This is a genomic window from Nonomuraea sp. NPDC047529 (assembly GCF_040642995.1).
In the GTDB taxonomy this organism is placed as follows: domain Bacteria; phylum Actinomycetota; class Actinomycetes; order Streptosporangiales; family Streptosporangiaceae; genus Nonomuraea.
Window position 1 is genome coordinate 1 of record NZ_JBEYTJ010000067.1, and the last position, 42,698, is coordinate 42,698.

The 42,698-nt window shown below is 67.7% G+C and carries 42 protein-coding genes and 4 tRNA genes; 23 read left to right on the plus strand and 23 right to left on the minus strand.

What is annotated here, in order from left to right; genetic code table 11:
* Nucleotides 1–61 precede the first annotated feature (61 nt).
* The gene (locus ABZ815_RS50225; protein ID WP_357709927.1) at nt 62–448 is read right to left on the minus strand and encodes a hypothetical protein; all 387 of its coding nucleotides are present in this window, start codon (nt 446–448) and stop codon (nt 62–64) included.
* A 333-nt stretch (nt 449–781) separates the two neighbouring features.
* On the opposite strand from ABZ815_RS50225, the gene ABZ815_RS50230 reads away from it, so the two are divergent.
* The 3 genes from ABZ815_RS50230 (at nt 782) to ABZ815_RS50240 (ending at nt 3,900) form a co-directional block, all read left to right on the plus strand.
* Entirely contained in the window at nt 782–1,390 is a 609-nt protein-coding gene (locus ABZ815_RS50230; RefSeq protein WP_357709929.1) for a DUF6461 domain-containing protein, read from the plus strand.
* Between the two features lie 294 nt (nt 1,391–1,684).
* Nucleotides 1,685–2,494: an endonuclease/exonuclease/phosphatase family protein gene (locus ABZ815_RS50235; RefSeq protein ID WP_357710026.1), complete on the plus strand. Its 810-nt coding sequence runs from the start codon at nt 1,685–1,687 to the stop codon at nt 2,492–2,494.
* 827 nt (nt 2,495–3,321) lie between these two features.
* Complete coding sequence (locus tag ABZ815_RS50240) at nt 3,322–3,900, plus strand: site-specific integrase (protein WP_357709931.1); 579 nt, start codon at nt 3,322–3,324, stop codon at nt 3,898–3,900.
* A 459-nt stretch (nt 3,901–4,359) separates the two neighbouring features.
* Here ABZ815_RS50240 and ABZ815_RS50245 read toward each other — a convergent pair.
* The 4 genes from ABZ815_RS50245 to ABZ815_RS50260 form a co-directional block, all read right to left on the minus strand.
* Nucleotides 4,360–4,436, minus strand: a tRNA-Phe gene (locus ABZ815_RS50245).
* Between the two features lie 5 nt (nt 4,437–4,441).
* A tRNA-Asp gene (locus ABZ815_RS50250) sits at nt 4,442–4,516 on the minus strand.
* Nucleotides 4,517–4,607: 91 nt separating this feature from the next.
* Nucleotides 4,608–4,680, minus strand: a tRNA-Glu gene (locus tag ABZ815_RS50255).
* The gene (locus ABZ815_RS50260; protein ID WP_357709934.1) at nt 4,681–6,186 is read right to left on the minus strand and encodes a metallophosphoesterase; all 1,506 of its coding nucleotides are present in this window, start codon (nt 6,184–6,186) and stop codon (nt 4,681–4,683) included.
* Between the two features lie 96 nt (nt 6,187–6,282).
* Here ABZ815_RS50260 and ABZ815_RS50265 point away from each other — a divergent pair, with 96 nt between their 5' ends.
* Both ABZ815_RS50265 and ABZ815_RS50270 read left to right on the plus strand, forming a co-directional pair.
* Nucleotides 6,283–6,624, plus strand: coding sequence for a metallopeptidase family protein (locus ABZ815_RS50265; protein ID WP_357709936.1), 342 nt, complete (start codon nt 6,283–6,285; stop codon nt 6,622–6,624).
* 109 nt (nt 6,625–6,733) lie between these two features.
* Nucleotides 6,734–8,020, plus strand: coding sequence for an MFS transporter (locus ABZ815_RS50270; RefSeq protein ID WP_357709938.1), 1,287 nt, complete (start codon nt 6,734–6,736; stop codon nt 8,018–8,020).
* Here the strand turns inward: ABZ815_RS50270 and ABZ815_RS50275 are convergent, their stop codons facing one another.
* A complete protein-coding gene (locus tag ABZ815_RS50275) occupies nt 8,021–8,314 on the minus strand; it encodes a PspC domain-containing protein (protein ID WP_357709940.1) in 294 nt (97 codons plus the stop codon).
* Nucleotides 8,315–8,405: 91 nt separating this feature from the next.
* On the opposite strand from ABZ815_RS50275, the gene ABZ815_RS50280 reads away from it, so the two are divergent.
* Complete coding sequence (locus tag ABZ815_RS50280) at nt 8,406–9,560, plus strand: acyl-CoA dehydrogenase family protein (RefSeq protein WP_357709942.1); 1,155 nt, start codon at nt 8,406–8,408, stop codon at nt 9,558–9,560.
* Nucleotides 9,561–9,609: 49 nt separating this feature from the next.
* Nucleotides 9,610–9,685, plus strand: a tRNA-Lys gene (locus ABZ815_RS50285).
* An 81-nt stretch (nt 9,686–9,766) separates the two neighbouring features.
* Here the strand turns inward: ABZ815_RS50285 and ABZ815_RS50290 are convergent.
* The 4 genes from ABZ815_RS50290 to ABZ815_RS50305 all read right to left on the minus strand — a co-directional run bounded on the left by ABZ815_RS50290 (nt 9,767) and on the right by ABZ815_RS50305 (nt 14,435).
* A complete protein-coding gene (locus ABZ815_RS50290) occupies nt 9,767–10,972 on the minus strand; it encodes a tyrosine-type recombinase/integrase (RefSeq protein WP_357709944.1) in 1,206 nt (401 codons plus the stop codon).
* 351 nt (nt 10,973–11,323) lie between these two features.
* Nucleotides 11,324–12,949 (minus strand): AMP-binding protein, encoded by a 1,626-nt coding sequence (locus tag ABZ815_RS50295; RefSeq protein WP_357709946.1) that lies wholly within the window; start codon nt 12,947–12,949, stop codon nt 11,324–11,326.
* Between the two features lie 41 nt (nt 12,950–12,990).
* Complete coding sequence (locus ABZ815_RS50300; protein ID WP_357709948.1) at nt 12,991–14,115, minus strand: cytochrome P450; 1,125 nt, start codon at nt 14,113–14,115, stop codon at nt 12,991–12,993.
* A gap of 47 nt (nt 14,116–14,162) precedes the next feature.
* Nucleotides 14,163–14,435: a phosphopantetheine-binding protein gene (locus ABZ815_RS50305; protein WP_355207545.1), complete on the minus strand. Its 273-nt coding sequence runs from the start codon at nt 14,433–14,435 to the stop codon at nt 14,163–14,165.
* Between the two features lie 83 nt (nt 14,436–14,518).
* On the opposite strand from ABZ815_RS50305, the gene ABZ815_RS50310 reads away from it, so the two are divergent.
* From ABZ815_RS50310 to ABZ815_RS50320, 3 genes are all read left to right on the plus strand, one after another.
* Nucleotides 14,519–15,247, plus strand: a complete 729-nt coding sequence (locus ABZ815_RS50310) for an SDR family oxidoreductase (RefSeq protein ID WP_357709950.1) — start codon at nt 14,519–14,521, stop codon at nt 15,245–15,247.
* A 513-nt stretch (nt 15,248–15,760) separates the two neighbouring features.
* Entirely contained in the window at nt 15,761–17,548 is a 1,788-nt protein-coding gene (locus tag ABZ815_RS50315; protein ID WP_357709952.1) for a GMC family oxidoreductase, read from the plus strand.
* Between the two features lie 51 nt (nt 17,549–17,599).
* Entirely contained in the window at nt 17,600–18,145 is a 546-nt protein-coding gene (locus ABZ815_RS50320) for a hypothetical protein (RefSeq protein WP_357709954.1), read from the plus strand.
* A gap of 1,149 nt (nt 18,146–19,294) precedes the next feature.
* Here ABZ815_RS50320 and ABZ815_RS50325 read toward each other — a convergent pair.
* The 7 genes from ABZ815_RS50325 to ABZ815_RS50355 all read right to left on the minus strand — a co-directional run bounded on the left by ABZ815_RS50325 (nt 19,295) and on the right by ABZ815_RS50355 (nt 28,137).
* Nucleotides 19,295–20,920, minus strand: a complete 1,626-nt coding sequence (locus tag ABZ815_RS50325) for a CotH kinase family protein (protein ID WP_357709956.1) — start codon at nt 20,918–20,920, stop codon at nt 19,295–19,297.
* Between the two features lie 9 nt (nt 20,921–20,929).
* Entirely contained in the window at nt 20,930–21,616 is a 687-nt protein-coding gene (locus ABZ815_RS50330; protein ID WP_357709958.1) for a DUF4956 domain-containing protein, read from the minus strand.
* On the minus strand, nt 21,613–22,494 hold the full coding sequence (locus tag ABZ815_RS50335; RefSeq protein WP_357709960.1) for a polyphosphate polymerase domain-containing protein: 882 nt from the start codon (nt 22,492–22,494) through the stop codon (nt 21,613–21,615). Before ABZ815_RS50335 ends, ABZ815_RS50330 begins: the two co-directional genes overlap by 4 nt.
* A 91-nt stretch (nt 22,495–22,585) precedes the next feature.
* The gene (locus ABZ815_RS50340) at nt 22,586–24,049 is read right to left on the minus strand and encodes an ATP-binding protein (protein WP_357709962.1); all 1,464 of its coding nucleotides are present in this window, start codon (nt 24,047–24,049) and stop codon (nt 22,586–22,588) included.
* A complete protein-coding gene (locus ABZ815_RS50345) occupies nt 24,046–24,747 on the minus strand; it encodes a response regulator transcription factor (protein WP_357709964.1) in 702 nt (233 codons plus the stop codon). Before ABZ815_RS50345 ends, ABZ815_RS50340 begins: the two co-directional genes overlap by 4 nt.
* A 41-nt stretch (nt 24,748–24,788) precedes the next feature.
* Nucleotides 24,789–26,846, minus strand: coding sequence for a glycosyltransferase family 39 protein (locus ABZ815_RS50350; protein WP_357709966.1), 2,058 nt, complete (start codon nt 26,844–26,846; stop codon nt 24,789–24,791).
* 7 nt (nt 26,847–26,853) lie between these two features.
* Nucleotides 26,854–28,137, minus strand: a complete 1,284-nt coding sequence (locus ABZ815_RS50355; RefSeq protein WP_357709969.1) for a glycosyltransferase — start codon at nt 28,135–28,137, stop codon at nt 26,854–26,856.
* A 356-nt stretch (nt 28,138–28,493) separates the two neighbouring features.
* On the opposite strand from ABZ815_RS50355, the gene ABZ815_RS50360 reads away from it, so the two are divergent.
* The 4 genes from ABZ815_RS50360 to ABZ815_RS50375 all read left to right on the plus strand — a co-directional run bounded on the left by ABZ815_RS50360 (nt 28,494) and on the right by ABZ815_RS50375 (nt 33,522).
* The gene (locus tag ABZ815_RS50360) at nt 28,494–30,761 is read left to right on the plus strand and encodes a helix-turn-helix domain-containing protein (RefSeq protein ID WP_357709971.1); all 2,268 of its coding nucleotides are present in this window, start codon (nt 28,494–28,496) and stop codon (nt 30,759–30,761) included.
* A 145-nt stretch (nt 30,762–30,906) separates the two neighbouring features.
* Complete coding sequence (locus ABZ815_RS50365; RefSeq protein ID WP_357709974.1) at nt 30,907–31,587, plus strand: alpha/beta hydrolase; 681 nt, start codon at nt 30,907–30,909, stop codon at nt 31,585–31,587.
* 61 nt (nt 31,588–31,648) lie between these two features.
* Nucleotides 31,649–32,458 carry an alpha/beta hydrolase gene (locus ABZ815_RS50370; RefSeq protein WP_357709977.1) on the plus strand — a complete coding sequence of 270 codons (810 nt, stop codon included), beginning with the start codon at nt 31,649–31,651 and terminating at the stop codon, nt 32,456–32,458.
* Between the two features lie 89 nt (nt 32,459–32,547).
* On the plus strand, nt 32,548–33,522 hold the full coding sequence (locus ABZ815_RS50375) for an alpha/beta hydrolase (RefSeq protein WP_357709980.1): 975 nt from the start codon (nt 32,548–32,550) through the stop codon (nt 33,520–33,522).
* 253 nt (nt 33,523–33,775) lie between these two features.
* Here the strand turns inward: ABZ815_RS50375 and ABZ815_RS50380 are convergent, their stop codons facing one another.
* A complete protein-coding gene (locus ABZ815_RS50380) occupies nt 33,776–33,988 on the minus strand; it encodes a DUF397 domain-containing protein (protein ID WP_357709983.1) in 213 nt (70 codons plus the stop codon).
* On the minus strand, nt 33,979–34,797 hold the full coding sequence (locus tag ABZ815_RS50385) for a helix-turn-helix transcriptional regulator (protein WP_357709986.1): 819 nt from the start codon (nt 34,795–34,797) through the stop codon (nt 33,979–33,981). Before ABZ815_RS50385 ends, ABZ815_RS50380 begins: the two co-directional genes overlap by 10 nt.
* A gap of 56 nt (nt 34,798–34,853) precedes the next feature.
* Here ABZ815_RS50385 and ABZ815_RS50390 point away from each other — a divergent pair, with 56 nt between their 5' ends.
* On the plus strand, nt 34,854–35,042 hold the full coding sequence (locus ABZ815_RS50390; protein WP_357709988.1) for a hypothetical protein: 189 nt from the start codon (nt 34,854–34,856) through the stop codon (nt 35,040–35,042).
* Between the two features lie 26 nt (nt 35,043–35,068).
* On the opposite strand, the gene ABZ815_RS50395 is transcribed toward ABZ815_RS50390, so the two are convergent.
* Both ABZ815_RS50395 and ABZ815_RS50400 read right to left on the minus strand, forming a co-directional pair.
* On the minus strand, nt 35,069–35,515 hold the full coding sequence (locus ABZ815_RS50395) for a hypothetical protein (protein WP_357709991.1): 447 nt from the start codon (nt 35,513–35,515) through the stop codon (nt 35,069–35,071).
* A 108-nt stretch (nt 35,516–35,623) separates the two neighbouring features.
* Complete coding sequence (locus ABZ815_RS50400; protein WP_357709994.1) at nt 35,624–35,989, minus strand: STAS domain-containing protein; 366 nt, start codon at nt 35,987–35,989, stop codon at nt 35,624–35,626.
* 348 nt (nt 35,990–36,337) lie between these two features.
* Between ABZ815_RS50400 and ABZ815_RS50405 the strand changes: the two genes are divergently transcribed.
* Entirely contained in the window at nt 36,338–36,595 is a 258-nt protein-coding gene (locus ABZ815_RS50405; RefSeq protein ID WP_357709997.1) for a hypothetical protein, read from the plus strand.
* A 147-nt stretch (nt 36,596–36,742) separates the two neighbouring features.
* Here the strand turns inward: ABZ815_RS50405 and ABZ815_RS50410 are convergent, their stop codons facing one another.
* On the minus strand, nt 36,743–37,036 hold the full coding sequence (locus ABZ815_RS50410) for a hypothetical protein (protein WP_357710000.1): 294 nt from the start codon (nt 37,034–37,036) through the stop codon (nt 36,743–36,745).
* A gap of 339 nt (nt 37,037–37,375) precedes the next feature.
* On the opposite strand from ABZ815_RS50410, the gene ABZ815_RS50415 reads away from it, so the two are divergent.
* From ABZ815_RS50415 to ABZ815_RS50445, 7 genes are all read left to right on the plus strand, one after another.
* Nucleotides 37,376–37,687, plus strand: coding sequence for a UBP-type zinc finger domain-containing protein (locus ABZ815_RS50415; RefSeq protein ID WP_357710003.1), 312 nt, complete (start codon nt 37,376–37,378; stop codon nt 37,685–37,687).
* A 40-nt stretch (nt 37,688–37,727) separates the two neighbouring features.
* Nucleotides 37,728–38,696 carry a fatty acid desaturase gene (locus ABZ815_RS50420; protein WP_357710006.1) on the plus strand — a complete coding sequence of 323 codons (969 nt, stop codon included), beginning with the start codon at nt 37,728–37,730 and terminating at the stop codon, nt 38,694–38,696.
* Nucleotides 38,697–38,828: 132 nt separating this feature from the next.
* Nucleotides 38,829–39,002, plus strand: coding sequence for a CsbD family protein (locus ABZ815_RS50425; protein WP_357710009.1), 174 nt, complete (start codon nt 38,829–38,831; stop codon nt 39,000–39,002).
* 129 nt (nt 39,003–39,131) lie between these two features.
* Nucleotides 39,132–39,329, plus strand: a complete 198-nt coding sequence (locus ABZ815_RS50430) for a hypothetical protein (RefSeq protein WP_357710011.1) — start codon at nt 39,132–39,134, stop codon at nt 39,327–39,329.
* Between the two features lie 97 nt (nt 39,330–39,426).
* Nucleotides 39,427–40,401 (plus strand): LysR substrate-binding domain-containing protein, encoded by a 975-nt coding sequence (locus ABZ815_RS50435; RefSeq protein WP_357710014.1) that lies wholly within the window; start codon nt 39,427–39,429, stop codon nt 40,399–40,401.
* A 157-nt stretch (nt 40,402–40,558) separates the two neighbouring features.
* Nucleotides 40,559–41,203: a TetR family transcriptional regulator gene (locus tag ABZ815_RS50440; RefSeq protein WP_357710017.1), complete on the plus strand. Its 645-nt coding sequence runs from the start codon at nt 40,559–40,561 to the stop codon at nt 41,201–41,203.
* Between the two features lie 4 nt (nt 41,204–41,207).
* The gene (locus ABZ815_RS50445; RefSeq protein WP_357710020.1) at nt 41,208–42,029 is read left to right on the plus strand and encodes a class I SAM-dependent methyltransferase; all 822 of its coding nucleotides are present in this window, start codon (nt 41,208–41,210) and stop codon (nt 42,027–42,029) included.
* A 126-nt stretch (nt 42,030–42,155) separates the two neighbouring features.
* Here ABZ815_RS50445 and ABZ815_RS50450 read toward each other — a convergent pair.
* The coding region (locus tag ABZ815_RS50450) for a PP2C family protein-serine/threonine phosphatase (RefSeq protein WP_357710023.1) at nt 42,156–42,698 on the minus strand (543 nt) is incomplete at its 5' end.

Below are 42,698 nucleotides of genomic sequence, written 5' to 3' on the forward strand. Positions count from 1 at the left end.
CCCTGGTTGTGACGGATCTGGTTGTGGTGATCAATCCATCTACCAGGGGTTTCTTACGTCGTCAGGCGATCGCCAAGCTCGCGATCAGGCTGTGACCAGCGCCCTGCCGCCAGGGGGATGAAAAAGCCTCACTGAACGTGCATTCCTTCCGATGCACCTCGAAATCGACGAACTCGATGACGATCAGAGTGATGTCCTCCGAACCAGCGCGCTCCACAGCAATGGCTTCGAGACGATCAGCCGCTTCTGCCGATCCGCCTGGCCCACTCAGACTCTCCATCAGGAGCGCGTGAGAAACCACCGCGCCGAGTCCGTCCGTGCACAGCGGGATCCGGTCACCGGCGGACAGACTGAGGGCTACCAGGCCAGGGGCGTGACCCTCGGGCCGTCCGTCGAGGAAGTGCGAGATCCGTTCCGGCGGCATCGGCAGGCTGTCGGCCTCAGCCATACCGTGGGCGTGCCCCTCGGTCCTCCAGATGAGCTCTGCGGTCCCGTTCTCCGTTCTCCGTTCGCCGCATGACGTACGACGTACGACGTACGACGTACGACGTACGACGTACGCCTGCGTATCGCCCATGTTCGCAAAGGCCGTCATGGTCCCAGGTCTGCGGCGCGGACGTACAGGCGACCTAGGCGGCCACGTGGCGGCTCACGTACGCGGTCGGTGCTCAGCCCTCGTCCTTCGGTGGCAAGTGGCCCCGTACCGCAGGGCCGCCAGGCCCGAGGAACGGAAGCCACGCGGCAGCCACTTTTTGTCATTCTCGGCTGGCAGCATGTCGGCATGATCGCGACTGCCGCTGACTACGCCTGGTTCACCTTCGGCCGGTTCATCCACGACCAGTACACCGATCTTCGGGAGGCATACTGTTTCACCCTCGTTCGCGGGCTGACACCTGAGCAGGTCCTGACCCGGACTGGGGCCGAAGGCTTTCCGCCCATGGGGCTCAAGGAGCTGATCAAGGCAGGGGTCTCCGACCTCGATAGGTCCCGCTCCGGATATGGCCACTTCTTCGGGGTCGCACCCATCGGTGACTGGGCGTTCATCGTCGAACCCAACGGCTTCATGGGCGTTCTCCCCAGCATCGCCGGACGGTTGTCGGCGGGCACCCGGCTGGTCTCCCATTTCCGCAATGTCAACGGGCGGGAAGACTTCCTCTGGATGGAAGACGGCCAGGAGCGTCTGGCCTTGGAGCCGAGCTTTTCCGACATCGACTCCTTCACCAAATGGGATGAGGAATTCACCGAGATCGCGCGGCAGGTCGAATTCGACGCCGCACACAGCAGTGAGTCGTTCTTCGCGATGGCCGAGTACCTGACTGGGGTCAAGGTGACGCCGGAACTGCTGGAACAGTCGGTCTACCTGTGTGGAGCCGCGCCCGACTCACAGTAACCACAGCCATAAGCGAACCAATCAGCCGGAATTCTCCGTGCCATTCGGCCCGCGGCTGGCCACCTACGTCCCCAGCGCCGCCGCGCTCGAACAGATCAGCCGTCCACACTGAGGCTTTTCCAACCTGATCGGGCCGATCAAGCAGGAGATAACCGGGACGGGTTGGCATAAGAGGCTCTCGACAGCTCGTACGCACGGGTCTGACCACATGAAGACCCATAGGCTCCTGATTGCCAGATATGCCGGTTGAGCGATCTTGTGACGGCTCGGATCATGTGTGGAGGGATCTCGGTGATGATGATCAGCCAGCTCCTGATCGCCGGACTGTTGTTACCGAACCTGTCCGTACAGGCACAGCCACCTCTCCTCCACGTGATGACGTGGAACGTCTGTGCGGGCACCAACGCCGGGTGCGCGCTCTTTCGCCGCTCGAACGCCGAGCTGGCCTGGCACGTGGCAGTGCTGGCGACCGAGGCGGACGTGGTCTTCCTCCAGGAGTTCTGCACAGGCGCCGACGCCGACCTGGAACACGAGCTCGAACGCCGTACCGGCCGGAATTGGAGCGTCCGGTCGGCCGGGCTGAAGTACTCGGACGGTTCCCCGTACCAGTGCCTGCCCGACAGAAACGGCAGGCCGCGTGGGGTGCTGAGCGTCACCCTGGCCGTGGCCGGAGCGGACACCGGCCTCGTCGTGCACCCGCTGACCTCGCCGCCGTGGGGAGCCCGCAGGTACGCCGTCTGCACGGCCGACCGGGCGTTCTGCACCGCGCACTTCTCGTCGGGATCGAGTTACGACGACAGGCAGAAGGGCAGGCCCTACCGGCACATCCAGTTGCGTGAGCTGTTCAGGCTCGGCCGGGGTGTGATCGGCGGCGACCTCAACCTTGTGCCGCGCGACGCCGCCGCGGCCTACAAGGGCCGCGACGAATGCGACCCGCGCCGGCGCTGGACCTACGTGACCCGCAGGCGGAAGATTGATTACGTGTTCGCCGGCGAGGGCCGCGTACGGAAATGCTTCGTCGATTACGCCCGGAGCACGTGGTCTGATCACGTCCCGTTGCACGCCTGGGTGAGAGCAGGCTCAACGCCGCCTGCACCACGCTGAGCCGGCCCAGCACCGGGTTGTTCGTCATGCCCTACCAGCGAAACCCGAATTTTGCGCATCCACGCTGCCGGCCAGGGACGAATTGGGATGCGCCCTCACTGAGGCTCTTTCATGGGGTCCACCGAGGATGAAAACAGCTCACTGTCGCTGCTCATGGCGGTCTTGCGGCACTCCGGCGCTGTCTGCGGTCAGGCTCCCCCGGCGTCACTGAGCCTGCGCTCGATGTGCGGTGGGCCGGTCGGGTGGGATCGGCCCGAAGAGGCCGCACGCCCGCCCGGTCCGGCGGCCGCCGGCGCCTCATCGAAGCCGGAGCCCTGACCGAGTGCATCAAGACCCTGGCGGAGGTGGCCTGATGACCGAGGCCGTGCGCGACCCCCTGAAGAGGAACCCAAGCGCCGGACCCATCACCGCTCTCGTAAGCGCTCGAATGGCGAAGGGACGATCTGTCAACGGAAGGACGGCCGATGGGAAAGGGGCCGCCTTCGTCCTCACGACAGCTGGCACATACAAGCGCGTCCGCGCGTACGGCCACACCCATGAGGAAGCTCACCAAGCTGATCGCACAAGCTGATCAGGGCATGCCAGTGCTGCAAGCATGGATGGGACGCCTCCCGCGAGCGGCCCACGTGCTGCGCTCTCAAGACCCCGAAATGCTGCGGTTCACATCTGTCCACGCGAATGATCCAGTCCATTCACGCCGTTCTCCGAAACGCACTCGAACAGGCCGTACGCGAGGAGATCATCCCTCGAAACGTCTCGAAGCTCTCACGGTCTCTGTTCCCTCGTACAAGGTCAACCGTGGTCTGACGACCGAGCAGGCGCGACGCGTGCTGAGGGTTTCTCGCGAGGACCGGTTCCACGCGCTGTACGTCCTGGCCCTCTGCCTCGGCCTGCGCCGAGGGGAGCTGCTCGGCCTCCGCTGGGAGGACGTCGACCTCGACGCGGGCTCTCTGGAGGTGGTCCAGACCCTCCAGCGCGTCGGTGGCGAACTCCGGTTCGTCCGCCCCAAGACGGAGAACTCCGAGCGCACGATCCCGCTGCCCGAGATCTGCGCCGACGCCCTTAAGGAGCACCGCAGGCGGCAGTTCGCTGAGCGGTCGGACGCCTGGCCTGACTGGCAGGATCACGGGCTCGTCTTCCCGTCCCGGCGCGGAACGCCGATGGAGCCCGACAATCTCCGCCGGAGCTGGGGAGCCGTCCGCCAGGCCGCCGGCCTCGGTGAGATGCGCCTCCACGACATGAGGCACACCTGCGTGACCCTCCTCCTGGACCTCGGCGTCCCGCCGCACATCGTCCGGGAGATCGTGGGCCACAGCGACATCGAGGTCACCATGACGATTTACGCGCATGCCTCCCTGGAGGAGAAGCGTAAGGCTCTCGGCAAGCTCGGTGATGCCCTGGCGTAGAGCAATCCCGTTCTCTTGGCGTCCCGGAGTCTTCACTCCGGGACGTCTTTGTGTCCAATCATTCCGATTCTCACTTGATGGTTGTGCTCGGCGTGCCCGATGACCTTGCCCTCGATCACGGCACCGATCTTTGGAAGCTCGCAGTCGGCAGGCATCCCGACGATCTCCGCGAGTCCGATCGCGTCAGGAACACCAGGGAGCCGCAGGAAACACCCCGAAAGGCTGCCGGCCGACGACCGTTCCCGTCACTCGCGTCCCCACCGGTAGAGCTTGACGTGTCGCGGTCCATGCATGGCGCACCCGCTCGGCGAATCCGGGCCCCTCGTCGGGCCACCTGTATTCAGACACGTTCGGATCCTAGGAGCCGAAAATCAGGAGCCGTATGCCGACGTTGCCGTCAGCGGACACAAAAATGCCCCGGAGCGATAATCGCTTCGGGGCTTTCTTGCTGTTCAAAGCTGGTGGTCAGGGGCAGGGTCGAACTGCCGACCTTCCGCTTTTCAGGCGGACGCTCGTACCAACTGAGCTACCTGACCCAGAGCGGTCCTGACGGGACTTGAACCCGCGACCTCCACCTTGACAGGGTGGCGAGCACTCCAAACTGCTCTACAGGACCTTGCGTTTCTTTCTGTTTGCGCTCGCTTAGCTTACCAGCTTTCCGGTGGCCTTTCGACCAGCCGGTTCGCGGTGCGCCAAGCGCTCGCAAGTGCCCCCAACGGGATTCGAACCCGTGCCGCCGCCTTGAAAGGGCGGTGTCCTAGGCCGCTAGACGATGGGGGCTCAGGATTCCCTGTCGCCTTCCGTCGGAGACCTCTGAAGCATAGGGGACGATTGCCCCTGATGCCAAAGTGGCTGACCGGCGGTCGGTGACGCGGTGCCGATGATCGATCCCGTTGGAGACGGGGCGTTCGTTGGCTCCGGAGAAATCATACGTTGTGGGTCGGCCTCCACGTGACGCTGGATGTACACCGACTGCTCCCCCAGCCCGCCCAGCGTGATGTCGTCCCAGGCGCGCAGGCGTCTGGTCTCGCGGTCGAAGTACAGGACCGAGGCCTGTACGGGCGTGGGCTGGGCGTGTTCGAGCGCCCGAAGGCCGGCACCGCCGGTCGATCCCTGGACGAGCATGCGCGAGCCGGACGGCAGCGTGGACGTCGAGCGGTCATGCGTGTGACCGGCCAGGATCATGGGCGCGGCCCCGCTGAACCCCCGGCCGACGTCGGGGTCGTGGACGGCCACCACGTCCGCCTTGTCCACGTTGGCCAGGCGTGCGCGGGCGAACCGTTTGAGCGCGTCCGGGTCCGAGTCGACGGCCACCGATTTGTCGGGGGTGAAGCGGGGGTCGCCCAGGCCGTAGATGCGCAGGCCCGCGACCTTCTCCACGCGGTCGTCCAGGACCACGGCGTTCTTCTGCCGCTCGACCGCCCTCTGCGTGATCATGGAGTCGTGGTTGCCCCGTACGTACACGTACGGCACCCCGAGGCGGCTGATCTCGTCGACGAACTTGTTCTCCGGCTTGGTCCCGTGGTCCGAGATGTCGCCGGTGTCGATGATCATGTCGACGGCGAACTGGTCCTTGAGCGAGCGGATGACGTTCCAGGCGATGGGGTTGATGTGGATGTCCGAGACGTGCAGGACGCGGATGGATTTGGGGTCGGCGTCGTACAGGGGCAGGGTCGAGACGGTGTCGTACAGCTTCGAGACGTTCGTGACGAGCTTGGTGAGCTGCGACCGGTACGACTCGAACTTCGTCACGATCGACTCCGCGCTGCCCACCAGCGACGGCGCGGCGGCGACGAGCCCCGAGTAGCGCGGCTCCACGAGCGAGCTCGGACGGAACGTGAGGGCGGCGAGCGCCCCGGTGCCCGCGAGGCCCACAGAGGCCGCCAGAAGGCCCACCAGAGCCGTCCTGGGGCGCCTGTAGACCATCAGGACGGCTATCAGGGCCCCCGCCCCGGCACAGAGCATGCTGCGGACCGCCAGGGCCCGCACGCCGTCCAGGAGGTCGCTCTCGATGAGGCCCGGCAGGCGGTCGGCCAGTTTGGGATCCTCGATGAGCGCCTTGGCGCGCTCCTGGTCGATGTTCTCCAGGGTGATGCGGAGCCTGAGCGGGGCGTCGTGGGTCCGGAAGGTCAGCGTGCCGAGAGGGCTGGCGTCGACGACCGTCTCGCCGCGCCAGGCGGGCCTGAGAGACATGCCCGTCTCGACGGGACCGACCTGGGCGTGCACGGTGCCGCTCAGGAATATGCCCAGCCAGGCGCCGGCGGCGGCCACCATGAGCACCGCCACGACCCTTGTCGCGCGCGACCGAATGACTGCTTTCGACCTGTCAACGAACTTCATACAGTTTCTTGCATACCTGACCGGCAGGGCAGAATGGCATGCGTGATCGAGGTTTCGCGGGAGAAGTTCGAGGAGCTCGTGGCCCAGGCTCTGGACACGATCCCCGCCGAGCTCACCCGTGTCATGAGCAACGTCGTCGTCACGGTCGTCGATGATCCGCCGGAGCCCCACCTGCTCGGCCTGTACACCGGTGTCCCCCTCACAGAACGCGGCGACTGGTACTCAGGTGTCCTGCCCGACCGGATCGAGATCTACCGCAATCCCATATGCCAGATATGCAGGACAGAAGAGGAAGTCGTTAACGAGGTGCGCATCACTGTTGTCCACGAGGTGGGACACCATTTCGGGATCAGTGATGACAGACTTCACGAACTGGGCTGGTGACCCTTTGCTTCTCGTTGACTTCTTTGGGTTGCGCCTTGCCTCATGATCGGGCACCTTAGGTCACATAGCGAACACGGTGAGTCAGGCACAGCGGAGTCCAATGGGGGCCATGCAGGCAGGTAGGCCGCCGGGACGGCATCGCCGTGCCGAGACAGATCAGGCCACCTACGGCGAGGTCATCGCCATCCGGGAATTTCGGGCGCTTTGGTACGGCCAGGGCCTGTCCCTGCTCGGTGACCAGCTCGCCCAGGTCGCGCTCGCCGTCCTCGTCTACTCCCGCACCGGGTCGGCCCTGGCCACCGCGGCCGTCTACGCGCTGACATACCTCCCGTCGATCGTCGGGGGGCCGCTGCTGGCGGGGCTGGCCGACAGGTTCGCGCGCCGGGGCGTCATGATGACCTGCGACGTCGTCCGCGCGGTCCTGGTCGGCGTGATGGCGCTGCCGATGATGCCGTTCTGGGCGTTGTGCGTGCTGGTGTTCTTCGTGGTGCTGCTCAGTGCCCCGTTCTCGGCCGCGCGCGCGGCGCTGCTGCCCGAGGTGCTCGAAGGCGACCGGTACGTCGTCGGCTCCGCGTTGCAGAACATGACGAACCAGGCCGTACAGATGCTGGGGTTCGCTGCGGGCGGAGCGGTGATCGCCACCTTGGGCCCCTACCGGGCGCTCGCTCTCGACGCGGCCACGTTCCTCGCCTCGGCCCTGATCCTGGTCTCGGGCGTACGTCCGCGGCCGGCCGCCGACCAGGGGGGCGCGAAGCCGTCCATGTGGGCGATGACCAGGGCGGGAGCCTCACTCGTCTTCGGCTCGCGCAGGTTGCGAACACTGGTGCTGTTCGCGTGGTTGTGCGGCTTCTACATCCTCCCTGAGGGCATCGCCGTGCCCTACGCCGCCGAACTCGCCACGGGGACGCTGTCGGTGCCCGTGATCACCGGTCTGCTGATGGCCGCGATGCCGACGGGCACGGTGGTGGGCGCCTTCCTGTTCAGCAGGTACGTGACGCCGGCGCGGCGGCTGCGCCTGATGGGCTGGATGGCCATGCTGAGCTGCGCGCCCCTGGCGGTGACGGCGCTCCGGCCGCCGCTCGCGGTGGTGCTGGCCGCATGGGTTCTGTCGGGGATCGGTGGGGCGTACCAGCTCGCGGCGAACGCGGCTTTCGTCCAGAGTGTGCCGCCGGAGCGGCGTGGCCAGGCCTTCGGGCTGGTGCAGTCGGGGCTGATGGCCGTCCAGGGGTTGGGGATCCTGGTCGGCGGGTTCGCGGCGGAGAGACTCGGTCCTGAGCTGGTGGTCGCACTCTCCGGCATCACCGGAGTGATCGCGGCGGCCGTGCTCGCCCTGATGTGGACCGAGTCCCGGGACGACCGTAATGCCCAGGAAGTGCCCGCCCAGGCGCCGGCCTGATCACTGCTGCGGCTTGTGCTCGCCGGTCCAGTCGGTGGCGTTCTTCTGCTGCTGCTGCTTGATCAGGTCCTGGACGATCGAGGTGTCCCGCTCCTCGGACGGCATCAGGAGCCAGCCGATCGCGTACACCCCGACGCCGACCCCGCCGAACAGGGTGGCGATGGCGAGGGCGACCCTGACCAGGTTCGCGTCGACGCCGACGTACTCACCGATGCCCGAGCAGACGCCCGCGACGACCCGGCCCTTGTTGGTGCGACGCAGCTTCTTGACGTTGTACTCGCTGAATTCGTTCATGTCTCAAGACTGCCCCTGGGGGTGGTGTTAGCACATCAGGATTCCCCCTGGTAGAACCCTGGTAACCCCTTACGCGAGGAGAGGACCCGCCATGGACGACCTGCTGCGCCTCGACGACCGACTCAACGGCGACCAGCGGCTGATCCGCGACACGGTCCGGTCTTTCGTCTCCGACCGCGTCCTTCCGCACGTGGGCGACTGGTTCGAGGAGGCCGTCTTCCCCGCGCGCGAACTCGCGCCGGAGCTGGGCTCGCTCGGCCTGCTGGGGATGCATCTGGAGGGTTACGGGTGCGCCGGCACCGACGCAACCTCCTACGGCGTGGCCTGCCGCGAGCTGGAGGCGGGCGACTCGGGCCTGCGCTCGTTCGTGTCGGTGCAGGGCTCGCTGGCGATGTTCCCCATCTGGCGGTACGGCTCCGACCAGCAGAAGGAGGAGTGGCTGCCGCGCATGGCGGCCGGCACGGCCATCGGCTGCTTCGGCCTGACCGAGCCGGACCACGGGTCCGACCCGGCGAACATGCGCACGTACGCCAAGAGGGACGGATCCGACTGGATTCTCAACGGCTCCAAGATGTGGATCACCAACGGCTCGATCGCCGACGTCGCCGTGGTGTGGGCGCAGACGGACGAAGGCGTCCGCGGCTTCGTCGTCCCCACCTCCACGCCGGGTTTCTCCGCCCCTGAGATCCACAAGAAGTTGTCCCTTAGGGCATCGGTCACCTCGTCCCTGTACTTCGACGACCTCCGCCTGCCCGCCTCCGCCGTGCTTCCCGGGGTCACCGGCCTCAAGGGCCCGCTGTCGTGCCTTTCCGAGGCCCGTTTCGGCATCCTGTGGGGGGTCGTCGGGGCCGCCCGCGCCTGCCTGGAGTCGGCGGTGGACTACGCGAAGACCCGCGTGCAGTTCGACAAGCCGATCGGGGCCTTCCAGCTCACCCAGGAGAAACTGGCCTGGATGTACGTCGCCGCCGCCCAGGCCCAGCTCACGGCCCTGCACCTTGGTGCGCTGAAGGACGAGGGACGGCTGGAGCCCCGGCAGATCAGCTTCGGCAAGCTGGCCAACGTACGGGCCGCCCTGGACATCGCCCGCCAGGCCCGTTCCGTCCTGGGGGGAAACGGGATCACCCTGGAGTACCCTGTGATCAGGCACATGAACAATCTGGAGTCTGTGCTGACGTACGAGGGTACCCAGGAGATTCACACACTGGTGCTGGGCGAGGCTCTCACGGGGCTGGCCGCTTACCGGTGATGGAGGCGTCGCGGGCGGGGCGGTAATCTCTGTACCCTTGCTCGTGCGAGGGGCGTTAGCTCAATTGGCAGAGCTGCGGACTTTTAATCCGTAGGTTCCGGGTTCGAGCCCCGGGCGCCCTACCACCCCCACCTGCGGTTCCTTCCCTTATGGGAAAGTTTCTTGCTGATCGTGAGACACATGTGGGTCACACCTGGGTCACTTGGTCAGGCCGCCTTCCGGAGTTTGCGGCCGGTCCTGCGCGCCTTGCCCAGCACCAGCCGCGCGATCGCCTGGGCTGAGCGGTGATACACCTCTGGCAGCACCGAGGTGTAGATGTCGGAGGTCACCACGATGCTGCCGTGTCCGAGCGTGCCCTGCACGACCCGCAGGTCGGTGCCGCAGGCCAAGGCGAGGGTGGCGGTGCCGTGGCGCAGGTCGTGCAGCCGGATCGGTGGCAGGCCGCTCGCGCGGACAAGGTTTCGGAACCGGACGGTGAGATAGTCCGGTCGTAGGGGAGATCCGTCCACCCGCGTGAAGATCGGGCCTGTTTCCCGCCAAGCGTCGCCCAGTCGCCGCCGCTCGGTCTGCTCGTGACGGCATAGCAGGCGAACCGTCTGCGGGTCCAGGGCGATGATCCGCTGGCTGGCGGCGCTTTTCGGCGGGCAGGCGATCAGGCCGGCGTCGGTGTGCACCAGTTGCCGGTTGACCGCGAGTTCTCGCCGGTCCAGATCCAGGTCGATCCAGCGTAGCCCGGCTGCCTCTCCGCGGCGTAGCCCGCGCAGCGCGATCAGCTGCCACAACGTGTACAGCCGATCGCGTCGGGCGAAGGCCAGGAATTCGGCTAGTTGGTCGGCAGTCCACACCGCTACCGTCGGGTGTTCGTCCTCGCGCCGCCAGGCGGCCACCCGCCGGTCGGTCCACACCTGCGGATACGGCCGGGAGGGCGCGGGTAGCCGGATCAAGCGTGCCGGGTTGGAGGCGATCAGGCCCTCACGCACTGCGGCGTTCAATGCCGCGCGCAGCGTTGCCCGGATCCGGTGCAGGGTGGAGGGCGCGATCGACTTGCCGTAGCGGGTGCGCCGTCCGGCGAGGGCGGCGAACATGCGGCTGAGGTCTAGGGTTGTGAGCTGGGCCAGCTCGATCCGGCCCAAGTACGGGATCAGATGCAGGCGTACGTGATCGGCGTAGCCTTCGCGGGTGCTGGGCCGCAGTCCCTGCTGAGCCTGTAGCCAGCAGCGCAGCCATCGCGCCACCGTATATCCCGCCCCCAGCCCGCCGTCCCGATCGGCGGCGATCACCTCACCACCCGCGCGGTAAGCCTGTTCGGCAGTGGTGAACCCGCCACGCCGGAGCCGCTCGCGACGCCCGGCCGGGCCACTTACCTGGACTGCGAAGTACCAGCTACCATGCCCGTCCTCCTCCAGCCGCACGCAGCTTCCGCCCAGCTGCCTACTCGTACGCGCATCGACGCATCCACATCGCTTGTACACCACGATGCGATCCTGGCGGTGTCTCATTGTCCCGTCCTTTCTTGATCGCCATTAAGGGCAGGACAACACCGACATCGGCCGCCGACAACCAGGCGAGAGCAAAGACTCAGGACGAGCTACCAAACGGATCCACACGGACCGGGCCTCGATCATCCGGCTGGTCGACGCGGTGCCGGCCGAGCAGACCAACGAATAGATCGAAGTCTGTCGCTACTTGGGCGCCGACGGCTACGCCGCCCAAGTTCGCCTTCCCGGGCGTCGTGAACTACAGAAAGCCGCGACCAAAGATCGCTAGTCGCCTGGGGCATCGGGGCCGGTGCTGGCGAAGAGGGTGTTCTGTTCTCTGATCCGCCTTTGAGTCAGGGCACGTTGCCATTTCCCGCTGGTGGTGCGGGACAGCCAGCCCGGCCGCACTGGGTGAACGTGCACGGCCGTCAGAGCCAGGTGATCGGCTATCAACTGGTGGATTTCGGTGCAGACGACGGACGGGTCGTAGCTAGGGGCGATTTCGGCGACGACCACGACGTGTTCGTTCTCGGCATAGGCGACGCACCGGCCGCGATGCACACCGGTCTGCCGGGCAGCGAGGTCTTCGACGTCTTCAGGGAAGTAGTTCTGCCCCCGAACGATGATCATTTCCTTGGTGCGGCCGGCGATGAACAGGTCGCCGTCGAGTTGGAATCCGAGGTCGCCGGTGTGCAGCCATGGGCCTTCGAAAAGTGCGGCGGTGGCGGATCGGTTGGCGTAGTAGCCGGAGGTCACGCAAGGGCCGCTGATCTGGATCTCGCCGACTTGTCCCGGCGCACACTCGGCTCCGGTCGCGTCGATGAGTCTCAATCGCATGTCCTGGACCGGGCGGCCGACGCTCACCAGTGGTTTAGCGGCTGGATGGTGGGGGGCTACCAGCGCGCACCGGCTGTGGTCGGAGAGTTCCGTCCGGTCCACGTGGATGATGCGCGGGACGGTTCCAGGTTTGGGAAACGTGATGGGCAGGGTGGCTTCGGCCATTCCATACACCGGGTACATCACAGACTCCGGTACTCCCGCTGAGGCGAAGCATTTGGTGAAGGCTTCCACGGTGGAGGCCTTCACCGGTTCGGCGCCATTGAACGCCAGCCTCCAGCGGGAAAGATCAAGGTTGGACAGAAGCTCGGGGGTGGCGGCGGCCACGATACGGTCGTAGGAGAAGTTCGGCCCCATGAGCAGGGTTCCGCCGTGGTCGGACAGGATTTGCAGGACGCGGGCCGGCCGCCGGATGAAGGCAAGCGGGGACAGGACCTGGGCACTGCCACCGGCCATGAGCGGTGCCAGCAGGCCGAACAGGCCCATGTCGTGGTAGTGCGGCAGCCAGGTCACCATCGTGTCCTGCCGGGTCAGGCGCGCGGAGGCGACGATCGACCGGAGCGCGGCTTGCACGGCCGAGTGCGGCAGCATCACCCCTTTGGGATGGCCGGTGCTGCCCGAGGTGTACTGCAGGACGGCCAGGTCACCCTCGGCGACCTCCGGAAGCCGGCCGGGTGGCGCGGCCAGGCTCGCGTCCAGCACCACAAGGCCGGGCGACATCCGCTGGAGGGCGTGCCCGATGTCGGAGTGGTCCTCATGCACGACGAGGTAACGCATCCGAGCGGTGCTGACAACGAGCGCCAGCCTCTCGGCGGACCGCTCGGGTGTCCCGGCCGCCGCGCTCAGCATGCTGGCTGCGGCGCCGGCGCGCACCACGCCCAGCAACCCGAGCAACACCTGAGGGCCGGTGGGCAGCAGCAGTCCGACGACCTCACCCGGTTTCACTCCGGCGGCCACCAGCCCGGCCGCGAATCGCTCGGATTCGCGGTCCAGGTCGGCAGCCGTGAGCCGCTCTCCCGTGCCGGGGAAGGACACCGTCACACCGGGATCCAGCAAGGACGCCGCTTCGGCCAAGGTGGCACAGTCCAGAGCTCGGCCCCTGTCGCCTCCGCTACTCATCGCATGACCTCCTGCAGCCGCACCAGGAGCGGCTCGGCGGGGGTGACACTGGTGCCGTTAGGCGATGTGTCGCCGATGTGAGGGCCTGGTGGAGCATGGAGGCTGAAGTGGTGCAGTACGGCAGCGGCGATCAGCTTGGTCTTCATTGTTCCCACGTGGATACCTGCGCAGAGCCGTCGGCCTGCGCTGAACGGAGTCATCGCGAAGCGGCTGCGCGTGGTGTCGGTTGAGGTGAACCGCTGGGGTCGGAATTCGTCTGGATCGGCGAAGGACGCGGGATCGCGCTGTGTGTCGGCGATGGAGTAGAACACTTCAGTGCCGGCAGACAGCAATGTGTCTCCGAAGACCAGGTCCGTCTCGGCTCGGCGCGGCAACCAGAACAGCGGCGGGTGCAGCCGCGCGGTTTCGGAGAAGACAGCCTCCATGAGCTGTGAGTCGCCTGGCTCCGAGGCAGCGAGATCCCTGCGAACGGCGCTCTGCTCTGCCGGGTGGCGAGCGAGCAGCCACAACAATCGGGCCGAAAGATACGCCGTTGTCTCGAATCCAGCGAGAAGCAAGATCGCGATGTGGCCGGCGATCTCCTCATCCGTCGGAGGGCCGGGCAATGTGCGCAGGCGCGCCACCAACCTCGCCACCCCGTAGCTCCGCTCGTCTTCCACGGCGTGTGCCCGGTCGACCGCGGTCAGCAAAAGCGTGCGAACCCGGCGGCGGCTCCGGGCGATGTCACGGATCAGACGGTCTCCGCCGGGTGTGCCGAGTTCGAGATCGGGCGCTTGCAGCGTGGCGAACAAACCAAGGAGTTCCGACGCCTCCGACGCCGACAGCCCCGCGAAGACAGCCGCGGCGACCTCGAATGTCACCTTTTTGGTGAAGGCGTGCAGGTCGACGGGCTCATCGACGGGCAGTGCCGGGACGACGCGATCGAGGATCTCGCTGGCCACCGGAGCGTACTCGGCCGTCGCCTTCCGGTTCAGGACCGCCATCAACGCTCTGCGGGCTGCTCTGTGCGGTTCATCGTCAAGGTTGAGCAGTCCTCTGCCGAACCGCTCACCGAAGATCAGGTCCCAGCCATGAGCGTGGGACAGCTCCGAGTCGGCGGCATTGAAGAAGTGCTCGGCCATGGCCGAGCCACGTAGGTAGATCCGCGATCCAGGAACCGGGCAACCGCTCATCGGGAAGCCACCTGTGAGACACAGATCTGCTCCACCAGGCCGTTGAGGGTCGGGGGGGTCATGAAGATCCGCGGATCCACTTCCTCCTCCATGCCGAACGCCTCTTCCAGCGCCAATAGCAGCTCCACTCGATCGATCGAATCCAGGCCCAGTTCGGCGGCGATGTGCTCCTCGCCGCTGATCGGCCCGGTCAACTCCGGCCGGATGCTGCGGACCGCTGCCACCAGAACCTCAAGGATCGCTTGGCTGTCCGTTTCCTGGGCACTCAACAGATGCCCTCCCAGACGTAGGGTTTCTCGCTCTGATGGTTACCCTGTGTAGGCGTATCAAAACTCAGAGTCAAGGGATGGGCATGGGCGCACTGTCGGGTAAGACGGCACTGGTCACTGGCGGATCTCGCGGTATCGGACGATCCATCGTCGAAAGGCTCACAGCAGAAGGAGCACAGGTCGCCTTCGGATACCGCCAAGCCACGGATGCGGCCCACGAGGTCGCGGCCGCCACCGGCGCACGGCCGATACAAGCCGATATCGGAGTAGCCTCCGACGTCGCCAGCCTGTTCGACCTGGCCGAGCAGGCTGTCGGGCGCCTCGACATCCTGGTGAACAACGCCGCGGTCTGGCTGCCTAGCGGACGGATCGAAGAGGCCAGTGAAGCAACCTACGAGACAGTGATGGCCGTCAACGCCAAAGGCACATTCCTTGCGCTCCAGCACGCGGCAATCCGCCTCGCCGACGATGGCCGCGTGATCAACATGTCCTCGATCGGCACGCAGCGTCCGGCCCCGGGGAACGCCATCTACGCGGCCAGCAAGGCCGCCGTCGAGCAGTTCACCGCCATCGCCGCTCTGGAACTAGGAGTACGCCGCATCACGGTCAACTGTGTCGCCCCCGGCGCCACCGACACCGCCATGCTCGAGCAATCGCTGCCGCAAAAGCTCCACGCACGCGCCGCACGCAACACCATCCTGGGCCGTCTGGGAACTGGTGACGACATCGCCGGCATCATCGCCTTCCTCGCGGGCCCCGATGCCGGGTGGATCACCGGGCAGACCATCAGCGCCACCGGAGGCCTTCTCTGACCCGGATCCACGAGTAGTCACCGAGTTGCGAGCTGAAAGGCCCGCCACTCGGGTCCGCGCCCGCCCGGATCGCCACCCACGCCCGCCGCCTCCAGGTGCGCCTGCCACCTGGAGCACGGCTCCTCAGCACGGTCCTGAACCGGCTCGCCCTCCTGCCCGACCCCGGCTAACCAAGACTAATCCGCCCCTTCGATCCGGAAACCCCCGAGGCCCGTGGAACCTCCGCCCACCGCAGCGGCAGACGGCTCACAGGGCTGCCCAGCCCACCAGGAGAGCAAGATCGAAACCGACCAGAACGACGATCACGGGCCATTCGTGGATCTTGCCCTGAAGATCGCTCCACCCTTGCCAGCAGCCACCGGGCCCTTCGCCGCCCAGCCGGCCACCAAAGGATTACCAAGCAGCCACAGACGCTGATTACTCTAAGTGCTTAACTGACCACTGTCCGTACTCGACGGTTCTGCGGCAGTGCAATGCGCATGGGACCGGACCTGCGATTCTCCGGGACATCAAATGGAAAACTTTCTAGCAGATGATTCGCCAGAAACGTCAACCTACGACTACATCGTCGTCGGCTCTGGGCCTGGCGGCGGACCTGTCGCCGCAAATCTCGCTGAGGCCGGCTTCTCGGTGCTCGTTCTCGAGGCGGGTCCGCCCAGCGGCAACGAGGTCTACCGGGACGTTCCCATATTCTTCGCACAAGCCACCGAGGACCCTGAGGTGGCCTGGGAGTACTGGGTTCAGCATAACGACGGGGGCAAAGCCGCTCACGGTGACATGTGGGTCGATGAAAAGGACGGGGTCCTCTACCCCCGAGCGTCAGCCCTCGGCGGCTGTGCCATCCACAATTCCGGCATCATCATGTACCCAGCGCACAGCGACTGGGACGACATCATGGAGTTGACGGGTGACAATGGATGGCACCACGAAGCCATGTGGCAGCACTGGCAAAAAGTGCTCGAATGGCAGGCCGTTTCCTCCAAGGACCCGTTCGCCCAACTGGAGTCTCCGCGAACCGATCCTGGCAGCCTGATCACGTCACTTGAGGGCCCGAACTGGTTCCTCAAGTCAATGGGGGACGCCGAACGTTCGGGCGAGCTCAACGACAAGGACAACGTCGGCACTTCAGGACCCTGGAACCTCCAGATCGGGATCAAGGCCGGCGTGCGCCAAGGTGTCCGGGATCGCCTCATCTCGGCCGAGCGAAACTGCCCGACGCTCGAAATCCAGTGCGATGCATTGGTAGAGAAAATCCTCTTCGAGCCCGGACAGACAGGCCCCAGGGCGGTAGGCGTCCAGTTCCTGAACGGACGTCATCTATACGAAGCCTCACCAAAATTTCAGGAAACGACCGAGGAGGAGCGGGCAGCTCTTCGACAGGTGGTCCGAGCTCGTCGCGAGGTCATCATCGCGGGCGGCACCTACAACAGCCCGCAGATCCTCATGCTGAGTGGAATCGGCCCCGCCGACCACCTGCGGGCCCACGGCATCGAAGTCCTCGTCGACTCACCTTGCGTCGGCACCAACCTGCAGGACCGGCGTGAAATCTCAGTCATCGACCGCTACGCCCTACCGGAGCTGGCGGAAAATCCCTATGTAGGCGCACTCATCAAGTCGCTCAGCCCGACAGGACCACGGCTGAGCGTCTGCCTGTCCGGATGGCGGGCCGACCCAGAGAATTCTCAGCTGGGCCAGTTCGGCATTCCCTGCATCACCTATCGCACCGAGGGCGCCGACGGATCCGCCACCAACTGCGTCACGATAGGGGTGCCTATCCAGTTCCGGGCCCACCACCCGGGTTGGGTCAAGGAGGCGTTCGCACACGTCGGGCAGTCCTGGACCTGGTTGACGCTCATGGGGTACACCGGGGACCGGAACGGCTACGTGCGCCTGCGTTCAGGCGACCCAACCCGCTGTCCGGATATCAACTTCCGCGCGTTCGGCAACGGTGCGGGTGGAGAAAAGGACCTTGCCGCGCTGACACAGGCCATCGAGATGTGCCGCGAGCTGAATCGCGTCGAACCCGGCGAAGGCGAGATCTTCCCCGGCCCCGACGTCCAGGATCTCGGCGACTTCATTCGTAAGGAGCACTACGGCCACCATGCGGCGTGCTCCAACCCGCTCGGAAGGACCATCGATGACTCGGTCGTCGACAGCTCCTTCAAGGTCCACGGAGTGGAAGGGCTGCGCATCGTAGATGCCTCGGTATTTCCGAAGATGCCCGGCCTGTTCCTTATCGCAGCTGTCCAAACCCTCTCTCAGAAGGCCAGTATCGACATTCTTCATGATGCAGGCGACTAAAAATCGACGCAACGGTGTGTTATCGGAGAGTCACAACGGAAAGGATCCTCCATGTTCACCAAGCTTCAAGAGCGCAAAATCAACCACTTCTTCAACGTACTCGACCCGGATGGGGCCGGCGCGCTGACCTTGCCAACAATCGTAGCCATCGGTGACCGCTACGCCCGGATCCGCGGCTATGCCCCCACTTCCGCCGAGGCGCAGCGCCTGCGCGCGGCTCTGGAGCACTGGTGGAAGACGGTCCTGTCCCCCATGGACGCCGACGGCGACCGTCGAATCACCCGCGAGGAGGTCTCGCAGAGGGTGGCGGCGGCGCTCTCCGACGCCGAGGGAGCCGAGGCGTTCCGTGGTGCTGGCGACGCGTTCTTCGAGGTCGCCGACGTCAACGGGGACGGGCGCCTGATCAAGGACGAGTATGTGGACATCTTCGCCGTCGGATGCGGGCTGGCGCGGCGAGATATGGTTCAGGCGTTCCAGCGCCTGGATCTCCAAGGTCGGGGCTACCTGGACCTGGACGAGTGGCGCAAGCTGGTCGAAGAGTTCTTCACGAGCACGGACTCCGACGCCCCTGGGAACTGGCTCTACGGCACCTACTGAATCGGCCATTGCCGCCGTGAGCTGTGGTGAGCTCGGCGACGGCAAGCCGGCGGCAGAGCGCGATGGCGTCCTGTGGGAGAAGTGCCCCCTCGGCGGCCAAGAGGTGCCGGAGGCTCTACGGACGGTTCGGCCGCTGACGCCGAGCTGCTTTCCGATCCGTGCCGAGGTTGCAGCGACCTGGCCGCGCACGTTGGCCCAGTCAGCCAGCAGGAGGTAAAGCTGCCACGGGTCGGGGTGCAGCTGCCCGACGCCCGCGTCGGTGTGCAGAGGCGGACCAGGGCCATGCTCCATAGCGGCACATCGGCGTACGGAATGCCGTTGCCCTTGGTGAGGATCTGCTGGGCGCGGTGCCGAGTCGAACGGCCCCGCCCCAGCAGCCGCTTGGACACCAGTGCGCCTGCCGATAACGCCATCCGCGCAGGTCATCCGGCTTTCGTGGCCCTACCAGCGGCGCCTGGCCGATCTGCCGGCCAGGCGCCGTGACGTGGTCGTCGAACTGTGCGTGGCGGCCCCATCCCGGATTCGCTCGTTTCTGAACGATCATCACAGGTCCGTTAGGGACCGACCGCATCAAACCCCTCCCGGACCGCAAACCATCCGGGGTATCAGCTCGCCAATCGGAGGTAAAGTAAGAACGGTCAAGGGATGCCATCCGCCCCGTGGTTGCTCGTTCGATGCTCGTCGGCACCTGATACGGCATAACACCGGGCGGCATTCTTGGACATTTCGAGTGCGGGCAATGCATGACACCGCGACACAATGAGACACGATTCGATAGTGGTCGGCATTTTAAACGGCGACTTTTAATCCGTAGGTTCCGGGTTCGAGCCCCGGGCGCCCTACCACACCACACCCCATCCGACCTGGGCTTTCTCGGTTACTGAGCCTCTTCTGAGAGGCGAGGATGGTCGAGTTCGTGCTCGTCAAGTGCTCTTCGGCAACACGTGCCTGGGCGCCCTGACAACCACGACAGCGGGGCGGGGGCCGCTCACCTGGCTACGACATGTATCAGGTCAAGCGTTTCTGCAAGCCACCGTCCTCCACGCCTTCAGTTTGAAGAGCTCCCGGCAACGGCCGTATCGGGTTCGGGCGGGCACGTTGTGATGGGTTCGCCTGGCTGGGCCCGGGGAACCCATCACCGCGTGCGCGTCAGGCGCCGATGATCGCTTTGTCCGAGCGCAGGGTCTCGGTCCGGGTCTGGAGGAACGTGCGCAGCGTCCTGGCCTCCGCGTCGACCTTGGCGGTGTCGGCTCCGTCGTTCAGCTTGTAGGCGGCGACGAGGTCGTCGAGCAGGCCGGAGGCGGTGCCGTTGGCCAGGAGCTTGGTGTACAGGGCGCGGTACTGGTCCTCGTAGAGCTTCTTGAAGGTGGCGTTCTTGAGGAACTTCTCCTTCAAGGGGTGGCTCATGCGCATCATCCCACCGCCGCCTGGACGGCCCTGTTCGCCGCCTTCGGGCGGGGTGAAGCCCTGAGGCGGCTGCCCCGGCTGGTTCTGCGAGGCCCGCCCCCGGCCGAAGCCGCCCATCCCGATCGTGTCGTTCACGCCACTCTTGGCGTCGCCGCTGAAGGCGAGGTTGAGGTCCCAGGTGATGACCTTGAACTTCTTTGTGCCCGAGTCGTACCACAGGTAGTAGTTCTTGCCGGGGCCGGCCATGTCGTCGAAGTTGACCATGATGTGCTGCAGGGCCAGGTAGCGGGCGAACGAGGTCACGTCCAGGCGGTCGGCCAGGCCCTCGGCGAACTCAGCGTCGGAGGCTTCGCTCGTCCATTTGACCAGGTCGATGACCGGCTGGAGGTCCTTGCCGCCGACCTTGTTGATCTGCTTGAAGTCGTTGGTGTACTCGGTCTGGTCCTCACCCTTGTAGGTGAACGAGCCGGTGGCCAGTGACTTGTACAGCACGCCGTCGCCGAGTTCGGCCGCGTAGCCCTCGTCCAGGTACTCCACCACCAGGCGCGGGGTGGAGGAGCGGCCGTTGACGGTGAAGGCGATGTAGGCCGAGCGCTGGGTCGGCTCGCCGGAGGCGCCGACCAGCGCGATGCCGAGCGCTTCGTTCAGCATCGTCGTCGAGCCCATCGCGGCCGGCCGTACGGCGACCTGGGTGTGCCCCTGGTAGCGGCGGCCCTCCACGAACTCGTCGAAGCTGATCAGCCAGGGCAGGTTCTCCGGTTCCTCGGCCTTCAGGGAGGCGCCGAACATGCCGCCTCCGGGCGGCCCGCCCTGGCCCTGCGGCTGCCCGTTGCCGGGTGGCTGCCCGTTCTGGGGTTGACCGTTGCCGGGTGGCTGGAAGCCTTCAGGGGGTTGGAAGCCCTCGGGCGGTTGGAAGCCGTCGGGCATCCCTTCCGGCCGCCGGCCGCCGCCGGGCACGGCCCGCCGCTTGGACTGCCCCTTCCAGGTCAGTTGCCCCAGCGTGGAGTTGCCCTTGAGGCGGACGCCGACGCTCGGGACGCGGGTGCCGTCGATGGTCAGGTCGGCTTCGACGTACTTCTTCTCGCCGTCCTTGAAGTACTCGCTCAGCATGTCCTGGTAGGCCTCGTCGGTGAAGGTGAGCTTCACCTCGTGCGCCGTGGAGGCGTCGAACAGGTCCTTGGCGCCGGTCAGGTTCGTGGTGACGGTCCTGGCCTCGGCGGACTGGGCGGTGGTGACGTACGGGCGGATCGTGCCGCTGCCGAAGACGCCCCAGCAGGCGGCCAGGAACGCCGCGCACAGCGCGACCAGCTTCCAGTTCTGCCGGAGTTTGACGGGGACGCGGTGCTTGAGCTGCTTGGTCTGTGCCATGTGCCGGGCCTACAGGTCGGTCTGGTCGTATCCGGTCAGGACGGTGACCGACTGGCCGTGGTTGCGCTCGCGCAGGGAGCTGATCAGGTCGCCCGGCTCGCTGCCCTTCTTGATCTTGACGGTGTACATGAGTTCGGTGAGTGCCCCCGCCCTGATCGACTCCATGCTGACCAGCTCGAACTCGTCGGTGTGCCGGACGAGCACGTCCTGGATCGAGGCCGTGAAGTCCTCATCCGAGGGGACCTGGACCTTGACGACCTGGCGCCGCACGTTGAGCTGGAACCAGTTGAACCGGTGCATGACCATGACGATCAGCGAGATGGCGACGGCGGCGACGATGCCCAGCAGGTAGAAGCGGGTGCCGACGGCCATGCCGACGCCCATCACCAGGAAGATGAACCCGACGTCGCGAGTCTCCTTGATGGCGTTGCGGAACCGCACCACCGACAGGGCGCCGACCAGGGCGAAGGCGCGGGCGATGTTGGACCCGACGACCAGCATGATCAGCGAGATCAGCATGCCCAGGACGACCAGCGTCTGGACGTACGACTGGCTGTAGGACACGTTGCGGTGCGTGGCCCGGTACACCCAGCCGATCATGGCGCTGAGCACGAACGACAGGGCCATCGCGATCGCGATGTCGGCCACGCTGAACGTGCCGGACAGGTCCTGGAAGGAGAAGTCCATGGGGGTCATGCCTCCGAGAGAACGGTCGAGGGGATGAGGTCGTGGTCGGGAACGTGGAAGATCGAGCGCGGCGCCAGCCCGTGGGCCTCGACGCTCTGGCAGTACTTGGAGACCCGCACCACTTGCAGGTTCCGCTTGGCGGTCAGGTCGGTCAGCCAGTACGGCACCCGCTCGTTGGCCTTGACCTCCACGATCGACTTGCCGGCCGGGACGATGAGCCGGTTCTCGGCGTCGGCGCCGAGGTGGAAGTCCCGGTCGCGGCCGCGGATGCGCTGGTCGAACGTCACCCGCAGGCCCACGTCGGCGTCGCGGCCGAGGTAGGCGTGCCGCTGGTAGCCGGTCATGGCGACGGGCCGCAGGTCCAGGCGGAGCACCAGGTCGAGCACCTCTTCCAGGAAGGCGCGCTGGGAGGGGTCGTGCTCGACCATCTGCCGTCCGTCGCACAGGCGCAGCGCGTCGGCGTACGGGAGGGACACCCGCCGCTTCTGGGTGACCCGGTTGACCCGCTGCTTGATCTCGACGAACACCGGCGTGGAGCCGTCCACGGAGAAGCGGTCGCCGTAGTGGCGCACCCTCAGCTTCCTGCGGAACTTCAGCCCCTCGATCTTCTCCCAGTAGAAGCGCAGCTGCCGGGTGTCGTAGTAGACGCTCCAGATGCCGTAGCCCGCGTCTCCGCTGTGCTGGTCGCGATCGAGTCGCTGCTCGATCTCCTCCCGCAGCGCGACCGCCTCCGACGTGTCCACGAGGTACTTGATCTCGTAGCGGTTGAAGGCGTGCAGCTTGCTGGGGGCCCGCAGCCGGTGGCCCTGGTCGCCGTCCGCCTCGGACGGGGGCTGATCGGCGCTTTTGGCTGCGGAGACGGCTGGTTTGCGGAACCTTTTCAGCAAGGTCCCTCCTTTCGTCAGCACACATCTGACAGCACGAAGCTGGGAACAATGTGTGAACCGCGTCTGACGAGAAGGTGAACCGCCGGCGGGCTCAGTCGTCCCGGTGCTGTTCGAGTGGCAGCAGCACGCGGAAGGTGGTGCCGCGGCCCGGGACGCTGGTCACCTCGATCCGGCCGTCGTGCGCCTGCACGAGCGCCGCGGCGATGGCCAGGCCCAGGCCCGTTCCGCCGCTGTCGCGGGAGCGGCCGGGGTCGGCCCGGTAGAAGCGGTCGAACACGTGCGGCAGATGGCCGGGCTCGATGCCCTGCCCTTCGTCGCGCACCTCGACCAGCGCGGCCCTGGTGTGCGCGGCGGGCCCGTCGCCGGCGTGCACGACTCCGGGAGCGGGGACCCCGGCGACGGCGCGGGGGGCGACTTCGACCCGGATCTCCGCGTCAGGAGGCGTGTGCCGCATGGCGTTGCCGACCAGGTTGGCGATGACCTGGTGCAGGCGGTGTTCGTCGCCGAGCACGAACACCGGCTCGGCGGAGACGACCAGCCGGATCGGCCGCTCGCGGTCGCGGGCCTGGGCGGCGTGGACGACGTCCCCGGCCAGCACGTGCAGGTCCACGACGGTGGGTTCCAGGGTGGGCTCCTGGTCCAGCCGGGCCAGCAGCAGCATGTCCTCCACCAGGACGCCCATGCGTTCGGCCTCGGCCTCGATCCTGCGCAGCAGCCGCTCGGCCACCGCGTCCCGGGGGCCCTGGCCGTGGTGGTAGAGCTCGGCGAAGCCCCGGATGGAGGTGAGCGGCGTACGGAGTTCGTGGGAGGCGTCGGCGACGAAATGGCGTAGCCGCTGTTCCGACTGCTGGCGGGCGCGGAGGGCGGTGGACAGTCGTTCCAGCATCGTGTTGAGCGTCTGGCCGAGCCGCCCGATCTCGGTACGCGGATCGGTGTCGGCGACCCTTCGGTCGAGGTCGCCGGCGGAGATCGCCCGCGCCGTGCGTTCGACGCGGGTGAGCGGGCGCAGGCCCAGCCGTACGACCGCCCAGGCCACGGCGCCCAGCAGCACGAGCACCAGCGTTCCTGCGGCGGCCTCGATGACCAGCAACTGCTGCACGGTGGCGCGGTTGGCCTCCAGCGACATCGACAGGGCGATGCGCTCGCCGTTCGGCAGTTCCCTGAGCAGGACGCGCCAGTCCTCCCGCCCGCTCCGGTCCTGCACGGTGAACGGCCGGTACGGCACGGACGAGATCGCCTCGGCCGGGACCTGCGGGCCGCCCGTCGTATCCGTGGGGATCACGCGGGCCAATCGCCCCGAGGGGTCGTAGACGGCGATCCGGAACTGGGTCGGCAACTGGACGCTCCCGGGCGGCGGCGGAGGTCCGATCGGCGGCCGGCGGGCGGAGGTGGTCGCGGAGAACTCGGCGAGCTGCGCGTCCACGCGCGAGAGCAGCGACTGCTCCAGCATCACGGTGCCGGCGATCGCGAAGACGGCCAGCCCCGCCGCCGACAAGCCGAGCAGGGCCACCAGCAGGCGCAGCCGCAGCGGCCACGGACGGCGTGCCACCCTCACGACGTGCTCTGCAATCGGTAGCCCACGCCGCGCAGGGTGTGGATCAGCGGCGGCCCCTCGGCGTCGATCTTCCGCCGCAGGTAGCTGATGTAGGACTCGACGATCCTGCTCTCGCCGTCGAAGTCGAAGTCCCAGACGCGGTCGAGGATCTGCGCCTTGCTGACCACCCGTTCCGCGTTGATCATCAGGTACCTGAGCAGGCTGAACTCGGTCGGCGACAGATGGATCGACCGCCCGGCCCGCCGTACGGTGTGGGCCTGCTCGTCCAGCTCCAGGTCCGCGTACCGCAGGACGCCGTCGTCGATCTGCTCCTCCGGCGGACGCGTCCTGCGCAGGATCGCCCGCAGCCGCAGCACGACCTCCTCCAGGCTGAACGGCTTGGTCACGTAGTCGTCGCCACCGGCGGTCAGCCCCGCGATCCGGTCGGGCACCGCGTCCTTGGCGGTCAGGAAGAGCACCAGAGGGCTGTCACCGGCCTCGCGCAGCCTGCGCGCGACCGCGAACCCGTCCAGACCGGGCATCATCACGTCCAGCACGATGATGTCCGGCCGCTCCCGGGCCACCTCCCGCAACGCCTGACGGCCGTCCGCGGCCGTCCGCACGGCGAAGCCGTTCAGCTCCAGAGCCTCCGACAGCAGCTCGCGAATGTTCGGCTCGTCGTCGACCACCAGCACTTTCGCGGCGAGTTGTTCGTTCACCACATCGTTCTACCTGCACATGGTGAGAAAAACGTGTGAGCTCATGTGCCACATCGGTACAACGTCTGGGCGCCGCCGAACGGTGACCGGGCCGGAGCGTCGGTCGGCGTGGTGCCGCCGTACTCGGCGGCGGGCACCGCCGTGCACGTGCCACTGATCCAGGCGGTACGCGCCCGGGCCGCCCCTCCCCCGCCTCCCGTCATCGGCTGCGGGACGGAGCCGCTCAGGACGTAACGCAACTGACCCGCCTTGACCCAGCGATCGAGCTGCGCGACGCTCGGCGCGGGATCGGCCCCCATGAAACCGCCCATGCCGATCACCGTCTCATCGCTGCTCATGATGTATGCGGCGACGCCCATGGCGGGAGCGTTGACCGCGAGCTTGATGCGAGCCCCGCCGGAGTGGGCGACCGCGTAGTCGAGGATTCCGCGCTGCTCGGCGGTGAGCGTGGCACCTCCGCCCATCGGGCCGCCCGCTCCGGGCCGCGGGCCTGGCAGGCCGGGCAGACCAGGCGGCCCGCCGCCGGAGCCGCCCCGTCCGCCCACGACGAGCATCGGGCCGCCGAACCCGTTCGACGGGCCCGCGGCGGGGTTGACGCCGTTGAGGTCCGGCGGCCCGAAGGCGTAGGCGAGCGACCACGTCCCCGGCGCCAGTAACGCGGGGACGAGCACGGCCACCGCCACGACCGGCCCCGTACGGGCCGCGCGAGGCCCGGTCAGGAGGACAGCGACCGCCACCACGGCGGCGGCGAGCACCGCGTAGCGCAGCCAGCCGTGCCACGACGCATCGCGCGAGATCAGCGCCCAGGCCCAGGCCGCGCTGACCGCCACCGCCCCGGCAGCGGCCACGCGGCCTCGGCGGTGGCGGGACAGCTCCACCGTTCCCGCGCCGACCAGCGCGCCGATGGCGGGCGCCAGCATCGTGGTGTAGTAGGAGTGGAAGATGCCGGAGGCGAAGCTGAAGACGACTGCGTTGCCCACCAGCCAGCCGCCCCACAGCAACCACCCGCCGCGCACGGCCGGCACGATGGCAACCCTCCGGCGCCTGGCCGACGTGGCGAACACGGCGGCGGCCACCACGATCAGCAGCGCGAGCGGCAGCAGCCAGCTGATCTGCCCGCCTACGACCTCATTGAACATACGCAGAGGGCCGGCCTCACCGCCGAACCCACCGCCGCGCGGCATGGGGAACTCGCCGCCGTACGGCTGGGGCGGCCCGCCGGCCGAGCCGGGGAGCGGGAACCCGCCCGGCGGCGGCTCGGGCATGCCGCCCGGCCCGCCGCCACCGAAGCCGCCGCCGAAGATCCGGCCGAGGCCGTTGTACCCGAGCACCAGATCCAGCGCGGTGCCGTCGCTGCTCCCTCCGATGTACGGCCTGTCGCCCGGCCACAGATCCACCAGCGCCACCCACCACAGGGAGCTGACCAGCAGCACCCCGCCCGCCGCGGCGAGGTCACCGATCCGCCGCCGCCAGGGCGCGCTCGTGCCGAACAGGTACGCCAGCGCGAAGGCGGGCAGGCACACCCACGCGGCCAGCATCTTGGTGGTGAAGGCGCATCCGATGAGGAAGGCGGCCGACATCAGCCATCCTGTGGCCCGGCGCGGTGCGATGCCGGCCTGCAACGCGCGGGTCAGTGCGTAGGCGGCGGCCACCAGCAGCAGTACCAGCAGCGTGTCCGGGTTGTTGTCGCGGTTGATCGCGACGGTGACCGGGGTCAGGGCGAGCACGAGGGCGGCGATCAGGCCGGCGCCCTCACCGGCCCACCGGCGTACCGCACGATGCAGCAGGAAGACCGCCGCCACCCCCTCGACGATCTGAGGTAGCAGCAACGCCCAACCGTGATAGCCGAAGATCCAGGCCGAGACGACCTGCGGCCACAGCGCCATCGGCGGCTTGTCGACGGTGATGACGCCGGCCGGGTCGAAGGAGCCGAACAGGAACGTGGTGACGCTCACCGACATGGACTTGACCGCGGCGCTGTAATACGTGTTGCCCCAACCCCAGGTCCAGAAGGACCAGCCGTAGAGCAGGGCGGCCAGCAGGCAGATCACGGCAAGTGCGTACCGGCGGGTGGCGGCGCGCCCGAAGATGGCGGTCATCGGATGGTCAGCTCTCTGAAGTGGTGGCAGCCCGGCGGAAGACCCAACCGCGCAACAGTAGGAACCGCCCGGCCGTGCCGAGCACGCAGGCGCCGACCAGCACCGTCAGCTCCAGGGCGCGCGGCGGGTCCGCGACGATGGCGTGCAGGCCCAGCAGCGCGCCGGAGGTCAGCGCGTAGTACAGGCCGAAGACCACCAGCCCGAGCAGGTGCGAGCGCGTGGCGGAGCCGCGGGCGACGGACTCGCGGGAGGCGGTGAAGGTGAAGCGGCGGTTGGCCTCGGTGTTGAGCACGGTCGTCAGCGTCAAGGCCAGCAGGTTCGCCGGCAGCACGGGCAGCCACCCCCGCAGCAGCGCGTACAGGCCCAGATGCGCCAGCGTCGACAGCACCCCAATGGCGCCGAAGGAAACCACCTGCCACAACAGCCCGCCACCGCTCCCGGTGGCCAGGACGGCGTCCGGGTGAGCCGCCCGCGGCCGGGGCCGCCGTGGCAGATCCGGTACGCGCGCCGCACCCGACGCCTTGGCCCTGGCCACCCGGATCAGCCCCTTGACGTCCTCGACGGCGGTGGCGAGCACCTGCACCCTGCTGTCGACGTCCTCGACCCAGTCCACCGGGATCTCCTGCACCCGCAGCCCGTTGTGCTCGGCGAGCAGCAGCAGTTCGGTGTCGAAGAACCAGCCGTCGTCCTCGACCTTCTCCAGCAGCGGACGGATCACCGCCGTGCGGGCGGCCTTGAACCCGCACTGCGCGTCGGAGAATCCCACTCCGTGCGTCCACCGGATCAACGCGTTGTACGCCCGCGAGATGATCTCTCGGCGCGGCCCGCGCAACGTGCGTGCCCCGCGTGCCAGCCGGGAGCCGATCGCCACGTCGGAGTGCCCGTTGACCAACGACGCCGTCAACGGCAGCAGCGCGTCCAGCCCGGTGGACAGATCGACGTCCATGTACGCCACGACATCGGCCTGGCTGCGCGTCCACGCCGTCCGCAGCGCCAGTCCCCGCCCCTTGCGCTCCAGCCGCAGCACCCGCACCTCACCGCCGTACCGCTCGGCCAGTTCGGCGGCCACGGCAGGGGTGCGATCGGTGCTCGCGTTGTCCACCACGGTGATCACCCATCTGAACGGGAAATGCCGCTTCAGATGGTCGTGGAGGACATCGACGCAACCGGGCAGAGCCCGCTCCTCGTTGTGGACGGGCAGCACGATCTCCACCGTCGTGGTCAGCCCGGGAGGCGTGGGATTGTCACCGCGGGCAGCCGGGGCATCATCGGTCATGGCCTCGTCGGTCATGCACACCACGATTCGCCCGATCGCAAGTCGGTCATACGATCAGTCATCGCACGCAACTGTGTGAGTCATGTGAGAGCCGACCGGCGGTCGTGCTCGTTCGCCGCAGATTCTCCGGCGAATCAGCGGCGCGGCGACAAACCGGATTCCATACCGCCGCGGTGACGTCAACTCCGTATGGGGTCGCGACCTCGCAGGGCCGGATGCCGCTCGCGTTCTTCGCCGCCCGTAAGGGCGATCGTCATGCTGGGTGAAGGCTGCCGGTCGACGGGTTCGAGGCGACGGATCGATCGGGACGAGCGTGTGTCTTCATCCTCTTGGGTCCGGTGGCCTTGATCCGTAAGCTCGCCATGAGGGTCATGACGAAGGAGCGAGCCATCAGCACCCCATCGAGCTTCGCTGAGTTACTGCGCCTGCATCGGCATGCGGCACGGCTGACCCTGGAGCAGCTCGCCGAAGCCTCCGGAGTCAGTGTCCGCACGCTGTCGGACATGGAACGCGGCCGCAGCACCGGACCGCAGCACCGGACCGTGACCGCTCTGGCCGACGCGCTGTCACTGGGGCAGGAGGAGCGTGAGCAGTTCTTCGGCCTGGCCCGTGAAGGCCGGCTGCGCGATCGCTGGGCCCGCCCGACCGGCCTGAGCGAGCTGCCACGCTCGGTGGACGACTTCACCGGCCGCGCCGCCGAGCTGGCCTGGCTGGATGACTTCGTGCATGCCGATGAGGCGCCGGGCTCGGCCGGGGTCGCGCTCGTCACCGGCGCGGCAGGACTGGGCAAGACGACCTTCGCCGTACGCGCCGCCCACGTCCTGCGCGCGGCCTTCCCGGGCGGGGTGTTCTTCGTCGACCTGTACGGCATGTCCGCCCAGCCGCTTGCCGCCGACGACGCTCTCGCCCAGATGCTGCGCGCGCTCGGCACGTCCGAACGGCAGATACCCGGCCAGGGCGCGGAACGCGCTTCGCTGTACCGTTCGCTGCTGCGCGAGCGGCGGGTGCTGGTCGTGCTCGACAATGCCAGATCCGAGGAGCAGGTCCGCCTGCTCCTGCCGGGCGGCGGGCCGAGCAGAGCGCTGGTGACCAGCCGACGCCTCCTGGCCGGGCTGGAGGGGGTTCAGCGCCTGAGCCTGGGGCCGTTGCCGCAGGAGGAGGCGGCGGAGCTGCTGACCGGAATCTTGGCCAAGCGCGGTTCCGCCGACGGCCAGGACGCGATCGCCGAGCTCGCACAGTTGTGCGGCGGTCTGCCCCTCGCCTTGCGGATCGTCGGCAACCGGCTGGTCAGCAGGCCCGCCTGGAGCGCAGACGAGCTCGCCGCCCGGCTGGCCGACGAGGAACGCCGCCTGGGCCAGCTGCGCGCAGGCGACCTGGAGGTGGCCAACGCGTTCGGGATGTCGTACGAGCAACTCCCCGCACCCGCGCGACTCGTCTTTCGGCGTCTGGCCCTGGTGCCCGGCCGCGACTTCGACGCGGCTCTGGCCGCGGTGTGCGCCGGAATCTCGGTCACCGACGCATGGGATGCACTCGATGAGCTCGTCGACCTCGGCCTGCTGCACGATGACGTCTCAGGCCGCTACTGCTTCCACGATCTGGTGCGGCTGTTCGCCCGTGAGCGGCTGCACGACGAAGAGGACGCCGCCGACCGCGACAGCAGCGTCCAGGCGATGACGTCCTGGTTGCTGCGGATGGCCATCACCGCGGGCCGGTGGTTCGAGCCCGCCCACGCCGGCGGCCACGCCCAGGCTGACCCCGACCTGGCGGCTCCCGGCTCCTTGCGGGAAGCCGAGCACTGGCTGCGCGCGGATGCCGACAACTGGCTGGGCGCCTTACGGCTGGCCGCCGGCGCTGGGCTGCATGCGCTCGTGCTGGACTGCGGGGAATCGATGCACTGGTTCTCCGACCGATGGATGTACTGGCCGCACTGGCAAGAGGTGTTCACGCTCGGCGCGCGGGCGGCCGAGGCCCTGGGCGATGCGACTCAGCACGCCACCCAGCTCAACTACCTCGCCTGGGTGCACCTGGTGCCGCCCGCCGATCTGCAGGCGGTGCTGGGTATGGCTGCCCAGGCGCTGGAGCTGGCCACCCGCAGCGGGTCACGGGCGCAGATCGCCTGGGCTCAGCAATACACCGGGACGGCGCTGCGTCATCTCGGCCGGCTCGAGGAGGCCGCCCAGGCATTGGCACAGGCGGCGCAGATGTTCCTCGCCGACGCCGACATCGACGCCTACGCCCAGAGTCTGAACGCGGTGGGCGACATCCTCGCCGCCGATGGACGCCACGAGGCGGCGCTGGCGCAGTTCCGGCAGGTGATGTCCTTGCTGGACGATGATCACTCGGGCATGACGCCGGAGATCGCCTCCTACACCCGGCCGCACACGCTGGCCAGGATCGGCCACTGCCTGAGCCTGCTCGGCCGTCCGGCTGAGGCGATCACCACGCTGAGCGAGGCCGCCGCCGAGTTGGAGACCTTCCATGCCTTCAGCTCACAAGCTCGTGTCCTGGAGACGCTGGCGGAGGTCCTGGGCGAGCAAGGCCGCGGACAGGAAAGCCGCGAGGCATACGCGCGGGCAGCCGAGGTGTTCACGTCGATCGGCGAAGTGGAGACGGCGGACCGCTGCCGCGACCGGGCCTGACCTGACCTGACGACGGCCGGTACGGAACGCTCCCGGTTCTGCCGTACTTCTGCCTGCTGTTCTGCATGGTTCGTGATCTTGTGCGCGATTTGAATGAGGGGCGTCGGACAGGCAGCGGGCCTGTTCACTCAGGTCAGGAGTGACCATGACGACCATCAGGAACATCGTGCTCGTGCACGGTGGTTTCGTGGACGGATCCGGCTGGCAGGGCGTCTACGACGAGCTGTCCAGGGACGGCTTCACCGTCCGGATCGTGCAGAACCCGACGCTCTCGCTCGCCGGTGACGTCGCCGCGACCCACCAGATGCTCGACAGCCTCGACGGTCCGGCCGTCCTGGTCGGCCACTCCTACGGAGGCGTCGTCATCAGCGAGGCCGGCAACCACCCCAACGTCGGCGCGCTGGCCTACATCGCCGCCTTCGCCCCGGACAAGGGAGAGTCGGTCAACACGCTCATCGCCGACCCGCCGCCCGGCGCGCCGGTCCCGCCGATCCTGCCGCCGGTCGAGGGGTTCCTGTTCCTCGACCGGGACAAGTTCCACCACTCCTTCGCCGCCGACCTGCCCGCGGCAGCGGCGGCATTTATGGCCGACGCCCAGGTGCCGTGGGGCGTGGACGCGCTCGGCGGCGCGGTCACCGAGCCGGCCTGGCGGCACAAGCCCACCTGGTACCTGGTCGCCACCGAGGACCGCATGATCCCGCCGCCCGCCCAGCGCGCGATGGCTGAGCGCGCCGGAGCCACCACCGTCGAGGTGATCGGCAGTCACGCCGTCTACGTCTCCCAGGCGGCCGCGGTCGCCGACCTCATCCGCCAGGCCGCCGCCTGACCTTCCCCTACGCCCGGCCCGTCGCGCGGGCCGGGCGGCGTACCCCCTCTTCCCGGAGAACATGATGAAGATCACTTTGCCGCGCCGCCTGATGCTGACCTCGGCCGCGACCGGCTTGGCGGCCGCGCTGCTCGCCGTTCCCTCCGCCGCCGCTACGGCCGGCTCCTCCGCCACGGCCAAGCCCACGATCGTCCTGGTCCACGGCGGGTTCGCCGACGCCTCCGGCTGGAACGCCGTGATCGAGCGGCTGCAGGCCGAGGGCTACAAGACGGTCGCCCCCGCCAACCCGCTGCGCGGCCTGCCGGTCGACGCGCCGTACATCGCCAGCGTCCTGAAGTCGATCGAGGGCCCGATCGTCCTGGTCGGCCATTCCTACGGTGGAGCCGTCATCACCAACGCCGCCGTCGGCGCCGACAACGTCAAGGCGCTCGTCTACATCGCCGCGTTCGTCCCCGACGAGGGCGAGCAGCTCGGCGTCCTGATCAACAAGTATCCGGGCACCGAGATCCCTGCCTCCGTGAAGGAGGTGCCGTACCCGGGCGGCGTCGACCTGTACCTGCGGCCCGACAAGTTCCGTGCCGCGTTCGCCGCCGACCTGCCCGCCTCCACCACGCGGCTCATGCAGGCCACCCAGCGGCCGTTCGCCGCCTCCTCCTTCACCGACACCACCACCGGCGCCGCCTGGAAGACCATCCCCTCCTGGGGCCTGGTCGCCAAGGACGACAAGGCCATCCCGCCCGCGCTGGAGCGCTACATGTACAAGCGCGCCAAGTCGAAGATCTACGAGACGCCCGCCTCGCACGTGCCGATGATGAGCCAGCCCCGCCTGGTGACCCGCATCATCGAGGACGCCGCGCGTTCGGTCGACTGACCCGCGACACACCTGCGGCCCGGCGGGCGGAAGAGCCGTCGACCCGGCTCGGCCGCTCCCCCCTCTTCCCGGCAAGGAGACGACACACCATGTCCCGCGCGCCGCTGCGGCCCGGCACCCACACCGTGGCCCTGCTCGGCATCCCGCACCGCTACCACGTCGCCGGCTCCGGCCCGCTCTGCATCGTGCACCCCGGCGGGCCAGGGCTCGGCTGGGAGTACCTGCGGATGCCCGAAGTGGAAGAACACCTGACGCTGGTCTACCTGGAGCCGGCCGGGACCGGCGGCTCCGGGCACCTGGCCACCCCGAACGACTACCGCATCACCACCTACACCGCCTTCCTGAGTGCCCTCGTGGAGCACCTGGGCGCTCAGGAGGCGTTCCTGATCGGCCACTCCCACGGCGGCTTCGTGGCCCAGACCTACGCGCTGACCCACCCCGCCCACCTCACAGGGCTGATCCTGTACGACACCTCGCCCGTCACCGGGCAGGAGTTCTGGGAGCAGGCGCTCGCCAACCTCAATCGGCTCCCGCAGCGCCACCCCGAAGCGGCCACCATCCCGCAGGCCTTCCAGCAGACGCTGGCCGCCACCGACAACGCCTCGGCCACCGCGGGCCTGCGAGCGGTCCTGCCCGCCTACTTCGCCGACTACTGGGCCCACGAGCGGGAACTGGCCCCTCTGCGCGCCACCATCCGGGCCTGGATCGATCCCCTACGTTCCGCCGAACCGCCCTTCGACGTACGCCACCGGCTTCCCGAGATCAGCACGCCGACGCTGGTCGTCTCCGGCGCGCACGACTTCATCTGCGGCCCGCGCTGGGGCCGGATGCTGCACGAAGGCATCCCCGGCTCCCGCCTCCTCCTCCTGGAAGCCAGCGGACACCTGGGCCACCTCGAAGAACCCGACATCTTCGCCCGCACGGTGACCGAGTTCGTCCTGCGAACCGCCGCAGGCGACCGCGACACACCCCCAAGTCCTCGCGCTGTCCTGGCCCTTCCGCCTACCGTCGACGTACACCTCACCGATGGCCCCGACCACCGCGGTGGTGGCCTAGGCTTCTGATTTCGGAAAAGGCACTGTCAGACGGGCTTTATCCCGTGCTTGCGTTGGCCCTCCAACTTCCATCGGCGATGACCATCACCGTCATCTGCGACGATCTCAGCTTGTTCCGCGCCCCGAACGCCCAGCTCTCGGGCATGGTCACGAACTCGAAGTGCCGATTACGCTTGACCTGTTCACGCAGCTCGCTGACGTATCGTCCCCGTCATGCCGACGATCGTAGGGGCTTCTGCCAGTGCCGAAGCCCCTACGCCTGCTAGAAATCGAATTCACCGTTCTTGGCACCGTCGATGAAGGCAGCCCATACTTCGGGTCGAACAACAAAGGGGGGCTGGTCAGGCGCTTCGGTGTCACGGATGCCGACCCGGCCGCCGGGCAGTGGTGCGACTTCGATGCAATCTCCGCCGTTGCCGGTCGAGCGTGTCGCCTTTCGCCAGGCCGCCGTCTCCAGCTCGGCCGTCAGGTCCATTTCTCCACCATCTTCCTGATGAACTCGACCGACGCCCTCTGGGGGAGAGCATCCGCCCGGATGGCGTCCAATTTCATGGTAACCACCTCGACCACCTCGGCCTGGCTCGTGACGAGCGGTTCCGCGGCGGTCTCCAGATACACCGTGCGACGGGTGCCATTGGGAGCCTTCGCGATGACCATACCTCCGCTCAAGCCGGGGTTGGCACCCAGCGGACAGATCTGCACGGTGATGTGCGGGACGCGCGTGGCCTCCAGTAGCCGCTGCAACTGCTCGCGCATGACGTCAGGCCCGCCGATGGGCCGGCTGAGCACTCCCTCGTCCAGCACCACCAGGTAGCGAGGCGGATTGGTGCGCGTGAGGATCTTCTGTCTGGCCATGCGAGTAGTCACGAGCTCGTCGATGCGTTCGGCGTCGTAGCCGTTCTCGCTCTCCAGCAGGGCGCGGGCGTAGTCGGCCGTTTGCAGCAGCCCGGGAACCACCAGCGGCTGCCAGGTGCGCAGGGAGTGGGCTTGCTCCTCTTCCTGTAGCCAGGGGGCGAACCAGATGGGGGCGGTGTCGCGGTGGTGCGACAGCGAGGCCCACAGGTCGCGCAGGCCGGGCCCGAGTGCCTTCTCGACCTCGGTGAGGAATTGTTCGGTGGGCGGGCGTTTGCCGACCTCGACCGCGCCGATCTGGCTGGATGAGTACCCGGCGCGGCGGCCGAGTTCGACCTGCGTGAGCCGCGCCTCCTCGCGCATGCGCCGCAGCTCAGCGCCGAATGCCGCTGTCCTGCTCTCGTTCGGGTCGAGTTGGCGTGGTGCGGGCATGTTCCACCTCCGCATGATGGGTCCCACATCAGCCGCGCATCGTCCATCAGCAGATTGTGCGCCTGCTGCGCTGTCCAGGCACCGGTCGGATGAGCCGTGACGCCGAGAATGTGCACGCGCCGCGTTTCGATCTCCATAACGAACAACACGTACAGGCGCTTGAGGAACACCGTATCGACGTGGAGAAAGTCGCACGCCAGGATGCCGGAGGCCTGAGCAGTCAGGAACTGGCGCCAGCTCAGTGAAGCCCGACGCGGCGCGGGCCCAAGCGTCACCGCCGCCAGAACCCGGCGGACCGTCCCTTCCCCCACCCGCACCCCAAGGCCAAGTAGCTCGCCCCGAATGCGCCGATGCCCCATCGTGGATTCTCCCGCGCCAACCGGACGATCAGATCGCGAATCTCCTCAGAGAGAGGCGGCCGGCCGTGTTTGGCAGGGTAGGTCCACTTCTTCTTCACCAGCCTGCGGTGCCAGGCCAGCAGCATGCCGGGCGTCACGATGCGATGCAGCCGAAGGCGACCGGGTAACAGCCTGGCCAGCTTGGCCAACAGCGCCCGATCGGCCCAGTCCGGCCTGGGCTGGACGACCTGGCGACGCAGCACCGCGACCTCATGCCGTAACACCAAGATCTCCACCTCTTCGGAGGCGCTGCCCCGAGTGAGCAGCACCAGCCAGCCGAACACCCTGATCACCAGCAGATACAGAAGCCGAAACAACACAAGAGACGAGCCTAGAAGACCAGGTCAGACCCTCATTGCCAGTTTCTGGCACCGGACAGGTGGCGGGGATGGGCCACAGACCTGCCCCAGCGCGGGGATCGAGGGTCGTCATGAGGCGCTCCGATCCTGCAGGCGAAGACCGGCCTTCGGGTACCAGCCGGTGAGCTGGAGCAGGCGTCGCACCTGCGGAGAGGGCGAGCATAAGGTCAGAACCTGGCCGTCGCGCATACCGGCGGCGGCGGAGACCAACGCGCGCAGCCCACCGACGTCGCAGAACGCCAGGCCGCTCAGATCGACGCAGAGGCTGCCACCGCTCGCCATCGAGACCAGTGCCCTGGTCAGGGCAGGCAGGGTGGCGTAGTCGAGCTCGCCTTCGATCCGCAGGCCCGGGGGATCGACGAGCGGCGTGATGCGCAAGGGCGGATCGGCGGCCGTGTCAGGCGTGCGAATGCCGGCTGTGTCCGCGGTGTCCATGCTGACTCCTACGGGCGGGGAGTACGGAATGAGGTGGCCGCGAGTGTGCGGCGGCCATGAACACGTGGTGTGGGAGCCAGCGTGAGTGGAGCAGTCCGGCGCGATGTATTGATCATCCCGTGAGCTCGGCCAGGCGGAAAGCGGCAACCTGCCCCACGCTTATCATCAGCCGTGATCACCGGGGCCGGCGCCGGCGTGGTGACCCGAATGGTTTGACGGCCGCATCGCTCGTGGCGTGTCATGGGGACCACTGGGGTGCTCTCCCGCTGTCCTCGGCCGGCAGATGGAGCAGACCGGCCGGCGGCATCGGATCGCGCTCGGAGCTCAAGGACGGCATGGTGAATGGCGTTGACCGCTCAACCTGCGCAGCCGCCGGGTCCGAACGACGGCGTGGATCAGGCCCTGGCCGACGTCTTGACGGCGCTCGGCACGGCTTCGCGCGCCCTCGCCGTTCAGCGTGCGACGAACATGGCCTGCCGTGGCGACCGGCAGCGGCTGGCCGTCTGCCTGGACGCGATGGGGCCTGGCCGGCTCGCCGAGGTGGCCGCCGCCGCCCGGTTGCTGAGCACCGCGGCCGAGCAGGCGCTCGCCAGGAGGAATTCGTAGCGGTCGGGCAGTTCCGGTCGGCCGGCGCCGGCCCCTTCACGTCTCGCGCGACGATGAACCGACACAAAAAAATGCCCCGTGCCATGACGCGAGAATGTTCTCGCACGCCACAGCACAGGTTGAGCTTTCGCGATGTTCAGCCGGCGATCAGCTCTTGTCGCGAATCACGTCGTAGTCGGAGAACTTGATCGGGCCTTCACACAGTTTGACCATGTGCGCGTTGAACCGGTCGGTTTCCGGCAGCCTGCTGTTACGCTGGGCCTCCTCGTAGGAGGAGAATTCGACGAGGGCCACGTAGTGGTCGGGGCGATCGCGGTGCTTCGCCACGACCTCGCGCTGCACATGGCGCTTTCCCTCGGTCTGCGTCCGCCACTCGTTCATGAGCGACTCGACTTCCGCAGCGCGTTTGGTGTTGAATTCCAGAATCTGTACGAAGCTCATAAGAGCCTCCCCTTTTTCTTGCTTGCATTCCCCAGTCAATACCCTTCCGAAATAAATAGCAAGGAAATTTCGCACAAATGAGCGAAATCCGCTCTCGGCATAAGTGACGGGAGGCCCGCGCCAGGTGAAAAATCCGGCCGATTTCGCGGTCCAGCGGCCTCTCGACGTCGCGGTCCGCATGATCCGGTGGCCTCTCGTCAAATCGCCCGCAGGCCCCGCCATCGCCGCAACTGATGAGGCTGACTGGGATCGCGTCTTTCCGCCGGCCCGGCTGAGCACGTTGACTGGCAAGTGACCAGCCGGCGCACCTTGCGTCGCTGTCACCGTGAGGGGGTCGTCATGACCCTGGACGCACAAGGAACGGACGCGACCAACCGCGCGGGCCTGAACGGTCAGACCCCGCGCTGCAATCACATCGACCAACTCCCCCAAGTGCGGTACGGACCCCCCGAATGCAAGGAATGCCTGGCTCTCGGCCAGCACTGGACGCGCCTGCTGGCGTGCCTGACCTGCGGCTGGGTCGCCTGTTCCGACGATTCCCAGGGCGGCCACGCCAAGGCCCACTACCAGGAGACCGACCACCCGGTGGCCGCCGCCCTGGGGCCGAGGTCGACCTGGCGCTGGTGCTACGTGCACCGGCGGACCGTATAGACGAGAAGAAGGCTGCTTCATGGCTGTTTCTGAACGACCGGTGCGACGCCGTCGGGACTACGACGGAACCTCACCCTTCCCCGGGGCCGGCGAGCACGTGCCGGCCGGGCGGCCGCAGACCGCGCTGACCGGGGCGATCGTGATCGCGCCGTTCGCCGCGCTCGGTGCGGTGATCTATCTGGCGTGGGGGCACGGGGTCGCGCCCACCGACCTGCTCCTGGCCGCCGCCTTCTACGTGGTGACCGGGCTGGGAGTGACGGTCGGCTTCCACCGGCTGCTCACCCACGGCTCCTTCACCGCCCGGCCATGGTTGCGCGTGGTGCTGGCGGTCGCCGGGTCGATGGGCTTCCAGGGCAACGTGATCGACTGGGTGGCGGTGCACCGCCGCCATCACGCCTTCACCGACCGGCCGGGCGATCCGCACTCGCCCTACCGGTACGGAACCAGCCTGCGCGGGCAGCTTCGGGGGCTTGCCCACGCCCACCTCGGCTGGCTGTTCACCGACGACCAGACGTCCGCCGAACGCTACGCCCCTGACCTGCTGGCCGATCCGGCCATGACCCGCGTGGCCCGCGCCTTCCCCGCGCTGTGCGCGCTGTCGCTGGCGCTGCCGTTCGCAGCCGGCTGGGCGATCGCCGGCACCCTGTACGGCGGCCTGACCGCCTTCCTGTGGGCCGGCCTGATCCGCATCGCGCTGCTCCAGCACGTCACCTGGAGCGTCAACTCCCTGTGCCACCTCATCGGCAGCCGGCCCTTCAAGACCCGCGACCACGACCGGGCGACGAACCTGTGGCCGCTGGCCCTGCTGTCGTTCGGCGAGAGCTGGCACAACGGCCACCACAGCGAGCCGACCTGTGCCCGCCACGGTCTCGACCGGGGCCAGATCGACCCGTCCAGCGGGGTGATCCACCTGTTCGAGCGGCTCGGCTGGGCGAGCGACGTACGCTGGCCCGATCCCGAACGCGTCCGGCGCCACCGTACCGGCGCGCTCTCACCGGCCGGAGAGTGACCCCGATACCCCACCGCTCATCAGTTCCTGTGATGACCGGCACGGCCGTTGCTCGTTTCCCCCTTCCAAGCCAGAGCAGACACTGGGGCTCCAAGCCGCCTGACCGCGGCGGAGCAGGGAAGGAAGATCGCGATGAGTCTGCTCTGGGAAATCAGCAACAAGGTTCAGGTACTCAAGGGCTGGGCCAGGCAACGCTTCGGCCGTGTCACCGGCAACCGGCGCCAGCAGGTTGCGGGCAAGAGCGACCGGGTCGCCGGCAATCTGAAGCAGGCCGGTAGAAAGGCCAGGGACGCCGTCAAACGCTGATCCCCACTTCGACGAACCGCCCGGCGGGTCCCAGATCTCGGATCGGGATCCCGTCCGGACGCGGGCGAAGCCGACAATGGTCCCGTCGTCCCCGCCGGCCTCGCAAGGACGAAGATGGAGGCAGAACCGATGCGCGTCGCATCATTGGTGCTGATCCTGTGGCTGATCGTCGGTGCCGTCGCCGCAGGCCGGCGCAAGTACTACACGGCACCGGTGGAGAACTGCGACCAGGTGGCCACCATCGCGGTGACGATCCTGGCCGGCCCCCTCAACTACCTCGGCATGAACCCGAAGATCGACTGCCGGACGCCTCAGCCCAGCAAGTGAGGCCAGGCCCACCTTCAGAAGTTGACACACCCACGAGGACCTACAGTGGGAGACGCTGGCCGCATCGGCACCGCCTGGGAGAGGAAGGGTGTCGGGCATGGAGTTACGGCAGTTGCGCTATTTCGTGACGCTGGCCGAAGAGCTGCACTTCGGCCGCGCCGCCGCCCGCGAGCACATCGTGCAGTCGGCGCTGAGCCAACAGATCCAGCGGCTGGAACGCGAGCTCGGTGTGCGGCTCCTGGACCGCAGCACCCACCACGTCGACCTGACCCCCGCCGGGGCCGCCTTCCTCGTCGAGGCGCGCCAGATCCTCCATCACGTCAGCCGGGCCGGGCATGCCGCACGCAACGCCGCCGCGTCCGCGCCCACGCTACGCGTCGGCATCATCGACGCCGGCTACGACACCATGCCGCAGATCCTGCACGAACTCCAGGACAACCATCCCGGCATCACGATCCACCAGATCGAAGCAGGCACCCCCGAGCAGTACCGGCAATTGGCCGACGGCCGCCTCGACATAGCCATCGGACGCGCCTCCCAGACCCCGGCCGAGATGACCTCCAAACTCATCAGGCTCGATCCCCTCGGCGTGCTGGTCCCCGACGACCACCGCTTCGCCGTCCTCGACGGTGTACCCGTCGCCGCCCTCGCCGACGAACTGCTCCTGCTCGGCGAGGAATCGCAGACGCCGGAGCTCAACCAGTTCGTCCTCGCGCTGTGCCGCTCGGCCGGGTTCGAGCCCACTCTCTACGACGGCACCGTCGAGAGCTCCCGGGCTGCCGCCGACCTCGTACTCCAGCACCGCTGCGTGCACTGCGTCCCTTCCTCCTTCCGCTCCTCCAACCGGCCCGGCACCACTTGGCGGCCCCTGACCGACCCCACCACGTACTACCCCTGGTCCCTGCTGTGGCACGACGCCAACCCCTCCCCACACATCGTCGGCGTCATTGACACCGCCCGCCACCTGGCCGAACAGCTCGACTGGCTCGAACCCGTCGCCCCGGCCACCGAACCGCCGTCCGGCGAAGACGCGCCGGCAGCCACCAGCAGCCGCAGCGACGAGGCTGTCTGACGCGCCAGGCGGGACTGGTGCGGGCGATGGTTGTTGTGGCTGGAGGTCAAAGCCGCAGATCAAGCACCACTCGACGAGTTATGAAGCGCTACAGGCCCTTGATCACGGGCCTGCCCTCGACTTGCCAGGCATTGAACATCTGTTTAGTCTACTAAACATGTGTTCAGCATCGTCGGATCTGACCGCCCAGGCCAAGATCCGCAACGCGGCCATCGCACACTTCGCCCGGGACGGCTTCGGCAAGACCAATCTGCGCGCCGTCGCGGCCACCGCAGGAGTGAGCCCCGGCCTGGTCATCCACCACTTCGGCAGCAAGGAGAAGCTCCGGAGCGTCTGTGACGATCACGTCCTGCGCATCCTGGTCCAGCGGGCCGACAACGCCGGCCCGAGCGGCATGCAGGACCTTTTTCGCGAATACCTGTCCAACCCGGAGGAATACCGCCTCCAGGTGCAGTACATGCTGCGCGCGATCGAGGAGGACACCCCTGCCGCGGGCACGTTCGTCGACACGCTGGTGGCGGAGTCCGAGCAGGTCCTGCGGGCCGGGATCGCCGACGGCTCGATGCGACCGTCCTCGGACGTGCGGGCGCTGGCGGTGCTGACCGTGCTCAACAGCGTGGCCACGCTGACCATGCCGCCACCCCTGGCGCGGGCGCTGGGCCACGAGCGGTTCGGCCCCGACGTGCTGCGCCGCCTCGCGCTGCCCACGCTGGAGCTCTACACCCACGGGTTGTTCACCGACGACACCGCGCTGAAGGCAGCTCGGGCCGCGCTGGACGAGTCACCACAGAAAAGGGACTGACACGATGGCCATCACCCTCCCCGACCTCACGCCGCTGGAGAACACGCTCTGGCTGACCCTGGCCGGCAAAGCGCTCGACTACCAGGCCAAACACTCGATCCTGCACGACAAGACCGCATTCGACATCGTCAAGAAGCTCGACTACGACGCCGGGCAGTTCAAGCTCTCCGCCAGCCCCGTCGTGGGCATCGCGCACCGCTCCCTGGTCATGGACAACATCGTGCGGCAGTTCATCGTCAAGAATCCCGACGCTGTCGGGCTCGACCTGGGCGCCGGACTTGACACCCGCGTCTACCGCGTCGACCCGCCCGCCACCGTCGACTGGTACGACGTCGACCTGCCCGGCGTGGCCAAGGCCAGGCAGCTGCTGCTCCCCGAACGCCCCCACCTCCACACCATCGGCGCCGACCTCAACGACCCCCGATGGATCAGCGAAATCCCCGCCGACCGCCCCGCCGTGATCGTCGCCGACGGCCTGATCGGGTTCCTGTCCAAAGAGGAACTGGCCACGCTCCTCGACCGCCTCATCCGCCACTTCCCCACAGGGGAGATCTGCTTCAACGGCTACACGAGGTTCCATGTCTGGGCGGCCAGGAAGTATGCCGGCACCCAGTCCGTCGTCCCTTTCCTGAGGTCTCCCGGCTTCGACACCCCGCAGGACATCGAGCGCCTGGAACCCCGCCTGAAGCTGGTACGCGAGATCCTGCTGGGCCGCGAGCCCGAGGTCGCCGACTACCCGTGGACGACCCGCCTGGCCAGCTTCCTGACGGCCTGGAGCACCTCCATCTCCCGCAAGGGCACCGCCATCCAGCACTATCGCTTCTAGAGGCTTCAGGCGGGCACGGACAGACTGGTGACCAGATGGCTTGCTCGGGCGGCAAGGCATGTGACCCTGGTAGGCCGCCGACGGCCTCACCGATGTCGACCGGCTCGGTGCCCATGCTGTTGCGTCCTACGGTCCCGGCACCGCGATCTTTCCCAGGACGAGTTGCTGTTGCCGCCCGGTGCGCCACTCGACCATCAGCACGGTGGCGTCGTCTTGGAGCCGGCCGTGCTGGTGCTGCAGGATGCTGTGGATCAGCCGGCGGAGTGTTTCCGGGGCGGACGTGCCGTCGGCCTCGTGACGGACGATGAAGTCGATGAAGCGCTCCAGCCCGAAGGGTTGCCCCTCCTTGCTCTGGGCCTCGATGACGCCGTCGGTGTAGAAGAGCAGCCGGTCCCCGGGTTCCAACTGGTAGCGCAGCAATCCGGTGGACAGGCCCAGGCAGATGCCCATCGGCGGATCGGGCACGCTGTCCAGGGTGGCGACCTGCTGGCTTTTGCGGATCACCAAGGGTGGGTGGTGCCCTCGGTTGACCCAGCTCAGCCAACCGGTCCGCAGGTCCAGATCGGCCAGGACGCCTGTGGCGAAGCGGTCGATGAACTGCTCGTCGATCGCCGCGTCGATCGCCTCGCTCGTCGCGGGCAGGTCCTTGCCTTGGCGGCGGCTGGTGCG

What these genes read in the sequence shown, in the direction of transcription:
- ABZ815_RS50430 (WP_357710011.1), top strand. Translation starts at nt 39,132, where the DNA reads ATGCGCGTCGCATCATTGGTGCTGATCCTGTGGCTGATCGTCGGTGCC.
- ABZ815_RS50310 (WP_357709950.1), top strand. Translation starts at nt 14,519, where the DNA reads ATGGGCGCACTGTCGGGTAAGACGGCACTGGTCACTGGCGGATCTCGC.
- ABZ815_RS50380 (WP_357709983.1), bottom strand. Translation starts at nt 33,988, where the DNA reads ATGGACCTGACGGCCGAGCTGGAGACGGCGGCCTGGCGAAAGGCGACA.
- ABZ815_RS50325 (WP_357709956.1), bottom strand. Translation starts at nt 20,920, where the DNA reads ATGGCACAGACCAAGCAGCTCAAGCACCGCGTCCCCGTCAAACTCCGG.
- ABZ815_RS50300 (WP_357709948.1), bottom strand. Translation starts at nt 14,115, where the DNA reads ATGGCCGAGCACTTCTTCAATGCCGCCGACTCGGAGCTGTCCCACGCT.
- ABZ815_RS50330 (WP_357709958.1), bottom strand. Translation starts at nt 21,616, where the DNA reads ATGACCCCCATGGACTTCTCCTTCCAGGACCTGTCCGGCACGTTCAGC.
- ABZ815_RS50235 (WP_357710026.1), top strand. Translation starts at nt 1,685, where the DNA reads ATGATGATCAGCCAGCTCCTGATCGCCGGACTGTTGTTACCGAACCTG.
- ABZ815_RS50360 (WP_357709971.1), top strand. Translation starts at nt 28,494, where the DNA reads ATGACGAAGGAGCGAGCCATCAGCACCCCATCGAGCTTCGCTGAGTTA.
- ABZ815_RS50410 (WP_357710000.1), bottom strand. Translation starts at nt 37,036, where the DNA reads ATGAGCTTCGTACAGATTCTGGAATTCAACACCAAACGCGCTGCGGAA.
- ABZ815_RS50320 (WP_357709954.1), top strand. Translation starts at nt 17,600, where the DNA reads ATGTTCACCAAGCTTCAAGAGCGCAAAATCAACCACTTCTTCAACGTA.
- ABZ815_RS50315 (WP_357709952.1), top strand. Translation starts at nt 15,761, where the DNA reads ATGGAAAACTTTCTAGCAGATGATTCGCCAGAAACGTCAACCTACGAC.
- ABZ815_RS50435 (WP_357710014.1), top strand. Translation starts at nt 39,427, where the DNA reads ATGGAGTTACGGCAGTTGCGCTATTTCGTGACGCTGGCCGAAGAGCTG.
- ABZ815_RS50280 (WP_357709942.1), top strand. Translation starts at nt 8,406, where the DNA reads ATGGACGACCTGCTGCGCCTCGACGACCGACTCAACGGCGACCAGCGG.
- ABZ815_RS50385 (WP_357709986.1), bottom strand. Translation starts at nt 34,797, where the DNA reads ATGCCCGCACCACGCCAACTCGACCCGAACGAGAGCAGGACAGCGGCA.
- ABZ815_RS50445 (WP_357710020.1), top strand. Translation starts at nt 41,208, where the DNA reads ATGGCCATCACCCTCCCCGACCTCACGCCGCTGGAGAACACGCTCTGG.
- ABZ815_RS50225 (WP_357709927.1), bottom strand. Translation starts at nt 448, where the DNA reads ATGGCTGAGGCCGACAGCCTGCCGATGCCGCCGGAACGGATCTCGCAC.
- ABZ815_RS50415 (WP_357710003.1), top strand. Translation starts at nt 37,376, where the DNA reads ATGACCCTGGACGCACAAGGAACGGACGCGACCAACCGCGCGGGCCTG.
- ABZ815_RS50370 (WP_357709977.1), top strand. Translation starts at nt 31,649, where the DNA reads ATGATGAAGATCACTTTGCCGCGCCGCCTGATGCTGACCTCGGCCGCG.
- ABZ815_RS50230 (WP_357709929.1), top strand. Translation starts at nt 782, where the DNA reads ATGATCGCGACTGCCGCTGACTACGCCTGGTTCACCTTCGGCCGGTTC.
- ABZ815_RS50355 (WP_357709969.1), bottom strand. Translation starts at nt 28,137, where the DNA reads ATGACCGACGAGGCCATGACCGATGATGCCCCGGCTGCCCGCGGTGAC.
- ABZ815_RS50350 (WP_357709966.1), bottom strand. Translation starts at nt 26,846, where the DNA reads ATGACCGCCATCTTCGGGCGCGCCGCCACCCGCCGGTACGCACTTGCC.
- ABZ815_RS50375 (WP_357709980.1), top strand. Translation starts at nt 32,548, where the DNA reads ATGTCCCGCGCGCCGCTGCGGCCCGGCACCCACACCGTGGCCCTGCTC.
- ABZ815_RS50270 (WP_357709938.1), top strand. Translation starts at nt 6,734, where the DNA reads ATGCAGGCAGGTAGGCCGCCGGGACGGCATCGCCGTGCCGAGACAGAT.
- ABZ815_RS50425 (WP_357710009.1), top strand. Translation starts at nt 38,829, where the DNA reads ATGAGTCTGCTCTGGGAAATCAGCAACAAGGTTCAGGTACTCAAGGGC.
- ABZ815_RS50275 (WP_357709940.1), bottom strand. Translation starts at nt 8,314, where the DNA reads ATGAACGAATTCAGCGAGTACAACGTCAAGAAGCTGCGTCGCACCAAC.
- ABZ815_RS50365 (WP_357709974.1), top strand. Translation starts at nt 30,907, where the DNA reads ATGACGACCATCAGGAACATCGTGCTCGTGCACGGTGGTTTCGTGGAC.
- ABZ815_RS50400 (WP_357709994.1), bottom strand. Translation starts at nt 35,989, where the DNA reads ATGGACACCGCGGACACAGCCGGCATTCGCACGCCTGACACGGCCGCC.
- ABZ815_RS50440 (WP_357710017.1), top strand. Translation starts at nt 40,559, where the DNA reads ATGTGTTCAGCATCGTCGGATCTGACCGCCCAGGCCAAGATCCGCAAC.